This window comes from Pectobacterium peruviense, assembly GCF_003312355.2.
Lineage (GTDB): Bacteria > Pseudomonadota > Gammaproteobacteria > Enterobacterales > Enterobacteriaceae > Pectobacterium > Pectobacterium peruviense.
This window is the reverse complement of sequence record NZ_CP161826.1, coordinates 4,900,422-4,946,471: the sequence shown is the minus strand read 5'-3', so window position 1 is coordinate 4,946,471 and position 46,050 is coordinate 4,900,422. Positions and strand designations below refer to the sequence as shown.

The following is a 46,050-nucleotide window of genomic DNA, read 5'->3' as shown; positions in this document are numbered from 1 at the left end:
GGCGGACTCCACTCGAACAAGAACGATCAAAAAGAAAAGAATAAGACGTTATTTATGTGACTCATGATTTTTTGGCGCCTGCGTCATACACGATTGTTTCATTCACAATTCAGACAGCAGACACACCACGTAGCGCGGCGGTTTACTCCGACGATCCCGTCAAAAGGATCGCTAACGGAACCGCGGATCATAACCTAATCCGCCAAAGAGATCTTCCCCTTCTGCACAGTTTCGATCCTTTTTATCCACAGGCTATTCTTATCGTGACTCCCTGCAACACGGCAGAGGGGCGGCTAGCGCACATTTTACCCACCCTATATGAAGCGCACCCAAGCATACCCTCGGAGACACGATCGTTACGGTGACATCGATCATGATCTTGCGGGACAGATCGTTGAAGGATCCTTGCGCTTTTCAATAGAGTCCGTATAATTCCCTGCCCGCGCGTCTACGCTTTTTCTGTGCTCTGCCAGGCAGAAATACCAAAAATAATGGGAATAGCTGGCGTGTTAAGTGTGATGTTAATTGACTCAGGACTGTACAATTATTACAATCCTGCCTCTTTCCGTTATATAGCTGTGATATGCGATTGAGGCGTCGGTCATCTTCACGCCGAACAGCCAAACGCGTTTACTGTAAAGTTATAATTATCCAAGTTTAGGTAGAAATCGCCATGAAACGCACTTTCCAACCGTCCGTATTGAAGCGTAACCGTAGCCATGGTTTCCGTGCTCGTATGGCCACCAAAAATGGTCGTCAAGTTCTGGCCCGCCGTCGTGCGAAAGGCCGTACTCGTCTGTCTGTTTCTAAGTAACAAAAGCTAACCCACCGAGTGGTTAAGCTAGCATTTCCCAGGGAGTTACGTTTGTTAACTCCCAGTCATTTCACTTTCGTCTTCCAGCAACCACAACGGGCTGGCACGCCGCAAATCACCATCCTCGGCCGCCTGAACTCGCTGGGGCATCCCCGCATCGGTCTTACCGTCGCCAAAAAGCATGTAAAACGTGCTCATGAACGCAATCGGATTAAACGCCTGACGCGCGAAAGCTTTCGCCTGCATCAACATTCATTGCCTTCAATGGATTTTGTGGTGCTGGTGAAAAAGGGGGTGTCTGACCTGGATAACCGCACTCTGACGGAAGCATTGGAAAAACTATGGCGTCGGCACTGTCGTTTGGCTCCCGACTGCTAATCGGGTTGATACGCGGTTATCAACTCGTTATTAGCCCGTTACTCGGACCGCATTGCCGGTTCCGGCCAACGTGTTCGCAATACGGTATTGAAGCAATACGCAGGTTCGGCATGATAAAAGGCTGTTGGTTGACGCTTAAACGCGTATTAAAATGCCATCCTTTGAACCCTGGTGGTGATGATCCCGTACCGCCAAAAACCGACAATAACAGAGAACATTAACGATGGATTCGCAACGCAATCTTCTTCTCATCGCTCTGCTATTCGTAACCTTTATGCTTTGGCAGGCTTGGGAGACGGATAAAAATCCGCCAGCAACCACGCAGACCATACAGCAGGCGACGAACGCAGTAACCGGTGATGCTACCAACCAGGGTGTACCCGCTAGCGGTCAAGGCAAACTGATCACGGTGAAAACTGATGTTCTGGCGCTGACAATCAACACGCGTGGCGGCGACGTCGAGCAAGCACACTTGCTGGCTTACCCAGACACATTAGGTTCAGATAAGCCTTTCCATCTGCTGGAAACCACATCGGAGTTTGTTTATCAGGCTCAGAGCGGTTTGACCGGCAAAAACGGCCCAGACAACCCGGCTAACGGTCCACGTCCGCTGTTTACCGCCACACAAGATAGCTTCGAGCTGGCTGATGGCCAGAGCGAACTGCGCATTCCGATGACGTACACCGCAGCGGATGGCGTGACCTATACCAAAACGTTTGTTCTGAAACGTGGCGACTACGCACTGAATGTTGACTATAGCGTCAATAACACCAGCGCTCAGCCTCTGGAACTCACGCTGTTCGGTCAGTTAAAACAGTCTACCGAGTTGCCTAAGCACCGCGATACAGGCAGCAGCAACTTTGCACTGCACACCTATCGTGGCGCGGCGTTCTCTTCTAGCGAAGACAAGTACAAAAAGTACAGCTTCAGCGACATGGACGAAAACCTGAACATCACGACCAACAGTGGTTGGGTGGCGATGCTGCAACAGTACTTCGCAACCGCGTGGATTCCGACGACGACTGGCGCGAATACGTTCTATACCAGTAAGCTGGGTAACGGTCAGGCTGCGATTGGCTTCAAGGCTGCGCCCGTTGTTGTTGCCGCTGGCAGTCAACAAAATCTGAACGCTACCCTGTGGGTCGGCCCGGAAATTCAGGACAAGATGGCTGCTGTCGCACCGCATCTGGATCTGACAGTGGATTACGGCTGGCTGTGGTTTATTTCTCAGCCGCTGTTTAAGCTGCTGAAATTCCTGCACGGTTTCATCGGCAACTGGGGCTTCTCCATCATTGCCATCACCTTTATCGTGCGTGGTGTGATGTATCCACTGACGAAAGCGCAATACACCTCTATGGCGAAAATGCGCTTACTGCAACCTAAATTGCAGGCAATGCGTGAGCGTATTGGTGATGACAAACAGCGCATGAGTCAGGAAATGATGGCGCTGTATAAGTCAGAGAAAGTGAACCCGCTGGGCGGCTGCTTGCCGCTGGTAATTCAGATGCCAATCTTCCTGGCGCTGTATTACATGCTGATGGGTTCCGTAGAGCTGCGCCATGCGCCGTTCGCGCTGTGGATTCATGACCTGTCTGCACAAGACCCGTACTACATTCTGCCGATCCTGATGGGCGTGACGATGTTCTTCATTCAGAAGATGTCACCAACCACCGTGACCGACCCAATGCAGCAGAAGATCATGACTTACATGCCAGTCATCTTTACCGTCTTCTTCCTGTGGTTCCCGTCAGGTCTGGTTATGTACTACATCGTCAGCAACATGGTTACCATTCTCCAGCAGCAGTTGATCTATCGCGGTCTGGAAAAACGTGGCTTGCATAGCCGCGAGAAAAAATAATCCGGTTGATGGCTAACCGATAGAAAGAGTAAGGCGGTCATTGACCGCCTTATTTTTTTATAAGCTGTTTTATCCCCTAACGATACGTAAAATAGCCTGACAGACAGGCATCAACGCAGAGAGAATATCATGAGCAATACCGACACCATCGTCGCCCAAGCCACGCCACCGGGACGCGGAGGTGTGGGTATTTTACGGGTTTCAGGACAGGTAGCCGCAGAGGTAGCACGTGCTGTTCTGGGTAAGCTTCCTAAACCTCGTCACGCCGATTATCTGCCGTTCCGTGATATCAACGGCACCACGCTTGATCAAGGCATCGCCCTCTGGTTCCCCGGCCCGAATTCTTTTACGGGTGAAGACGTGCTGGAGCTTCAAGGTCACGGCGGTCCGGTTATTCTTGATTTGCTCCTGCAACGCGTTCTGACGCTGCCCGATGTGCGCATTGCGCGTCCCGGCGAATTTTCTGAACGCGCCTTCCTAAATGACAAGCTCGATCTCGCGCAGGCAGAAGCCATCGCCGACCTGATTGACGCCAGCTCGGAACAAGCCGTTCGCTCAGCGCTGAACTCTCTGCAAGGCGTATTCTCTACCCGTATAAATCAGTTAGTGGAAGCACTTACTCACCTGCGAATCTACGTCGAAGCTGCCATCGACTTCCCAGATGAAGAGATCGACTTTCTCTCCGATGGCAAAATCGAAGCGCAGCTAAATGGTGTGATGGCCGATCTGGATGCCGTCCGAGCCGAAGCACATCAGGGCAGCCTGCTGCGTGAAGGGATGAAGGTCGTGATTGCGGGTCGTCCTAATGCCGGTAAATCTAGCTTACTCAATGCGTTAGCCGGTCGTGAAGCCGCTATTGTCACCGCTATCGCGGGAACCACGCGCGACGTATTACGTGAACACATCCATATTGACGGCATGCCACTGCATATCATCGACACAGCCGGACTACGCGATGCCAGCGACGAAGTCGAACGCATTGGTATCGAGCGAGCCTGGCAGGAAATCGAACAGGCCGATCGCGTGCTGTTCATGGTAGACGGCACCACGACGCAGGCAACTGAGCCTGAGCAGATCTGGCCCGAATTTATGGCACGTCTGCCAAAAACGCTGCCGATTACCGTGGTACGCAATAAAGCTGACGTAACTGGTGAAACGCTCGGCATCGAAGATGTAAATACTCACTCACTTATTCGACTTTCTGCCCGCACGGGTGAAGGCGTGGACACGCTGCGCGATCACCTCAAGCAAAGCATGGGGTTCACCAGCAACACGGAAGGCGGTTTTCTGGCACGACGCCGTCATCTACAAGCGCTGGAACTGGCAGCACAGCATTTGATTCAGGGCAAAGAGCAATTGGTGAGCGCCTACGCTGGCGAACTGTTGGCGGAAGAACTGCGGCTGGCACAGCAGTCCCTAAGTGAAATCACCGGTGAATTCACCTCTGACGACCTGCTAGGCCGTATTTTTTCGAGTTTTTGTATTGGAAAATGATCGCTTAATCTACCCTAATCCACTTACGCGTTACACAACTGGCCGAGGCAGAAGAACGGGGGGGGGTGATAAGATTATTCAACTTCACGCCACACATAAGTTGTTCAAAAAGTTGCCACTGAATGACAGTGGCCAACTTGCCGCGACTCCCCGTAGTCAGCGGCTCTTTATGCAGCCAACAATAGATATCAACCCGCTGAGCAACTGGCATGGAAATCTGATCACCTTACAGCGCCGAAATTGCGTGCTTCTCGTGCATGATGCAACTCGTTTTCCACTGGTGTTACCCGCGCTTATCAAGAAGGATTTCGTCGAGCTTAATGACCACTTTGTTGATGCATTCATAAATACGCTTCTCAAGTGTGGAGCGAATGAAATGCAACTCAACGTGGCCCAAGGTTATTTGCGCCCACTACAAGTCGATACTCAGTGTAGTCGCTCTGTACAGGGTACATTGAACCAGATGAAGGGAGATATTGAACACGTAGTGCGGTTTGATAATCTCAACATTGCTGAATTAACAGGTTACTCTCTCGGTCAGCAGTTGTCTGATAGACCCTGTTCAGTTAAAGGTCGCGGATATCTTTGGCCCCAGAAAGAAATGCTGGCGTTGCTATCGCGGCTATCTGGCAATCCACACCCAGTTCCTTCATTGAAGAATTAATTTTTTACTCTCTCATCGAGAGGGCGTTATTTATAATCAATCAGAGGGGAATTAGTCTTCTTATTTTTTCAGTAAAAATAAATTCATAGACACCTTTCTATTTGTATATTTATGACAGCTATCTTTTCTCATTTTTTCGCATCGAATTTGAATAGGAGAAAGAAATGGATAGTAACCTCATAGTAAAAAATGAAAATTCACATTACTATCAAAGTAATATAATTATAAAGAGAACACCAAAAGGGTATCTACCTAATTTACCATCGTTGAATGGCACTCGAATTATTGCTGCCCTTCTTGTGTACTTCTTTCATACATCGATCGGGAATATGTTGAACTTGTTCTCAGATGAATCTGTCGGTGAAGCCTACTCCTTTGTCCTCAGTAAGGCCGGGTGGGTAAGTGTATCGTTCTTTTTTATCCTGAGTGGGTTTGTCATGAACTGGTCATCACCATCAGTTAGCAGTCCGATCCAATTCTATAAAAAACGATTCGCAAAGATATACCCTGTAAGTATATTCATTATTATACTACTTATAAGCCTTGGTATAATAAGCATTGAGCGCATTGATGTTTGGTTACCAAATTTATTATTGATACAGACATGGATACCGCAAGGTGATATTTATATTGGCGGAAACGTACCCAGTTGGTTCCTATCTGTTATTGTTTTTCTTTATATTATTTATCCATTCTTACTCAAGATAGTCAAAAAAATACCGACAGAATCCTTATGGATATCCGTAATGTTGTGCTATGTCGCTTTAATCGCGGCTAATGGTGCAATCTATACGTTATTGCCCACCGCCCCACTGATTGAGGGTTGGCCTTTTGAGGTGGGTGAAATTCAATGGTGGCTTTCCTATACCTTCCCGCCAACACGTATTTTTGAATTTACCATTGGTATATTACTGTCACGTATTATCCAAGAAGGGAGATGGATACGCGTTTCAGTTACCACCAGTATGATACTGACAGCATTAACATATTGTATTGATCTCTTTATGCCGTTCCTACTTAGCTTAAATTTGGTTACCCTCATTCCGCTGACGTTACTGATCGGCTCGCTCGCAGTGAGTGATCTACAAGGGAAGCGTTCATTTTTGCATGCCAAATCAATGCAATGGTTAGGAAGCATTTCTTTCTGCTTTTACCTGATCCATTTCTTAGTGCTTCGCTTGCTAAATGAATGGACCGATGGCAATCAATACGATGTGATAGACGCGGTGCAGCTAATCATAGCCGCCGAGGCGGTTAGCCTTATCGCTGGCTGGTTGCTTTATCAATTCATCGAACAACCTATCGGCAATCTGCTTACTGACAAAATGAGGAAAAACATCAGCGATCCAGAGCAAAAGAATCGCCCAATATCCTGATAAAAAAGCCGACTATTGATTGTGAGTACATACTAACAATAAAAAGCAATCAGCCCAGAATGATCTCCAGGCCGATTTTTTGAGCATTACTTTGAGGCGTTATTTCAGCGTCGCTTTCACTACGGCTGACAGCGGCGTCGTTGGGCGACCAATCAGTTGGCTCAACTGCTTACCGCCATCAAACAGACCGCCTTTAGATGCGCCAACATCTGAATCAGCAATGATCTGCGCGAAAACCTCAGGTAGACCAGCAGAAACCAGCGCACCAGTGAATTCCGCTTCAGACAGGTTTTGATAACCGATAGATTTACCAGACTGTTTGCTAATCTCAGCCGCCAACTCTACCAGCGTATAAGGTTCGTCACCGGCCAGTTCATAAACCTTGCCAGCCTGTCCTTCTTGCGTCAGTACCGCGACTGCGGCAGCAGCGAAATCTTCACGGGTTGCGGAAGTAATTTTCCCCTCGCCCGCGCTACCGATAAACACACCGTGTTCCAGTGCCGCAGGGATGCTGGCTGCGTAGTTTTCGGTATACCAACCGTTGCGCAGCAGGACATGCGGTAAACCAGAGTCCTTCAGCAACGCTTCCGTTTGGCGGTGTTCTTCCGCCAGCGCCAGAGGCGATTTATCCGCATGTAGCAGACTGGTGTACGCAACCAGTTTCACACCCGCTTTCGCTGCGGCTTCGATCACATTGCGATGTTGTGCCGCACGTTGACCGACCTCACTTGAAGAGATCAACAGCACGTTATCCACACCTTGCAGAGCAGAAGCCAGCGCTTCAGGTTGATTGTAATCCGCCGCTTTCACCTGCACGCCTTTTGCAGACAGATCGGCAACTTTATTCACATCACGCACCAGCGCCACGATGTCGCTCGCCGGAACCTTCTCTAACAGTTGTGCAATAACTAAACGGCCCAGTTGGCCAGATGCACCAGTAATCGCAATCATCTCAAGCTCCTTTTATTAACCATGTTTTATTGACCGTCTTTTGTTAACTGTCTTTTCTTAACCGTCTTTTATTAACGGGTAGTGGCTGGCATAATATCGGCAAAGCTAACTTTAAGTAAGTACATACACAAAGGTAAGTATAGTGAGTCACCACAAAACCCCCATAGATTTATTACCGCCCATACTGCCAACTGGCGATGTCTTAGCCGAGAAATGCCCGTCTCGCCAGATACTTAACCACGTGACTAGCCGCTGGGGTGTACTGATTCTCATTGCATTACTTGATGATACGCATCGCTTCAGTCAACTGCGTCGACGGATTGGCGGCGTGAGCGAACGCATGCTGGCACAGACCCTGCAATGGCTGGAAAGTGATGGTTTTGTCCTGCGCACAGCCTATCCGGTTGTCCCGCCGCATGTTGAATACAGCCTGACGCCATCAGGCAAAGAGGTTGGCGAGCGGGTGAAAGAGCTGGCGGTGTGGATTGAAGGGAATCTGGGCGACATTCTGGCGGCACAACAATCACGTGAAGAACAGTCAGCTAAACCACTCGCCTCCTGAGCCAAAGTTCTTGCCCCTGAAGAGATGAATTAGGGAAACAGGCGGTGATATCAGAGATAATGGTTTTCCCACTCTCGCTATCAACCGCCATAACATGGCAATGTGTCTTCAGTCGGTCACGACGATAAGTTGTCGATACCAATAATTCTTCCATGCTCATTATGCCAAACACGCTGGATCTTATTACGGTTCAATTCCTGAACGAATCCATCCGATAAAGAAAAACTTCTGGCAACGTGTTTGGTATCTAGCGCATCAGTACGCGTTCTTTGTTCTTTTCTGGAACGATAGCGATATTGTTCCAGTTTTCCCCAGGCAATTAAGAGCGACGCGTTTATCAGGAATATGTATAAATGTATCGATATGGTCCAACCTTCTGATGTAGAGGAAGATCGATCGGAAACATAGTTATTCAAAAACGTGCCGATAAACACCTCGAAAAATAACCAAATAAAGATTCCCCATCCACATAGCGTCAATAAAGAATCGATAAATAATGGAAACCAACGCCTTTCAGAAATGATTAAAGATGAATGCATAATTTATCCTCTTTCGATACCACGATCTGGGCTTTCCCAACGCGCTCGTTTTTTACGGGAACGCAGCATGACCTTTGGAAAACTGACTAGGCTGGTAAAGAGGCTCAATGTCCAATACACCATGGGATACCAGATTACCCAGAACAGATATTTACCAATATCTTTCTCATAACGCCGTTCAATCAACATACTGACTGCAAACTGGATTAAACAGACAACCCCTATCATCATGCCGGTAAACGCGGGAGGAAAGAGCGTTTCCACCCGAATCTCCTCAGGCAGTTCTATTAAAAAACCTAATAAATACAGTAAGACGCTTACGGCATAGGTGAAGGCCCATAATATCGAAATAGAATATTCAAGGAACAGCGGCCACATTCGGCGATAGCGCCATGACCATAAATGACGGAAGTTTTTTAAAAATACCTCCGCACCACCTTGTGCCCAACGCAGCCGCTGTTTCCACAAGCCAGAGAGCTTTTCCGGCATCAGAATCCAACACAGTGCTCTTGGCTCAAAAAATATCGTCCAATGGCGCAATTGAAGCTTCCAGCTAATATCGATATCTTCCGTGATCATGTCGGAGCTCCAGTAGCCAACCTCTGCTAGCGCACTGCGACGAAAAGCGGCGATGACGCCAGAAACCGTGAAAACTTTGCCATAAACCCGCTGTGTGCGTTTGATCAAACCAATAATTGAGGAAAACTCACCAACCTGAATACGACCCACTAGCGTCGAACGCGTTCTTATCCTTGGATTTCCCGTTACTGCACCGACCCGCGGGTTATTGATCAATGGGTTGACCAAATAGGCAACTGCATCGGGATCGAGAAGCGCATCACCATCAATACACACCAGCAGATCGCTCTTGGCCGCAGCACATGCCGCTTGAAGCGCCAACGCTTTGCCCTGATTATGCGCAAGATGAATGACTCTAAGTTTGTCATATTGCTCCGCCAACCGATTGAGCTCGTCTCCCGTGTCATCATTGGAACCATCATTCACAGCAATGACTTCGATATGGGTATAACGTTGTGCCAATGCAGCTTCAATGGTTTCGCGCACGTTAGGCCCTTCGTTATAGCAAGGGATCAAGATTGACACTAACGGGCGTCCGGTTGGCTCATCGGGTATGACCCCTTCTCCCCAACGCCAATGCCGTTCGTAGTGAAACCAGAAATACAGTCCTCCCGTTATCCATAGCCCAGACATAAACAAAGGCCAGAAAAAGGTAAAGTTAAGAACGACATCCCCCGTAAAAGAGAACATCACGCCAAAAGGGATGCCGAGCATCAGACATAATATTAAGGAAGCTAAAATTCTCTCAATCATGGCAGTGGGTACCATTCTGGTGAAATCATGGGGCGGATGCTTTCCAACTCAGGGGTATTGTTAAGAAAATCATCCGGGTAATAGCCGTAATTTTGCGCACCATTCAGTTGCAACACGGTCATCCATTCAACCAATTGCGCAGTGTCTAACCACGGTTCTCCCGGAACACGCCAATCCCTTGCCTGAAGTTCAAACACGGTTTTATTCAGCGCTCCAGGTCGACGAGCCATTTCTTGTACCAGCTTTTGCAACCACGCATTGCTGTCCCTAGGCGCGACGTTTTCCATCAATGGCATCGCCATGGGTGCAACCCAATCATAAGCGGTAAGGAAGTCATCCAAATTTTGGGAGAACCATGCTTCACTTTCCGGTTCAATCATCGGTAATGCGAAAATGTTGCGTGCAGTCTGGACTTGCGGACCACGGATCGCATGCACTCGAGCGGCCAGTTCGAGCGTAAAGTCAGTTAACGCTTTACTCTTAAACCGCGTCCAGCGAGCAGTGAGCTGGGGGTCACGACGAATACGGGTAATCGAGCTGGGGAATCCAGCCTTTTGGTAGGCTTGTATGGCCGAATCGCTTGCATCCTCATCATCGGCAAGTACGGCATCATCATGGAATAAGATGCCACCAAACATGGTGTAGGCGGAAAGATCCTCATAAATATCAGTAATTCGCCTTTTGGCTTCCGCATCCCATAACGATAAGCGTCTATATTGGCTACGGTTGATACTACGTTGCCCGCTTTCACTGTCGATCCGCTCAACGCGCTGCAACGTCTCATCATCCATATCAAAAGCCAGTACCGGCATCCATGCGTAAACGCGAACAAGCGCCCGCGATGCCAATTGCCAGGCCACATGATTGAATAAATCCTCTCGGACGGGCATCCAGCGATTAGGGAAATAGAGTGACTGTACGTTGCCATCACCGTTCGGATCGGAGAAAGCCTGAAGATAAACAGTGTTAATACGCAAGTCGGCAATACGTTGAACTAAGGCATCCACGTTACGGGACTGCTGGGCTTTATCGGTGTCATAAACATAATCCAGATCGATATGCGCCACTCGTATGCGCTCAGGCTCACGGACATCGCTGACCAACAGCGCGAACTGTTGCACATCTGGATTATTGTTAATCAGTATGCGAGGAACATTATACGGTGAGTCAGCCGACGCAGGCCCACTTCCAAGCGTTAGCGCTAGCTGATAGCCGCGCTGCTTAACTATGCTTAGCGCGTCTCCCCCCACCGCACCATAGGGCCAGACCCAAACCCGAGGCTTTTTCCCAGTCGCGTCAACGATCCTTTTCGTAATGAGATCCGTATCATGCGCAAAACGTTGACGATACTCATCCCGCGTTTCGTATCGCTTATCCTCTGGGAAATAGCGGCGAGTGACGGCGGCAGGTTCCATGTTCCCCTGCGGGTTTGCCAGAATCCCTTTATGTAAGTCATAGGTATGTGCCCCAATTTCTATCAGGCCAGATTGCGCCATCTCACTGACTTGCTGCCAGGTAAGAAAATGGTTACGAGGTAATTGAATGCCACTAAAGTCAACCGGCTGGTTTTCTGGCGTATCCAGCCAACGCCCAACGGGTGCCAATACAGCCGGCCAGCCATAGGCTTTCAGAAGAGGGTAAACGCGATGATAAAAACTGCTGTAACCATCATCAAATGTCAGTAACACCGCTCTGTCCGGTAGCGGTTTACCCCCAGAGCCAGCAGCTAGAATGTCATCAACGGATACCGGGTGGTAACCATTTTCCCTCAACCAGACAAAGTGTTCATTCAGTGCACTGGTTCGCACCGCCATAAAACGTTGATCGGCACCCTCATCCGCAACATCGTGATAGGCGATAACGATATATTGATTGGTTTTCCACGGCAGTTCCTTGACCAAAATAGGACGTTCTGCTGGCGAGCTATATTTCACGTCAACGGGATGCGCGCAGGCGGCGATCATTAACACCCCCAACACCATCACAAAGTTTCGTAATCGTATAAATAACATCACCTTTCCCCTCAAAACCGATAATTCAAATCGAAAGACAGCGACAAATTTTGTTCCCGCTTGCCGTCGTAAGGTCGCTTATCCCACTGAGTACTCACCCCCATATCCAGTACGTCATTCCACCGTACTCTTTGCCCGTATCCGAGCGTGGTGATAGCCCCTGCGGACTCGCCTTTTTGCCAGTAACGTCCGACACCCACATTTATCTCTTGGTGCCACTCAGTCTGGTAATGTCGATAAAGCAAGTGATCGATGGCTAAGGCAGGTAGCACAGCCACATAACTCTGCGGGTTGTAATACGAGGTGTTCTGTTTACTGTTTGATCCCAAACTTAGCGATGGGGTGAAATCTATGGCTAAAGTCGGTGATGAAAAGATTCGCTCTTGCCCACTCAGTCCGTACTCCTGACGTCTGTTACCATCAGAAAACCACGCGCTCGATAGGTCTGCTTGCCATGAGCGCCGTTCACTTTGCCGCCAGCGGACATACCCCTCACCGCCATTCGCCGTTACACCATTTTTAAGTGCCTGTAACGGTGTGCTGCGCATTAACCGTTCGGCATTAAGGCCGACACGCCAAAAGTCATTAACATCATGTCGATAGGAGAAACGTCCGCCGATATCAGAGCCAAATCCAAAATTCTGGTGTGAAATCTCTGCCTCCCCCCAATGATCACGGTCGGTAAACTCCACACCGCTGCGAATACTGCGATTAATGGCCCGTCCGTCACTGAAGTCACTTTGATTAAAAGCGCCCCCAGAGAACACTCGCCAGTGGTCGGCAAAGGGTGGGCTATAGAGCACAGCATCAATATCCGTGTCGTTCATTCCCTTGGCTGGGCTATCAGACTTGAGGCCCTGAGCACCGGCAATACGTAGCTCCGCCATGTGATGCACCTGGCGCAAACGCGCTAATCGTTTCACCGAGAAATCATCGGGATAACGAGCCACCGTATCGTCGGTCAACTGATCAAGCTGGCGCCACTCCTGCAATGCCAATGCGGCAAATCCTTGATGGGTTTCCAACCGGAATGATCTTGGTTCCAACAACTCAGCTCGCTTTAATAGTGCTTCGGCACGACGCGGCCACCCTCTATTTAGATAAATCTCGGCCAAACGTAGGTTTAGCTCTTGGTTTCCAGGCCCACTAAAAGCCAGCCTTTCCGCCAGTCGTTGCGCAGCCGGAAGGTCATTATGGGAAATCAGCGACTGTATACGCAGGTATTTGATGTCAACCCAATCGTCGTTAGGTATGAATGTTGGTAAACCATAAACACTTTTTTTATAAGGTGTTTTTTCTCCAGCCTGAACTGACAACCGCGTTGCCTGTTCAATTTTTTCATTCTCCAGAATGCTGTAGAAAAAATCGCCTTGCCGCACTATCTGAAAGCGTTGCGAAGGATCGTCTTGTATTACCACACGGAGAATCTGCTCTGCTTTCTCAGGCTGCTTCAAATAGAGATAGGCAGACGCTACCCAGCGCCGAGCATAACTGGGAATCTCCCCCTCTTTGAGAAGTGATTGATATTCTGAAATAATGTCTTCCATGCGATAGCGAACGAGCAATGCGCCTAGCCGATCAATTCGAGCCTGGCGATAGCTGATTTTTGCAGACGGGAGCTTCTGCCATTGCGTCATCAGGATGTCATAACGAGCCAACGCGCGATCCGCCACAACGAAGCGTTCGTTTTCAGTTGTCGACGTGATAAATGAAAGACGAACCAACTCAGCCGCCGCCCCCAGCTCTCGCTGGCGTTGCGTTTCATCAGTCAGGAAGCCCTGAGGTTTGCCGTTTTCCAGGGCTGTTAACGCAGGTGCGCTAATCTTATTGTTGGAGAGGATGTCGCTGTAGTCATAAAACAGCGCTTTATCTTGTGGTGCATGGCGCATGGCTTGAATGATAGAAAAGAGGGAGTCAGTATGCTTTCCCGCAATGCGTTGCACCCACGCTAACTCACGCCAATGGTTTGCCGTTGGTTCATGCTTAACGCGAGACGCAGCGAGTTCCAGCGATCTTTTTGTCTGTCCGGCATCGGCGAGGGTGAGTATCAAACCACTACGTGCATCGTCATCCCGTGGAGAGCGTTGCAAAACCCGGCTCCATAATTCCACTGACGACTGCCACTGCCGGAGATTACGGTAGGATTTGGCCGCCGCTCTCAAGGCAGGATCGGGCAATGACATCGCTGGCGAGTAGGTTTCCCAAATTCGTCTCACTTCAGCATCCTTTCCCGCCCAACCGTTAATGAGTAGCCAGTCGGTCACCTCGGCAACGGTCAGTACACGATTTCTGGATTGCCCATCAAGCCATGACGTCGCCGCGGAGATATCGCCCTGCCGGGCGTTGATGATTAATGTGTCGTAACGAGATTCTGCCGCCACTACGCTGCCAGAAACGGAAAAATAAACTAATGATTTAAGTAAGTTAAACAATATTGGATTGAGTCTGCTTGAATGAGAATTAACAAAACTCATCGCTGAATCTCCCCACCAGTGATGACAGGATGACATTCAAATACATCGTTGAACGCTGGTTTCATGACTTAACACCTCTAATCGAGTCTAAACGCGGCATGCAGCTATCCCTCTCGTGATTCGAAGTCAGAGATAGACGCTAAGGCCAGTTTGGCGCATAATAATGCATATAGTTTTTTTATCAATATAATTTTTATACGCATATGACAAAGACTTCAGTGACAGGTTCAGAGCAGGTAGTAAAAGGGCGCAGTTGGGGACTGGAACGTCGGCTTCAATTCATCGACTTTCGGTTACGGTGGAGTGGGCACATAAATCGTACAGATCTAACGTCTTTCTTTGGGTTATCGATCCCTCAGGCGTCGCTCGACATCGCTAAATATCTTGAGCTTGCCCCCTATAATCTGGTCTACGATAGACGCACCAAAACTTACACGGCTACGCCAACATTCTCTGCTGTCTACCCACAGAATTCAGCCCAGCGCTATTTAGCAGAATTGCTCGCCATGAAGACGGGCGTACTTGAAGCGGATGCCAGTTTCATTGAATCTGCTCCAGAAGTGTGCTGGGTTCATATCCCGCTCAACACCTACAATGAACAGGTTGTTGAAGTCATTGTCCGAGCGATTCGTGAAAAAAAGGCAGTGAGCATCTGCTATCAATCCTCATCGTCAATGGATCATTCGCCACGGCTCATTTCCCCACACGCTTTAGGCAATGATGGATTACGGTGGCGAGTACGTGCTTATTGCCACGTTAAGCAGCAGTTTAATGACTTCATTCTTACGCGAATCCTCAACATTGAAGGTAGCGAAGCCTCGACAGTCGATCCCGCTAGCGATTATTCATGGCATACCCATGTACAGTTAATGTTGAAGCCTAATGACGAACTGCCTCAGGCACACCAACGAGCATTGGAACTGGAATATGGTATGACCAATGGCGAGTTGAATTTATCCTGCCGTCTGGCATGTTTACATGAAACCCTCGGACGATTTCACATCAGCCTGACAGATGAAAATAACAAACAGCATCAACCATTTATATTAATAAATAAGAAAGACGTTCAGGCATTTATGGGGGCATGACCCCCACACCATCACTTATATTAATATTTCTGTGGATAAGACGGTGCAAGGTCATGACTAAGCGAATTGCATATTGATTTCACTTGTCTCCCTTGCATCAGAATTATCATAAAATGATGTAAGGCAAGAAGGTATTTAAGTGTATTTATGATACAAGATTGATACAGGCCAAATAGGTTAACCGGGAAAAAAAATGAAAATTCGCGCGAATGAATTATTAATTATTTTCAGTTCAACCTTAATTATTAGTTACTTAGGTTTATCTTTTCGGTTACTTGACGACACATCCCTATTCTGGCCAGTAGATATTCTATTATTTTGCTTTCTCATCCGTTATCGCAGTCGAGATAAAAGCATAAAAAACAAATTATTGCATAGCGTTATTCTATGCATGGTTGGTTTATTGGGAATACTACTACCAGCTAGTTATCTTGAAAACAACCAATCCTTTTTTTAAAAATTAATTCATAGTGTGATCAGTTTGGTTTTTTTCATTACCGCGTGGATTACATTCGTCGTACTTTTAAAAACAAAGGGAAACACATACAGTAAATTAAGTAGAAGTTACATTTTCTTTATATTTACATCAATTTTTACAGGATCTTTTTTTTCAGCCATATCTTATGGATTATATTTATTTACCACAAACAGCGATGAAAATATTTTTATTCTTTCAAGAAAGTGGTTTAGCGAAGAGCTAAGTTCTGGTGTCATTTTCGTTTTCTTATTCCTAAAAGCAATAAAAAACATAAAGAATGTTTTTTCGGCATCAAAATCTTCAATCAAAAAACCCTCATTTGTATTTTATTACATCATAATTATTATCTGCATAGCGTCTTTAAATATCACATTAAGTGTATTAGCAATACTACCATTGATTTACCTTTCTTTGTCTTATTCATTTAACAAAATCATTCTCATTTGCTGTGTAACTGGCATCGCACTAAATTATATCTATATAAAAAGACTGATAGATGTTCATGAGGAGATAGAAAAATACTATCTTTTTGAATTATCTTATTTATTTCAAATCAACACTTCATTTATTATTATAAGCGTTATAATTGCATCTTCATTTATTAACAAAAACAAAAAAAACATAAGAAGAATAGAGCTAATCAGTAATCACGATGCACTAACTGGCATGTTAAATAGACGTTCACTCAATCAACACATGATGAATATCATTAATTCCATGCGGGGTGGGGATAATAGAATGATGTCTCTATTTGTTCTTGATATTGACCACTTTAAAAAAGTTAACGATACCTATGGACATACTGTAGGCGATAGTGTCATCAAAGAGTTTGCTACAACCATTAAGCAATATACTCGACCTCAGGATTTACTATGTCGATGGGGAGGGGAAGAGTTTTTAATAATAATCCAGGGTCTCTCTGTCACTGAATGCTTAGAGATAGCCGAGAGAATTCGCTTTATTATAGAGAGCTCTTCATTAGCGATTTCAGATGGCCGCACAGTCCGATATACGACAAGTATAGGGGTGAGTTTTTTTCATCTGGAAAAAATTGAAGATTTTCATGATGCGTTTAAAGAAGCGGATAAATTGTTGTACCACGCAAAAGAACAGGGACGTAATCGTGTAAATTCGAGCGATGGTGTAAATTTGGTAAAAAAACCAATATCATGATATCTGCGCCCATTTAAAATACCTTTTATTAAAAGTGAAAATCTATATCATCGGAACGCTATCCAACAGATGAAAAATGAAAGATCAAAGTAGAGATTCTGCTATGCAATCACCAAAGAAGTGGCTGATTTTGGCCATTGTTTCCAGCGCCCTATTCCTGATTGTTATCGACATGACAGTGCTGTACACCGCGCTCCCAACACTGACTCACGATTTGCACGCCTCCGCATCGGACAAGCTGTGGATCGTTAATATCTATGCGCTAGTCGCTTCTGGCTTGCTGCTGGGGATGGGGACCTTGGGTGATAAGCTGGGTCATAAACCTTTATTTATTGCTGGACTGATGGTCTTTGGTGCAGCGTCATTGTTTGCCGCTTATTCGCCCACACCCAGCATGCTTATTGCCGCTCGCGCGCTGCTAGCGGTCGGTGCGGCGATGATGATGCCCGCCACGCTCTCGATTATTCGTCTGACCTTCACTGATGAACGGGAACGCGCACTAGCGATTGGTATTTGGGCGGCGGTGGCATCTGGCGGTGCGGCGTTTGGCCCCGTCATGGGCGGAATACTGCTTGAGTACTTCTGGTGGGGATCCGTTTTCCTCATTAACGTACCGGTCGTGCTGCTTGCGCTTATCATGGGGATCACCGTGATTCCACATCGGCCAGGTAACGCTTCACACCGCTGGGACTTCATCGGTTCTCTATTAATTATGGTAGGTTTGATTGGTGTAACCTATGCCATAAAAGAGCTGGGCAAACGGGTGCCATCCTATGAAGACGCGCTGATCGCTCTGCTTATCGGCGTCGCGTTTATTACCCTATTCGTTCAGCGACAGCGTAACAGCAAGCATCCTTTAGTCGATTTCTCTCTCTTCCGTCTGCGGCCTTTCAGCGCCGCCGTGGCCGCAGCCATCGTAGCGGCAGCCGCACTGATCGGTATGGAGTTGGCTTTCACACAGCGGCTCCAGCTAGTTGTCGGGCTGTCTCCGCTACAGGCAGGATTGTTCATTTTACCGCTGTCGCTGGCATCCTTTATCTCCGGTCCGTTAACCGGAAAGATATTGCCAGGTGTGAATAGTGGGACGATGCTGGCCGCTGGCCTGTTGATTTCGGGTCTGGGGATGGGAAGCTATCTGCTGCTGCACAACGCCCCTATCATCATACAAGTTATCAGCCTGACGGTGATTGGTGCAGGCGTGGGTTCAACCATGACAGCCGCGTCGAGCACCATTATGCAGGTTGCCCCTGCTGAAAAAGCCGGTATGGCGGCGTCAATCGAAGAAGTGTCCTATGAATTAGGGGGCGCGACGGGTGTGACACTGATGGGTAGTTTGCTGTCTTTCGCTTATTCCGCAACGTTTATGCTACCCCCTGGGTTTTCCGCACCGGACACCGCCTATGACAGCCTGGACGAGGCGTTGATCTTTGCTGAATCCTTACCGGAAAATATGCAGCGTATTCTCACCACACAGGCACATTCCGCCTTTGATTCAGGGTTTTCTGCTGTGCTGGCAACCGCAACGCTGATCCTATTGCTGACCTCCGCCTTCGTCTGGACAACGCGTCATAATAAACAGCAGCGTAATCAAGCCGCTGATGCATAGCGCCACAGACGCATCTGGCTAAGGGCATAAAAAAACGCCGTTCAATAGCGAACGGCGTTGATGATTTGGCTACGAACTACAAGTTAACTACGAGCTGTAACTTAGTAGGTTTCTTTACCAAACTGCAGTGAACGAGGCCCATACAGCATACCGCGTGCATGACCCGCAGCCAGCAGGCGTGCGCTAGTCACACCCGCAACATCATGGCCTTTGTCGGAGATCGTGTCCGCGATTTGACTCACCGCAGCCTGCACCAGAATACCGATGATGCCACCGTTAGAGTTTGACTGCTGCTCATTGCTGGAAGCAGTTGCACTTCCGCTCCACAGCAGTTTGCCCGTACGCAGATCAACCAGACGCGCATCCGCAGAAACACGAGTTTCACTATTAATCACGATGTACGACGTGCCGTACTCTTTCACATCCAGATATAACGCCGCATCAGCGCCAAAGATTTGGTGCAGCTTCGTCGTGCTCAGCGCATGGATATCCGACGCGGTAGACAGGCCATTCTGTTTGAACGTTTCTTCCACTACCGCAACCGGCAATACGTAATAACCCGATTCGGCCAACGGATAGGTGACCTGTGAAAGCAGGCTATAGCTTGCTTTCACATCAGGAGAATGGTTAACCGGCGGCAATACCAGAATGGACTTAGGCTTGCTTTGCTTAAATGACGTGTAGTCATAAGGTACGGGTTTAGCACAGCCCGTCAGCACAAGCGCAAAAACCAGACCACATAATCCTAAGAAACGATTCATTTAATATTCCCTTTATTTTTACTCAACAAGAAGTCCATAAAAGGTGCTGATTCAGGGAATTTCGCTTTTTCAGTTTCAAACTGTTGGCGAGCTTCACTATCACGGCCAGTGTTGGCGTACAGCAACCCAAGTTGAGCATAGAGTCCCGGTGGGACTGGTTTATTTGCGGCTTTCGCTTTTTCGATCGATTCATTCAGAGCAAGGATTTGTTGTTCTGGGCCGACTTTATCTTGTTGATAATAATCATAAAGCGCTGGCTGATAATTGTCCCAGCTGTAAATCGTTTTCGGCGCGGTCGCACAGCCAGCCAGTACCGCTACTGCCAATAGCAGGGTAACTTTCTTATAAGATAACATTGTTATATTCCTATTCCATTAGTTCGCTGGGCGCCAGGCACCGCTTTCAATTCCTGCAACCAGATTATTGACGGCTTCACGAATAGCCAAATCCAGAACTTTACCGTTCAGCGTCGAGTCATAGCTGGCTGTGCCACCAAACCCGATAATTTCACGGTTGGACAGCGTGTATTCACCCGCACCTTGTACGGAATACACGACTTCAGATGTTTGCACGTTCACCACGTTCAACGTGGTTTTTGCGTAAGCAACCTGTGTTTTACCGCGGCCAAGGATGCCCCACAGCTGATGATCACCCACTTCTTTGCGACCAAACTCGGTCACATCGCCGGTAACCACATAGCTCGCGCCTTTCAGCGTCTGCGTTTGTCCTTTAATACCCGCTTCCGCTTTCAGCTCTTCCATATTGGTGCGATCCAGCACATTAAAGCGGCCGCTCTGCTGGAGATGGCTAACAAGAATGGTCTTGGATTGATTACCTAAACGGTCAACACCATCAGAAAAAATACCGTTCATGTAGTTAGAGCGGTTTTCAAATTTTCCGATGGAAATCGGGCTGCGAACACCCTGATAAGGCGTACTGTAAGAAGTGACTTTTTGTGCTTCTACGGTACGGGAAGACTCTGTCGCACATCCGCTTAATAGCGCAGCTGACATGAATACAGAACAAAGAACGACTTTTTTATTCATAACACTATCCCTTAGTGACAATCCATTAACCTGAGCAAAGCCCTGTCATTAATTCATAATGAAAATGCCGTGAAAACACCATTTAGCGGCAATACTGTTTTGCTGCATTTAAATGGCGTTCGATATTATGAGGGGCGTAAGGAAAAGTAACGAGTTATTTCATGAGGAAATTAACAAAAATAATTAAAAATCAGAATTTTTACCCGCGATAAAACACGGTAAACCGGATAAAAAACAAGGTTATATGCAACCATGCCATTACTTTCACATAACATTACAACCCACTGAAACGATTCAATAATTTTATTACTATCCTGCGTCAGATTTAACATTAACCGACTTTTTACCTGCTCTATATCAAGGTCAACGTGTTATCCAGCTATTAGGATAAAGGCCACGATCGAGGGATCCAGGGCGGGAAAAGGTAATGAACCGATTTGTTATTGCCAGTACTCAAAACTGTATGGGGTGCCATGCATGTGAAATCGCCTGTGTGATTTCACACAATGACGAACAATATCCAGATAGCGGCGCGGTGTTTCAACCCAGAATCAAGGCGTTCAATACGCCAACACTGCGGGCTGCCGTGACATGCCGCCACTGTGAAGATGCGCCTTGTGCCAACGTGTGTCCAACCCAAGCCTTGATCAGAAAAGACAATAGCATTCAGCTCGTTCAGGAAAAGTGCATCGGCTGCAAAAGCTGTGTACTGGCTTGCCCGTTCGGCGCGATGTCCATGGTGACAAACCCTATGGACAACAGCGCCATCGCCCATAAATGCGACCTCTGCACCGATCGCCCTGGAGGGCAAGCGTGCGTAGAAGCCTGCCCAACTCAGGCATTGCAACTCGTCAGTGAACACACGTTAGCAGCACACCGTCAGGAGAAACAGCAGGTGATGGCGCTGCGTTCTGCCGCTCACTGGCAACGTGAAACACCCGTGCTGAAAACGCTGACCACCAATCCGCTCAACAAAAGAAAAAACTGGCCGCGCCGGGATGCGGAGAAAAAGCCGCTGACGCAGAGAACGTCCACGTTTGATGAAATCTATCATGGCTTCTCCGTACAGCAGACGGAAGATCAGGCTGACCGCTGCCTTTCCTGCGGCAAACGCGCAGTCTGCGAGTGGACTTGCCCGTTGCATAACAATATTCCCGAGCTGCTGAGTCTGGCGAAGCAGGGGCGTATTCTTGAAGCCGTAGAGTTATCGCACCAAACCAGCAGCCTGCCGGAAATCTGTGGCCGAGTATGTCCGCAGGATCGGCTATGTGAAGGCGCCTGTACGCTAGGTAAAGAGTACGGTGCCATTACCATCGGCAACGTTGAGCGCTACATTACCGATACCGCGATGGCTATGGGGTGGTCACCTGACATGACGCGTGTCGTTCCCAGCGGCAAACGCGTGGCGATCGTCGGTGCTGGCCCGGCTGGGTTAGCCTGTGCAGATGTGCTGGCACGCAACGGCGTGCAGGCCGTCGTGTTCGACCGCCACCCAGAAATTGGTGGATTGCTCACGTTCGGGATTCCGTCATTCAAGCTGGATAAAGACGTTTTGATTCATCGTCGTGAAGTGTTCAGCACCATGGGAATCGAGTTCCAGCTGAGTACCGAAGTGGGGAAAGATATTTCTCTGGCTCAGCTTCTGGACGACTATGACACCGTTTTCCTCGGCGTAGGCACCTACCGATCCATGAAGGCTAACATTGATAATGAAGATGCCCCCGGCGTCTTCGATGCGCTTCCCTTCCTCATCGCCAATACCAAACACGTTATGGGGCTACCTGAATTAGACGGCGAACCCTATATCTCGATGGCAGGAAAACGCGTCGTCGTACTCGGTGGTGGAGATACCGCGATGGACTGCCTGCGCACGTCCATCCGGCAAGGTGCAATATCCGTAACCTGCGCGTACCGCCGCGATGAAGCCAACATGCCAGGCTCGAAAAAAGAGGTTAAAAACTCCCGCGAAGAAGGCGTGGAGTTCATGTTTAACGTTCAGCCACAAAAAATCTGCCTCAATGAACAGGGCGAAGTGTGCGGCATCAGTCTGGTTCGCACTGAACTGGGCGAACCCGATGCCAGCGGCCGTCGCCGCCCACGTCCTATTCCTGACTCTGAATTCATTCAGCCTGCGGAAGCGGTGATAACCGCATTTGGCTTTCAATCACACAGTATGTCGTGGCTGGAAGACGCCGATGTTGGCCTGGATAACTGGGGATATATCACTGCTCCCCTTGATAATCAGATACCTTGCCAGACTAATCATCCGCGTATTTTTGCTGGTGGCGATGCCGTTCGCGGCGCCGATCTGGTGGTGACTGCTATTGCCGACGGGCGCAAAGCCGCATTGAGTATGATCGCGACGATGGGGCTGACCGCCGTCACGGGTACCATTCCCGCACATCCGCAGCGTCCCGAGATGAATGCAACCCGCGAGGAGCTACGCTCATGAATCAATTTGTTATTGCCGAAGCAGAAAAATGTATCGGTTGCCGGACCTGTGAGATCGCCTGCGCAGTAGCCCATAGCGGTGGCCAAAGTGCGCAACTGAAGCCTTCTCACTTCTTCCCCCGATTGAAGGTCGTCAAAAGCGCCAGCGTCAGCGTCCCCGTTCTTTGCCGCCAGTGTGAAAATGCCCCCTGTGCCAGCGTCTGTCCGAATGACGCGCTGGTGCGCGATCGAGATAGCATTCAGGTTATTCAATCTCGCTGCATCGGCTGCAAAAGCTGCGTCGTGGCCTGTCCTTTCGGTGCCATTAATGTGGTGACAAAAGCCTCGAATGACGAGGGGGAAGCGCACCTCACGCAAAGTGAGGTTCACAAATGTGATTTGTGCGTGGATGTGGCCCAGAGCCCTTCCTGCGTCAGCGTGTGCCCGACGTCGGCGCTACGATTGGTGACAGCAGATGAGTTACGCAAACAGACGCTGGAAAAACAGCGGCGTTCCGCACTGGGGTGGTCAAACCATTAAAGCAAGACTGGAATGTGGCGGACAGGGAAGGATCGCCACAAAAAGCACAATGCAGGAAATTCGTTGTGCCTAATTAATAATTATCGCCGATTTATCCATCGATTTTTCTTTAGATCACATATTAGTCTGATAATATGCATCGGTAATACCTGATAGGTTCCCATCTTTTATCACGATCACGGAGTGAACAATGACCTGCCATTTTGTCAGGTGGACAAGCACGGAAGCGCTTCCTGACTTACAAAGACTGCCCGATAAGCTCATCTCATCAACACAGAATTTTTCAGCTAAACGCCGCGAACGTTATCTGAAAAGTCGGGTGCTGCTGGCTGAGATGATGTTCTATTTTTTCGGCTATCCGCTGTTACCCACGCTACTGGAGTCCCCTGAAGGACGCCCTTATTTTGCCGATCCTAATATGCCCAATTTCAGCATCGGCTATGCAGGCAATACCATCGCCATCCTCCTGAGCGAAGAAGGAAGCGTAGGTATGGATATCGAAATCGTTCATGTCAGGCCAACGAATCAGGTCGTCCCACAGATGCAGGCGCAGACGCAGGCAGAACAGGCATGGATAGATGCTCAGCGCGATCCGCTGGAAGCGGCAACGCAGCTCTGTACCATCCGCCAATCACTGATGAAAATCCCTGGCGTAAACAGCCATCCTCCCAATCAGCTGAAACTCCATCCCGCCTCTGGCAGGCTGCGTTCAACCGGCACTCCCGCCGTAGAAGTGATGAGCGATGTTGATGATTATCTGGCATGGGCCTGTGCCCACATCCCCACACTCAATCGATTGATCATGTGGAAATACACGTCGGCATCGGGAATGAGAAAGTCGGGGGAAATCCTACAACAGCAGCGCCAGTCTGTACGCTATATGAAGTTAACCAGCCATACGATAGAAAAAGTCACCTCTACCGCGTCACAGTAGCCAGCCGCCTCGTCGCAGGCTGAGGCTCCGGGAAACCCCGGAGCCACGAACAAATTAATGCCCGTCGATAAACACAATTTTCAGCAGGAACAGCAGCGCAACCACAACCACGCAAGGGCTGATTTCACGCCAGCGGCCCGTCGCCAGCTTCATCACACAGTAAGAAATAAAGCCCAGCGCGATCCCTTCAGTAATAGAGAAGCTGAACGGCATCATCACCGCGGTAATAAAGGCCGGAACGGCTTCCGTCAAATCATCCCACTTCACACGCGCCAGACTGGACGTCATCAATACGCCCACGTAAATCAACGCACCAGCAGCGGCATAGGCAGGCACCATACCCGCCAGCGGTGACAGGAAGATCACCAACAGGAACAGCAGGCCGACGACCACAGCAGTCAGGCCGGTGCGTCCACCCACGGATACGCCAGAAGAGCTTTCAATATACGCCGTAACGGATGATGTCCCGATAAATGCACCTGCCACAGAGCTGATGCTATCAACATACAGCGCCTGCTTCATACGCGGGAACTTACCGCGAGCATCTACCAGACCCGCTTTATCCGTTACACCGATCAACGTACCGGAGGAGTCAAACAGGTTAACCAGCATGAAGGAGAAAATAATGCCGGACATCCCAAGGTTCAACGCTCCCGCCAGATCAACCTGACCCACCACGGACGTTACGCTCGGCGGCATAGAGAACACGCCGGAAAAGGTCACATCGCCCAGCAGCAGGCCGATTGAGGTTGTCACGACGATGGAAATCAGTACTGCGGCGTGAATATTACGTGAAGCCAGCGCCACAATAATGAAAAAGCCCAAGGCACCCAACAGCACGCTGTGTGATGTCAGGTTACCAATCGTCACCAGCGTTTCAGGGTTGGGAACGATAATACCGGCGTTTTTCAGGCCCATCATCGCAATGAACAGCCCGATACCGCTGGCAATTCCCAGACGCAGGCTAAGCGGGATATTGGCGATCATCCAATAACGAATCTGGAAGATGGTCAGCAACAGGAAACCGATTGCGCCCCAGAAAATAGCACCCATCGCAACCTGCCATGGCAGACCCATAGCCCCCACGACAACAAAAGCGAAAAATGCATTCAGCCCCATTGCTGGAGCCAGTGCTACAGGCAGGTTAGCCAGCAGCCCCATTAAAATACTGCCGAATGCCGCAATCAGACAGGTGGTCACAAAGACCGCTTTGGTATCCATCCCCGCCACGCCCAAAATCTGCGGGTTAACAAAAACGATGTAGACCATCGTCAAAAACGTCGTGAAACCGGCAATCGTTTCCGTACGTGCTGTCGTGCCGTGTTGTTTAAGTTTAAACACGCGCTCCAGCAGGCCCTGCTCGGTAGCAAGACCAGATTGTGATTTATTCATTAGTACCAATCCAAAGAAGGGAATAACTGTCGTCGGGTATCCTATAACAAAATTATGCGTTTTTACGTTGATCCCACGTTTTTTTTCATCGAATAAGAAAAGCCTATTAACCTCATGGCTATTACGCCGAAATCCCTCGGCTGAACCCCCTTAATTTTCTGCAAGATCGCCGTAAAAATAGCTTTATATACTCTAAATAATTCGAGTTTCAGGAAGGCGGCAAGAGAAGGAATCCCGATGAGCTTACTCAAGTAAGTGATTCGGGTGACTGAACGCTGCCAACGCACATGCAACTTGAAGTATGACGAGTATAGGTCGCAATATTGGGTCAATTGGTTAAAGTAAGAGTAATCGCTTAATACTGATCACTTAAGTCCATTTTTAGGAGAAACACGGGGGATGAGGTTCCCGCAGGGAGCCTCGCCACATGGTCGCTCCGTGTATCTCGGTTCTTACATGGTCGGCATTAGGGTATTTGCTTTATTTCATCGATAAGGATTAGTCATGCCCCGTATTGAATGCGTCTTCTTCGACTGTGATGGCACGCTGGTGGATAGCGAAGTGCTGTGTTGTCAGGCTTATGTGAATATCTTCATCCCCTATGGGGTGAACTTATCGCTGGAGGAGGTGATAAAAACCTACAAGGGCGTGAAGCTGTACGAGATTATTGCCCGCATCAGCCAACAGCATGGCTTAACCGTATCGGTAGAAGACGCGGAACGTCATTTCCGGCAGGAAGTGAAGCATCTGTTCGATGAATTCCTGCAACCTATTGAGGGGGCGCGTGAGTTAGTGCAGTCCATCACAGTCCCAATGGCGGTGGTTTCCAACGGCCCAGTCAGTAAGATGCAGCATTCGCTCGGCCTGACGCACATGCTCGATCTGTTTGGCGACCATCTCTACAGCGGCTACGATCTGAAAAAATGGAAACCTGATCCAGCGGTGCTGTATCACGCCGCCGAGCAGTTACAGCTTCCTATTGAACACTGCATTCTGGTTGAAGATTCCGCCGCTGGCGTTCAGGCGGGCATTGCCGCAGGCATTCCGGTGTTCTATTACTGCGCCGATCCCCACAATCAGCCAATCCATCACCCGCTGGTCACGATGTTCGACGACATGCGTGAATTGCCGCAAATCTGGCGCGAAAAGGGCTGGAATATCACCGCGTAGTAGCAAAGGCTAAGTGAAGGTTGCTGAAAAAGGTCACCATTTTCGTTCTGCAAAATAGGTTTATGAACAATTAGCATCCTCAGGCTGGCTTATTCCGCCACCATAGCAGGCTGCGCTTCGGCTGTTTTTCCTGCTGGCTAAAACGTGCGTTAACTGCGTTCGCCAGCAGCTCCAGCGACAGGCAAAACACAAAGTAGACCAGTGCGACAAACAGGAAAACTTCCAGCGGATAAACCATGCTGCGATTATTGACCTGCGTCGCGAGAAACGTCAGCTCGCCGACCCCGACAATGTAAGCCAGTGAGGTATCTTTAATCAGGGAAATCCATTGGTTAATAAAGGAAGGCACCATCATCCGCAGCGCCTGCGGCAGCACGATCTGCCATAGTACCTGCCAGCGGCTTAACCCCAGCGATAGCCCAGCCTGCCACTGACCGCGCCCAATCGCGACAATGCCAGCCTTCACACCATGCGCCAGATACGCCGAGGCGATCAGCGCCAGCGCACAAACCACGGTGGTAATTTCAGGGATATCGACGCCAAAAACGATCGGTAGCAGGAAGTACGTCCAGAAAATCAACATGATGACGGGAATCGCTCGGAAGAACCCCAGCACCATCGCCAACAGTGCGCTCCACACGCCTCGAGACATCGCCAGCGCCACGCCCAAAATTGTACCCAATAGGGCAGACGCGACTCCCGCAAACAAACTCATCACCAGCGTCAGCGCTGCGCCACCCAGCGGACCATCGGGGAACGAGCCCCACATCAAATAATCGATGTTATCGGTGATAACAGTAAAATCCATCTCAATGCCTCTCCGCCAGACCGCGCTGCTGGCGCCACATACCCCAGCCTTCCATCACGGCAATAATCACGATGTACAACACCGTCGCCACGCCAAATGCCTGAAACGTACGCAAGGTTTCCGTCTCCACCTGACGCGACGCGTAAGACAACTCAGCGACGCCGATCGCCATCGTTAACGACGAGTTCTTGACAATATTCATGTACTGCCCAAGCAGCGGCGGCAGAGCAATTTTTAGCGCCTGCGGTAGCACCACATAGCGCATAGATTGAAAGCCTGTTAACCCGAGAGCATGCGCAGCATATTTCTGCCCGCGCGCCACGCCGCGGATACCGGAGCGGATCTCTTCCGCAATAAACGCGCTGGAATAAAGCGTCAGCCCTGCCAAGCCAGCCAAAAACTCAAAAGATGGCCACGCTAACGTTACCCCCAACAGTGAAATGGAATGGGAGGTGTTCAGCCATTGCATAATCTCTGAAGGAAACAGTTGCCCAGCACCGAAATACCAGAAAAACAGCTGCACCAGCAGCGGCGTATTACGAAATAGCGAGCTATACGCCACCACAACACCGCGCAGCACATGAATCTGGCTGTCTCGGGCCGCCGCCAGCAGAAAACCCAATACCGTAGACAGAACGACCGTACCGAGGGAAATGCCCAGCGTGATCAGGAAACCATTCCACAGCCAGATGAGATATTGAGGAGCCAACAGCCACGACTCAAGCGATTGCAGCGCCGTATCCATGCGTTTTATCTCTCTTTGTCATATACCCATAATACTTCAAGCTGCATGTGCGTTGACTGCGTTCACTCACCCGAATCACTTACCTGAGTAAGTTCATCGGGATTCCCTCTCTTGCCGCCTTCCTGCAACTCGAATTATTTGGGGTATAAATAATATATACCCTAGATAAAAATGCCCCCTGCAATGCAGAGGGCTGGGATCATAGCACCGAAGGCGTCAGCTATCAGGATTTAGGTTGCTGATCCAGCGGGGCAAAGATGAAGTCGCCACGCGGTTGGGATGATTTCGTGCTTGGCCCGAACCAGCGATCGTAGATCGTTTTCGCCTCGCCCTGCTTTTCCAGGTTAATCAGCGTGTCATTAATTTTCGCCGTCAGGCGCTCTTCACCTTTCGGAATACCAACACCCTGATATTCTTTGGTAATGCTGAACGGTGATATTTCGAATTCAGCCTTCTGCGCATCAGGCACGTTAGCCAACAGACCAACCAGCTTGGCATCATCCTGCGTGATGGCCTGAACATTGCCGTTACGCAGCGCGGCAAACGCCAGCGGCGTATCGTCGTAGGAAATCACTTTAGCGGTTGGGTAATGCTCGCGCAGGGTAATTTCCTGCACGGTGCCTTTATCCGCGCCGATACGCAGCGTTTTGATGTCGTCTGGCGTTTTCAGCACGCCTTTACGGGCGATGAATTTTTGTCCGGTTGCGAAGTAAGGAATACTAAAGTTAACCTGCTTAGCGCGCTCATCGGTAATGGTGAAGTTCGCGGCAATCAGATCGACCTTCTGAGAGCTTAACAACGGAATACGGTTCGCGGGGTTGGTCGCGCGCAGTTCAACCTTCACGCCCAGCGCCTTACCAATCGCCTCGGCGATATCCACGTCATAACCCACCAGCTTTTTACTCTGTGGATCGACATAGCCAAACGGCGGATTGCTGTCGAAGACGGCGATTTTCACCACGCCCGCCTTCTGAATATCATCCAGTTTATCTGCCTGTGCAGCACCAGAAACGGAAGCCAACCCGGCCAACAAAGTCACTGTCAAAATCTGCTTTTTCATTCCCTGCCCCTTAATTATTACTATATTAACAGCAGGCTATCAGCAGGGTGAAAACGCGGGAAATAACATAAAAAGCTATAATATAACCTTATGTTACTTCGGTATTCTGGCAGATTATCCTGACGATTCAGTGAGGCTTGTCAGCGTATGCTGACAGTATAAACCAGGTCATCATCCCCCCGAGTAGCCCCCAAAACGCCGCGCCTATGCCCCACAACGTCAATCCAGAGGCAGTGATCAGGAAAGTCACCACCGCAGCATCGCGCTGTTTTTCATCGAGCAACGCGCGATACAGGCTCCCTGAAATCGTGCTGAGCAGTGCCAGACCGGCGATAGCATGAATCAGCGGCAGCGGCAGTGCCGTAAAAAGCTGCCCGATAGATCCACCAAAAACGCCCGCCAGCAGATAAAACCCACCCGCCGCGACGGCAGCAAGATAACGTTTCTTCGGATCGGGATGTACATCCGATCCCATACATATCGCGGCGGTAATTGCGGCGATACACACGGAAAAACCGCCGAACGGCGTCAATATCAACGCGATTAATGCCGTAATGGTAATCAGCGGAGACACAGGAACCTGATAGCCAGCGGCTTTCAGTGTGGCAACGCCCGGCGCATTCTGCGACGCCATGGTGACAATGAAAAACGGAATACCAACACCCAGCAGAGACGCCCACGAAAAATGCGGCGTAATAAATTCCGGTACGGCAAACACCAGCGGCGAATCAGAAACCACAATTTGCCCACGCAATAACGCCAGCAACAAGCCTGAGAGCAACGTCAGCACAATGGCAAAGCGAGGAATCAGGCGACGACTGAGCAAATAAGTCACGCACATTGAGAAAGCGAGCCAGAAATCCTGTTGCAGAGAGAGAAACGCATCCGCACCAAAACGCAGCAGAATCCCCGCCAGCATCGCGGCAGAAATGGCCTGCGGAATCACATTCATCAACCGGGCAAACAGACCGGTGATCCCGCAGATAAAGATCAGCGCAGAAGCAAACAGGAATACGCCAATCGCCTCATTGAGCGACGTACCCGGCAGGCTGGTGACCAGCAGCGCCGCCCCCGGTGTTGACCACGCCGCCAGTATCGGCGCACGGTAATACAACGACAGGCTAATGGAAGCCAGCCCTTGAGCAATCCCTAACATGGTTAACCAGCCGCCGATTTGTACCGCGCTGGCACCCGCCGCTTCCGCCGCCTGAAAAATAATGGCGGCCGAGCTGGTGTAGCCCACCAGCACCGCAACAAAACCGGCGATGAGAGTCGAAAAAGTGACATCTTTTAGCGCAAATGACGCTGGCATGGTATAGCATCTCACTCTGATCGTGCGCTATAACGCACAGGAAGCGTTAACATAACAGCGTGCGCTATAACGCACAAGCGGGAGCCAGCATTGATGTCTGATGAACTAACCAGCCGCATTGGCAATACGTTGAAAACGTTAAGACAAGGGAAAGGCTGGAGCCTCACGCGAGCAGCAGAAGAAACAGGAGTGAGCAAAGCGATGCTGGGCCAGATCGAGCGTAGCGAATCTAGCCCGACGGTTGCTACCCTGTGGAAAATTGCGACCGGTATGAATGTCGCGTTCTCTACCTTTATTGAACCGACACTCGCGGATGAAGACGTGATGTATCGCTCAGGGACAGGTTCAGCATTCAGGGAAAACGAGGCGGGAATGCACGTTGTGCCACTCTTTCCCTTCGATGAAAAGCTGCGTTTCGATATGTTACTTATTGAACTGGCTGCCGGTGCCAGCAGCACCTCATCACCGCATGAAACAGGGGTGATCGAGCATATTATTGTGCTGGAAGGCCAGTTGGAGATGGCCGTTGATGGGCAGATGCACTTATTGTCCGCTGGTGACGCCCTGCGCTTTGCTGCTGATAGAGAACACCGCTATCACAACCCTACCGATACTACCGTGCGCTTCCACGACCTGATTCACTACCCTTAAAAAATTAACGCCCTGCAAGCAGGGCGTTGTTATGGTAAGCCGTGGCAGGAGCTTACTCTTCTTCTTCTTTCTTCTCTTTCTGCGCCAGCAATTTCTCCAGCGCATCTCCACCAAGGTGACGGAAATCCTGACCTTTGACGAAGTAGAAGATAAATTCGCAGATATTCTGACAACGATCGCCGATACGCTCGATAGAACGAGCGCAGAACAACGCAGTCAGTACACTCGGGATAGTACGAGGATCTTCCATCATGTGAGTCATCAACTGACGCACAATCCCTTCGTACTCTTTATCCACTTTCTTATCTTCACGATAAATACGGATCGCTTCATCCAGATCCATTCGAGCAAAAGCATCCAGCACGTCATGCAGCATCTGCACGGTGTGGCGGCCCAATGATTCCAGGCTGACCAACAGAGGCTGATGCTGATGGGAGAATTTCTCCAGCGCGGTGCGACAGATTTTATCCGCCACGTCACCAATACGTTCCAGTTCGGAGATGGTTTTGATGATCGCCATCACCAAACGCAGATCGCTGGCGGTGGGCTGACGTTTCGCAATAATGCGCACGCAGGCTTCATCGATAGCCACTTCCATCATGTTAACTTTGGCGTCGCCTTCAATCACCTGCTGAGCCAGCTCCGCATCCTGATTATGCATTGCGGTAATCGCGTCACTCAGCTGCTGCTCCACCAGCCCGCCCATGGTCAGGACCTGCGTGCGGATGTGTTCCAGTTCGGCGTTAAACTGACCGGAAATGTGTTTGTTCAGATTCAGATTATCCATGATGCTTTCCTAATCAACCGTAACGGCCGGTGATGTAATCTTCAGTCTGTTTCTGCCGTGGGGCAGTAAACAGGGTATCAGTATCGCTGAACTCAATCAGCTCACCCAAATACATGAACGCCGTATGATCTGAACAACGCGCCGCCTGCTGCATGTTGTGAGTCACGATGACCACGGTGTAATCTTTTTTCAGCTCGGAGATCAGCTCTTCAATGCGGCCGGTAGAAATCGGGTCGAGTGCAGAACAAGGTTCATCCAGCAGCAGGACATCTGGGCGAATCGCAATACCGCGTGCAATACATAAACGCTGCTGTTGACCACCGGACAGGCTATAGCCGCTCTGGTGCAGCTTATCTTTCGTTTCTTGCCACAGCGCCGCTTTGGTCAACGCCCACTGGACACGCTCATCCATATCAGCGCGGGACAGTTTCTCAAACAGGCGAACACCAAACGCGATGTTATCGTAGATGGACATCGGGAATGGCGTCGGCTTCTGGAAAACCATACCCACCTTGGCACGCAGCAGCGCGATGTCTTGCTTATCCGTCAGGATGTTATTGCCATCCAGTAGGATATCGCCTTCGGCGCGCTGCTCAGGATAGAGCTGATACATTTTGTTCAACGTACGCAGCAGCGTGGACTTACCACAGCCAGACGGGCCGATAAACGCGGTAACCTGATTCGCGGCAATATCCAGCGTAATGTTTTTCAGCGCGTGGAATTTTCCGTAATAGAAATTCAGATCGCGCACCTGGATTTTATTGTTGGATGTCTCAGTAGTCATACTCATCAAGACTTCTCTCTTTTTCCTGGCGATGACTGACAACGCCTTGAATTTGTTTAATGTGTCTTCGCGGAGAAAATAACACGCGCCAGAATATTCAGTAGCAGAACGCAAAGCGTAATCAGCAGTACACCCGCCCAAGCCAACTGTTGCCATTCCACAAATGGGCTCATCGCAAATTTGAAGATGGTAACGGGCAGGTTAGCAATCGGATGCATCATATCCGTGCTCCAGAACTGATTCGACAGCGACGTAAACAGTAACGGCGCCGTTTCCCCGGCAATACGCGCGATAGCCAGTAACACCCCGGTGATGATGCCTGATACCGATGCCTTGAGCGTAATCGCAGAAATCATTTTCCATTTCGGCGTACCCAGCGCATAAGCCGCTTCACGCAGGCTATCCGGCACGAGTTTGAGCATGTTCTCGGTGGTTCGAATCACAATCGGCACCTGCAACAGCGCCAGCGCAATGACCCCGGCCCAACCAGAGAAGTGCTGCATCTTTGCCACCACGAGCGTGTAGACAAACAGGCCGACCACAATAGACGGCGCTGACAGCAGAATGTCATTGATGAAACGAATCACTTCAGCGATCCAGGATTTACGACCGTATTCCGCCAGATAGATGCCTGCCATAATGCCTAACGGCGTACCCAGCAGCGTCGACCACAGGATCAGCAATCCACTCCCGACGATGGCGTTCGCCAACCCACCACCCGCCGTATTTGGCGGCGGTGTCATTTCGGTAAATAACGCCAGAGACATGCCATCGACGCCTCGGGTAACGGTCGAGAACAGGATCCATACCAGCCAGAACAGGCCGAAAGCCATCGTAGACATGGATAAAAACAGTGCAATGCGGTTTTTCTGGCGGCGCCAGGCCTGCATTTTGCGCCGTGAGCGTTCCAGTGCGGCTTCTTGTTCTATTCCTAATGTAGCCATTAGCGCGCCCCCTCATTTTTTGCCAGACGCATAACCATCAGCTTTGAACACGCCAAAACAATAAAGGTAATGACAAACAGGATCAGCCCCAACTCCATCAGCGCCGCGGTATGCACGCCGGATTCGGCTTCGGCGAATTCGTTCGCCAGCGCAGAGGTAATACTGTTTCCTGGCATATAGAGTGAAGCACTGTCGAGCTGGTAGGTGTTACCGATGATAAAGGTAACCGCCATGGTTTCCCCCAAGGCACGCCCCAATCCCAACATCACCCCGCCAATCACGCCGTTTTTGGTGTAAGGCAGCACAATGCGCCAAATCACTTCCCACGTCGTACAGCCGATGCCGTAGGCAGACTCTTTCATCATCACTGGCGTTTGCTCAAACACATCACGCATGACCGCCGCAATGTACGGGATAATCATGATGGCCAGAATGACGCCAGCGGCCAGAATACCAATCCCGAACGCCGGGCCGGAGAACAGTGCGCCAACAATAGGAATGCCGGACAGGACGTTGCCTACCGGCTGCTGGAAATATTTGGCAAACAGCGGAGCAAAAATGAACAGCCCCCACATGCCATAAACAATACTCGGTATGGCCGCCAGCAATTCAATCGCCACGCCAAGCGGACGTTTCAACCAGGTTGGTGCCAGTTCTGTCAGAAATAACGCAATCCCGAAGCTAATCGGAATCGCAATAATTAGGGCTATCAGTGAGGTCACGACAGTGCCGTAAATCGGAACCAGTGCACCAAACTGCTCTGCGGGCGCATCCCACTCTTTCGTCCACAAGAAGGAAAAACCGAACTTCTCGATGCTGGGCCAGGACGCCACAATCAGGGAAACAATGATGCCCCCCAACAGCAGTAGCGTGACCAGCGCCGCCAGTTTTACCAGCGCGCTGAAGAGGATATCGCCATATTTTCCTGGGGCTTTGATAGTTGGCTTGTACTCCGCCATACGTCTCTCTTCTCGTTTTAACTACATTTAATAAGCTATTGAAGGCAGAGAGGCTTATCACCTCTCCGCCCCGATACGACGTGTTATTTCACTACCTTATTCCCAGAACCTGACAACCTCATCACGCTCTGGTTATCAACACGACGGTGTCGATACAATAATTAGTACAGTGCTTTACCGCTGCTGTCTTTTACCTGGGTTTTCCAGGCAGCACGGATTTGCTCAACCACTTCTTTTGGCAGTGTTGCGTAATCCAGTGCTTCAGCTTGCTCGCCGCCTTTCTTGAACGACCAGTCGAAGAATTTCAACACTTCAGCGCCCTGCTCAGGTTTTTCCTGTTTGGTATGAACCAGGATGAACGTCGTTGACGTGATCGGCCATGCATCAGCGCCTTTCTGGTTAGTCAGATCCTGAGCGAAGGACTTGCTCCAATCGATCTCTTTAGCTGCGTTGCTGAAGCTTGCGCCAGTCGGGCTAACCGCTTTACCATCGGCAGAAATCAGTTTGGTGTAAGCCAGGTTGTTCTGCTTGGCATACGCATATTCTACGTAACCGATAGAACCAGGCAGACGCTGTACAAACGCTGCGATACCATCGTTACCTTTACCGCCCAGACCGGTCGGCCAGTTCACAGTAGAACCTGCACCAATCTTCTCTTTCCACTCTGGGTTCACTTTCGCCAAGTAGCTGGTGAACACGAAAGACGTACCAGAACCATCAGCGCGGCGAACCACAGCGATGTCCTGATCCGGCAGCTTGGCATTCGGGTTCAGCTTGGTGATCGCTGGGTCGTTCCATTTTTTGATGTTGCCCAGGTAGATATCACCCAGTGTTTTACCGTCCAGCGTTAATTCGCCAGATTTGATACCAGGAACGTTCACTGCCAGTACCACACCACCGATAACGGTTGGGAACTGGAATAAACCATCCTGTGCTAATTTGTCGTCAGCCAGCGGCGCATCAGAAGCCCCGAAGTCTACAGTTTTAGCGATAATCTGTTTTACACCGCCAGAAGAACCGATCCCTTGATAGTTAACTTTATTGCCGGTTTCTTTTTGATAGGAGTCAGCCCATTTAGCATAAACAGGCGCTGGGAATGTCGCACCGGCACCGGTGAGGTTAGCAGCAGCAAAAGCAGAAAATGCCGTCAAAGAAAAGGTTGCCGCAACAACACTGGCAAGAGTGGTACGCATCAGTTTCATAATCCCTCCTGTGGGATACTCGACGTGTCGACGTAGAGTCGTTATCAATCAGAGTTATCAAATCAGAGTGTAGTTCGCAGGAGGAAAAATAGGACAATTTGGTGACAGTAAAATGTACACAACATGACAGTTTTATGACAATGAGGCAGCAAGAAGGAAAGTGCAGCCACACTCAGCCAGAACACGCGTTCTGACTGGTGGACAAGATCGGTCAGTGAGTCTGGCTATTGCTAAGTAATTTATAAATGGTATCAGGCTTATAGCTATCGCCCTGATAATAAATCGCCCAGTCAGTGACCCGCGAGATATCAACAGAATATACGCCACCTTCCTGCATACCCTCAACGTAGAACGGATGATTGATTAATGTTCCCGTAACGACAGTGTCATGGATTTCTTCCGGTATAAACCACATATGTTCGCGCTCATCGCCATCCTCTCCGTGAGGAATGCCGCACTTCACCATAAAGCGCCATTCACTTTCGACTGGTTCGGGCGATTTTTTCAGCAATTTGGCCAAAAATCCCTTTTTCACTGGCTTATTACTGACATGGTAATTATTGAACATGTTGATGAAATAGCGCCAGCGCAGCTGCGCTTTACGCGACATCTCGGCGGTTTCCGTATTGGTGCGCCAGAACATGATGGCATTTTGCTCATCAAACCCTTTAAAGAACGTTTGCAGTACCGGGTTTTCTTCGTTGGTACGAAACAGCATACAGGAAGGCTCCTGATGCACATCATCCCGATCGGCGCGATCGGCGCGATCGCCCAGAAACACACCTTCCGGCGTGCCTTCTAGATCATAATGCATGTCTTCCAGAGGCCGCAGTTGGTCAATCGGCGTAGATTGATTCACATGCCGCAACCCTTCTTCAAACGGTAGTGCCACCAGATATTCATAGCCGCTGTCTGTTTGCCCACACAGAATAGGCTCATTGAAGGTAATACGCTGATTCTGAATCGCATTATTCACAAAACTTCTGAATAAATCTGGAATGCCATAATACGAACTGAGCGTCTCTGGAATGACGAGTTCAGCTTCCGTCAGGCCGCATCGTGCCAGACCATGCGAGTGAAACCAGAATGTCGTTGGTGGATCGTTCTCGGTGTCGTACACGGCATGAATGGTATATAGCGATTCAATTTCCGGCAGAACATCATCTTCCAACTGAAAACGCAGCCACTCACGGGTAAATACGTTGCCGGCAGCAGACATATCGATGCCCAGGAGAAAGCCCGGCACCACTGCGCTTAATAAGCGAAGCTGATGCACGTAATCTTCCAGCGGATTTGCCCCAAAAATACACTCGACCGTCACTTCCTGGGTTGCAGCATTAGCCTGCGCCAGCAGTTCGGGTGAGATCTCATCTGTTGAGTGTATCGGCGTGATTTTATTCTCGAGATCACGCTCCGATAGCTCAAGATAAAACGTCAACTCCCTATCATGATGATGACAGGTGTAAAAGAAGCCGCCCTGTCCCTGCTCGGTGTAGCTTATTTCACCATCAGTAAAGAATGACTGTGCCTCTAATAAGCTTTCCAGCAGCGGATAGCTCATTTCCTGTGAAGAAAAGGCCAACATCGTGGAGGGCGCTCTTTCGCCCTTTCCTTCAGCAATATCCAGATATTGTTGTTTGTTATTCATATTAAGAACGAGTCAATATTCAATATGGGTAAACCAATATACCGAATAAATCTTAATGATGAGAGTACTAGGGGCGTAGAAAGAGCAGGAGTAAAAAATGAACCGTAATATAAAAATAAATAGAGGTAAATAACACAATAGCTATTTACCTCCAGTTAAAAACATTACTCTACAGTAACGGATTTCGCCAGATTACGCGGCTGGTCAACATCCGTACCTTTAATCAGCGCGACATGATAAGACAGCAGCTGCAACGGCACCGTATAGAAGATTGGCGCAATGACTTCTTCGATATGCGGCAGCGGAATAATTTTCATATTTTCGCTGCTGGTGAAACCAGCATCTTCATCAGCGAAGACATATAGCTCACCGCCGCGCGCCCGAACTTCTTCAATGTTGGATTTCAATTTCTCCAACAGCTCGTTGTTCGGTGCAACCACGACAACCGGCATGTCTGCATCAATCAGCGCAAGCGGGCCGTGTTTCAGCTCGCCCGCCGCATAGGCTTCAGCGTGAATATAAGAGATCTCTTTCAGCTTCAGCGCGCCTTCCATCGCGATCGGGTACTGATCACCACGGCCGAGGAACAGCGCGTGATGCTTGTCAGAAAAACCTTCCGCCAGAGATTCGATAAGCTTGTCCTGAGACAGCATCTGCTCAATACGGGCTGGCAGAGCCTGCAAGCCATGCACGATGTCATGCTCAATTTGCACATCCATACCACGCAGACGGCCAACACGCGCCACCAGCATCAGCAGAACGGTAAGCTGAGTGGTGAAAGCTTTGGTCGAGGCCACGCCAATCTCTACACCCGCTTTGGTCATCAGCGCCATATCGGATTCACGCACCAGCGAGGAGCCAGCAACGTTACAGATAGCCAGAGAACCCAGATAGCCCAGCTCTTTGGACAAACGCAGCGCCGCCAGCGTATCCGCCGTTTCACCGGACTGAGACAGGGTAATCATCAGGCTGTTCTTACGCACCGCAGGCTTGCGATAGCGGAATTCAGAAGCGATTTCCACGTCGCACGGAATACCAGCCAGTGCTTCAAACCAGTAGCGGGAAACCATACCGGAGTTGTAGGACGTACCGCAGGCGATAATCTGAACGTGCTCAACCTTCGCGAGCAGTTCATCCGCTTTCGGGCCAAGTTCAGAAAGATTAATCTCGCCGTGGCTGAAACGCCCTTCAAGCGTGTTCTTAATCGCCATCGGCTGTTCGTAGATCTCTTTCTGCATGTAGTGACGATACGCGCCTTTGTCACCGGCATCGTAATTCACTTTTGATTCAATTTCTTCACGTGTAGCAAGCTGGCCTGATTTATCAAACACACGCACGTCACGACGGGTAATTTCTGCCACGTCGCCTTCTTCCAGGAACATGAAGCGGCGAGTCACAGGCAACAGCGCCAACTGATCGGAGGCAATGAAGTTCTCACCCACCCCGCGACCAATCACCAGCGGGCTACCAGAGCGTGCAGCAACCAGTACGCTTGGATCGCGGTTATCCAGCACGACCATGCCATAGGCACCGCGCAGTTGTGGAATCACGCGCTTAACAACTTCAACCAGCGTTCCGCCATTCTGCTGCTGTTCAAAATGAACCAGATGGGCAACCACTTCCGTATCGGTTTCAGAAACAAAACGATAGCCGCGACCGATCATCAGTTCGCGCAACGGTTCGTGGTTTTCGATAATGCCGTTATGGACGATAGTGATATGTTCAGAAATATGCGGGTGTGCGTTCTCTTCAGAAGGTTCCCCGTGCGTAGCCCAGCGGGTATGGGCGATACCCGTGCCGCCGTGCAGTTCATGCTCTTCGGCTGCCTGAGACAGTACCTGCACTTTCCCCAGACGACGCAAACGAGCGACATGTCCTTCGCTGTCAACAACCGCCAGACCCGCAGAGTCATAGCCGCGATACTCAAGACGGCGTAAACCTTCCAACAAAATCTCAGCAACATCACGTTGCGCTACTGCGCCTACAATTCCACACATCGATGGTATTCCTATAAAAGTGACATATTGTGTCACCTGGGATGTCTTAGACCTGATTGTTCCGGTTTTTCCGGGTTCCCCGAGCCTTGTAGAGAGTTGGGGATTATTATGTTTTGTTTTGTGCTCTGGAATCGGTCAAAGCACAGGACAAAACCGCCTCCGCAGTATGCGGAGGCATAGAATGCTATTTCTTCTTCACCGGACGCTGCCAGCCGGAAATATGCCGTTGTTTCACGCGGCTGATCACCAGCTCATTCTCTGCCACATCGCTTGTGACCGTCGTGCCCGCGCCGATAGTCACGCCGCTAGCAATGTTAACAGGTGCCACAAGTTGCGTGTCCGAGCCGACAAACACATCGTCACCAATAACCGTTTTGTGTTTATTCGCACCGTCATAGTTACAGGTGATCGTTCCCGCGCCAATATTAACACCTGAACCGATATCCGCATCCCCCAAATAGCTAAGGTGACCCGCTTTTGAACCTTTACCCAGACGCGCCTTTTTCAATTCGACAAAGTTGCCAACATGCGCACCTTCAGCCAGCTCCGCACCAGGGCGCAAGCGAGCAAATGGCCCAACAGTACACTGGGCTTCCAGCACGGCATCTTCCAGCACGGAATAAGGGCTGATCTCACTGTCATCGCCAATGATGCTGTTTTTGATCACGCAGCCAGCACCAATTTTCACCCGGTTACCTAGCTTAACATTCCCTTCCACGACTACATTGACATCAATCACCACATCGCGACCATGAGTCAGCTCGCCACGCAGATCAAATCGAGCCGGGTCAAGCAGCATCACACCAGCCAGCAGCAGCTTATCCGCCTGTTCACGCTGATAAATTCGCTCAAGCGCCGACAGTTGCAGGCGATTATTAACGCCCTCAACTTCGCTCAGCCGCTTCGGATGGACCGCTTCAACACGCTGACCTTCTTCCGCCGCCATCGCAATAATATCGGTGATGTAAAACTCACCCTGTGCGTTGTTGTTGTTCAACTGGCTTAACCAGCGCTTCAAATCCTTACCGTTGGCAATCAAAATGCCAGTATTGATCTCGTTAATCTGGCGCTGTTCTTCGCTGGCATCTTTGTGTTCAACGATCCCAACTACGGCACCCTTCTCACGCACAATTCGTCCATAGCCTGTCGGATCGTCCAGCTTCACCGTCAACAGGCCGATACCGCCCTGCGGCTTAGCCTCACGTAAATGCACTAAGGTTTGCGACGAAATCAGCGGCACATCGCCATACAACATCAAGATATCTTCATCATCAGCAAAATGAGGCGCGGCTTGCTGCATCGCATGCCCAGTTCCCAACTGCTCCGCCTGAAGCACCCAATTCAACGCGGGATCGGTCAGTTCATGCTTTAGCAAATCACCGCCGTGGCCGTATACCAGATGAACATGCTGTGCACCGGTTGTCATTGCCGCGTCAATGACGTGTTGAACCATCGGCTTACCCGCCAGCTTGTGTAACACCTTGGGAAGGTCGGAATACATACGGGTTCCTTTACCCGCAGCAAGGATCACCACACTCATAGCACTATTTGACATAAGTATCCTGACAGTACGGAGCCACAGCTCCGCAAGAATAAAAATGGCTAGCCTGTTACAGCAAGAATAACCAGAGTTTACCGAAGCTGGTGCATAACGCAGATACTTTTTAGTGAGTTTTTTCTGAAAATCTCGCACAAAACCACGAATGTTTATCAAGAGAGGAGATGAACGCGATGTCATCTCCAAAAACAGAAATGACACAAGGTTTCATAAAAAACAGACTTTGTTTTTAAGTATTTCCATTTGTGACACACACAAAAGAAACGGCGTTTCATTTATAGCAATATACGCGGACAAATAATTCAATAACGAAGGAGATACAATGAAACGTTGTTCTTCACAAAAATGTGATTCTTTACAGAAACACCGTTCTTCACGCCTCGCAGCCGTCGCGTTGACGAATGCATTACTTTTCAGCTTTAGTGCACACGCCGCGACAGAATCAACACCCGTCTGGCACGGTATCGCTTTTGGTCAGTCAACAGACGTAAACTTTTCATCCAATGTTCTGCCGGAAAAAATTGGCGTTAACGACGTCACCATTAACGGAAAGAAACTCGCACCGGGTGATAATGCTGATTTATCCGCACCAATCACGATTGAGAGTCGTGGCGGAAAGATCGCCAACACCCATGACGGGCTAACGTTCTTTTATACCCAGTTACCTGCGAATGTGAATTTCACGCTTCAGTCTGATATTACCGTGGAACAGTTTGGTCCTGAAAACGGCGCCAAGCCTGCGGCTCAGGAAGGGGCGGGAATTCTGGTGCGCGATATTATTGGCATACCGCGTCAGGAACCGCTGAAAGAAGGATATGAAGAATTCCCTGCAGCATCCAACATGGTGATGAACGCCATCATGACGCAGGATAAAAAGTCTCATACCGAAATCAAACTACAGGCGATTTTGCGTAATGGCGTCACACAGCCGTGGGGCAACGCAGGCGCGAAAATCACCAAAACCAGCTACCAGGAAAACGTCAATCTGGAGCAAACGCCTACGTTCCGTCTGAAATTGGAACGTACCAATGACGGCTTCATTACCTCTTATGCACCGAAAGGCACGGATAACTGGGTATCAAAAGAAGTCAAAGGTGCGGATGTTGTTACCAAGTTGGATAAAGACCATTACTACGTTGGTTTCTTTTCCTCCCGTAACGCCAAAATCACCGTCAGCAATGCACAGTTGACCACGACACCGGCACAAACCAAAGCCTCACCGGAATTTAAAGCCAAGGATTACGATCCTTTGATCCAGGTGATGTCATCGCCTAAAACTACCAGCGAACATTATGTCGTACAGGCTAAAGCTAACTACAACGGCACGATCGCGGTTTCACAAGATGGTAAATCTCTGGGTGATGCCAAGCAGGTAAAAGCGGGGGAGGCCTTCTCTCTGCCAGCAAAAATTGCCGGTAACAGTGCTGAATTCAAACTCACTTACCAACCTGCTGAAGGGGATGATAAAGCAGTAAAAGAGAGCACGTTCAAGGTTGAAAAAGTGGCTTATGCAGACGCCAAAAATCTGTATGTTTCGCCACAAGGTTCAGCCAGCAACGACGGCAGTAAAAATGCACCGATCGATTTGGCCAGCGCCGTCGCCGCTCTGCCAGCGGGTGGCACAATTTGGCTCAACGATGGTGATTACAGCGCGGCAGAAATTCCCGTTAGCGCTAGCGGTCAGCAAAAAACTGTCAAGAATCTGTTTGCTGTCGGCAACAAAGCCGTCATTCATGGCCTGCAACTGAAAGCAAGCCATTGGCATGTCAAAGGTATTGAAATCACAGAGAAACCATTCCGTATCGAGGGGAGCTACAACACCATCGAACGCGTTCTGGCGCACCATGCTGACGATACAGGTATTCAGGTAACCTCGACGGCCGATGTAGGCAGACCACTGTGGGCCAGCCATAACCTGATTCTGAACTCAGAATCTCACAGCAATCAGGACGCTGGAAAAATTAACGCCGACGGTTTTGCGGTGAAAATGCGTGTGGGTGAAGGCAACGTGATTCGCGGTGCGTTCTCGCACAACAACATCGATGACGGCTTCGACCTGTTTAACAAAATTGAAGACGGCGCAAACGGCGTTGTGGTGATCGAGAATTCAATTGCCATGAACAACACCAGCAACGGCTTCAAAATGGGTGGCGAAGGCCAGCCAGTGGCGCATCAGGTCAAAAACAGCATTGCTATAGGTAATAAACTGGATGGTTTCACTGACAACTTCAACCCTGGCGCACTGATCGTTGAAGACAACATCGCGTTAGATAACGAGCGCTTTAACTTCATTTTCCGTCCAAGCCCTTACTCTGGCCCGGAAAAACAAGGCGTCTTCAAGAACAACGTTTCGCTGAAAACCAAAGCGGGTAAATATGATGATGCGGTTGTCGGCAATATCGATAACACCAACTACTTCATCAAGGGCGACCGTTCCGTTAACGCGCAGGGTAAGGAAATCACAGTAAACAACTTCGTGTCGGTTACCGTTCCAGAGACGTTTACGCGAGATGCCAAAGGCAATCTGGTACTTGGCGACTTCCTGAAGAAGAAATAAGCCTCTTCAAGTAACCCCCCACCTAACAAGGTGGGGACAAGAGTTGCTGACAAAGCGCATTGAGCGGTAGCAACGGATAGATCGTAAAGACGCTGTAAATACGTCCCTGTACGCTCGGATTGCGCCATCCATGGCGCAAACGCTTTACTCTTCTATTCCGTTACTACCGTTTTCGTTCGGTAAATGGGTTTACCCGCGATCTTAATGCCTGCTCTCGCAGGCATTTTTTATCTCTGAGTATACATAGACTTAAATACAAAAAGGCCAATCAGTGTGAACTGACTGGCCTTCAATTATTGCAAGCTTATCTGTTACATCGCTTTTCTGGTCAGCTCGATAACACGCAGCTTCGCAATCGCTTTAGTCAGCTCTGCGGAAGCCTGAGCATAATCCACATCGCCATGCGAATTGCGGATATGATCTTCGGCTTTGCGTTTCGCTTCCAGCGCACGAGCTTCGTCCAAATCCTGTCCACGAATAGCAGTATCGGACAGTACGGTAACCATATTCGGCTGCACCTCAAGGACGCCGCCAGAAAGGTAGATATACTCTTCTTCACCGTGCTGCTTAACGATACGAATCATACCCGGTTTAATGGCAGTGAGCAGAGGGGCATGTCCCGGATAAATACCCAGTTCGCCTTCGCTCCCCGTTACCTGGATCTTCTGCACCAGACCGGAGAACATTTGCTGTTCTGCACTCACGACATCCAGATGGTAAGTCATAGCCATGTCACCCTCCTACAAGGCGTTACAGTTTCTTGGCTTTTTCCACGACTTCGTCGATGGAACCAACCATGTAGAACGCCTGCTCTGGCAGGTGGTCGTATTCGCCTTCCATAATCCCTTTAAAGCCACGAATGGTGTCTTTCAGGGAGACGTATTTGCCCGGAGAACCGGTAAATACTTCTGCTACGAAGAACGGCTGTGACAGGAAGCGCTGAATCTTACGCGCACGGGATACCACCAGCTTGTCTTCTTCAGACAGCTCGTCCATACCCAGAATCGCGATGATGTCTTTCAGTTCCTGATAACGCTGCAGAATAGACTGCACGCCACGGGCAACATCATAGTGTTCCTGACCAACAACCAGCGGATCCAACTGACGGCTGGTGGAATCCAGCGGGTCAACGGCCGGGTAGATACCCAGAGAAGCGATCTGACGGCTCAGTACCACGGTTGCATCCAAGTGAGCAAAGGTGGTGGCTGGTGATGGGTCAGTCAAGTCATCCGCAGGTACGTAAACGGCCTGAACAGAGGTGATAGAACCGGTTTTGGTTGAGGTGATACGTTCTTGCAGAACACCCATCTCTTCCGCCAGCGTCGGCTGATAACCTACCGCAGAAGGCATACGACCCAGCAGTGCGGATACTTCCGTACCGGCCAAGGTATAACGGTAAATGTTATCGACGAACAGCAGTACGTCACGGCCTTCATCACGGAATTTTTCCGCCATTGTCAGACCGGTCAATGCTACGCGCAGACGGTTACCTGGTGGCTCGTTCATCTGGCCATAAACCAGTGATACTTTATCGATTACGTTGGAGTCGGTCATTTCGTGGTAGAAGTCGTTACCTTCACGGGTACGCTCACCCACACCTGCAAACACGGAGTAACCGGAGTGCTCGATCGCGATGTTACGGATCAGCTCCATCATGTTTACGGTTTTACCTACGCCCGCACCACCGAACAGACCCACTTTACCGCCCTTGGCAAACGGACACATCAGGTCGATAACCTTGATGCCGGTTTCCAGCAGTTCCTGTGAGTTTGACAGCTCTTCATAGCTCGGAGCTGAACGGTGAATAGCCCAACGCTCTTCTTCGCCGATGTCGCCTTTCATGTCGATGGGATCACCCAACACGTTCATGATACGACCCAGCGTTGCTTTACCTACCGGTACTTCGATCGGGTGGTCCAGGTTATTCACGTTCAACCCGCGACGCAGGCCGTCAGAAGAACCCATT

General features: G+C 49.7%; 40 protein-coding genes (1 of these 40 cut by a window edge). 17 read left to right on the top strand and 23 right to left on the bottom strand.

Annotated elements, in window-relative coordinates:
• The first annotated feature begins 673 nt into the window (after positions 1 to 673).
• The 7 genes from rpmH to DUT67_RS22225 all read left to right on the top strand — a co-directional run bounded on the left by rpmH (position 674) and on the right by DUT67_RS22225 (position 6,584).
• Positions 674 to 814: a 50S ribosomal protein L34 gene (gene rpmH, locus DUT67_RS22255; protein WP_005976668.1), complete on the top strand. Its 141-nt coding sequence runs from the start codon at positions 674 to 676 to the stop codon at positions 812 to 814.
• 18 nt (positions 815 to 832) lie between these two features.
• On the top strand, positions 833 to 1,192 hold the full coding sequence (rnpA, locus tag DUT67_RS22250) for a ribonuclease P protein component (RefSeq protein ID WP_113627144.1): 360 nt from the start codon (positions 833 to 835) through the stop codon (positions 1,190 to 1,192).
• Positions 1,156 to 1,413, top strand: a complete 258-nt coding sequence (gene yidD, locus DUT67_RS22245; protein ID WP_010281237.1) for a membrane protein insertion efficiency factor YidD — start codon at positions 1,156 to 1,158, stop codon at positions 1,411 to 1,413. The genes rnpA and yidD overlap by 37 nt, the downstream gene beginning before the upstream one ends.
• A 2-nt stretch (positions 1,414 to 1,415) precedes the next feature.
• Positions 1,416 to 3,050 (top strand): membrane protein insertase YidC, encoded by a 1,635-nt coding sequence (gene yidC, locus DUT67_RS22240; protein ID WP_048263342.1) that lies wholly within the window; start codon positions 1,416 to 1,418, stop codon positions 3,048 to 3,050.
• A gap of 129 nt (positions 3,051 to 3,179) precedes the next feature.
• Complete coding sequence (mnmE, locus tag DUT67_RS22235) at positions 3,180 to 4,544, top strand: tRNA uridine-5-carboxymethylaminomethyl(34) synthesis GTPase MnmE (protein WP_113627145.1); 1,365 nt, start codon at positions 3,180 to 3,182, stop codon at positions 4,542 to 4,544.
• A 169-nt stretch (positions 4,545 to 4,713) separates the two neighbouring features.
• Positions 4,714 to 5,208 (top strand): hypothetical protein, encoded by a 495-nt coding sequence (locus DUT67_RS22230; protein WP_223254631.1) that lies wholly within the window; start codon positions 4,714 to 4,716, stop codon positions 5,206 to 5,208.
• A 164-nt stretch (positions 5,209 to 5,372) separates the two neighbouring features.
• Positions 5,373 to 6,584, top strand: coding sequence for an acyltransferase (locus DUT67_RS22225; RefSeq protein ID WP_113627147.1), 1,212 nt, complete (start codon positions 5,373 to 5,375; stop codon positions 6,582 to 6,584).
• Between the two features lie 99 nt (positions 6,585 to 6,683).
• Here DUT67_RS22225 and DUT67_RS22220 read toward each other — a convergent pair whose 3' ends face one another.
• Entirely contained in the window at positions 6,684 to 7,535 is an 852-nt protein-coding gene (locus tag DUT67_RS22220; RefSeq protein WP_113627148.1) for an SDR family oxidoreductase, read from the bottom strand.
• 142 nt (positions 7,536 to 7,677) lie between these two features.
• Here DUT67_RS22220 and DUT67_RS22215 point away from each other — a divergent pair, with 142 nt between their 5' ends.
• Positions 7,678 to 8,097, top strand: a complete 420-nt coding sequence (locus DUT67_RS22215) for a helix-turn-helix domain-containing protein (protein WP_048263352.1) — start codon at positions 7,678 to 7,680, stop codon at positions 8,095 to 8,097.
• A 116-nt stretch (positions 8,098 to 8,213) separates the two neighbouring features.
• On the opposite strand, the gene pgaD is transcribed toward DUT67_RS22215, so the two are convergent.
• The 4 genes from pgaD to pgaA are packed head-to-tail and all read right to left on the bottom strand — an operon-like array spanning position 8,214 to position 14,454.
• Complete coding sequence (pgaD, locus tag DUT67_RS22210; protein ID WP_113627149.1) at positions 8,214 to 8,636, bottom strand: poly-beta-1,6-N-acetyl-D-glucosamine biosynthesis protein PgaD; 423 nt, start codon at positions 8,634 to 8,636, stop codon at positions 8,214 to 8,216.
• Positions 8,637 to 8,639: 3 nt separating this feature from the next.
• Positions 8,640 to 9,968, bottom strand: coding sequence for a poly-beta-1,6-N-acetyl-D-glucosamine synthase (pgaC, locus tag DUT67_RS22205; RefSeq protein WP_048263358.1), 1,329 nt, complete (start codon positions 9,966 to 9,968; stop codon positions 8,640 to 8,642).
• Entirely contained in the window at positions 9,965 to 11,980 is a 2,016-nt protein-coding gene (pgaB, locus tag DUT67_RS22200; RefSeq protein WP_048263362.1) for a poly-beta-1,6-N-acetyl-D-glucosamine N-deacetylase PgaB, read from the bottom strand. Before pgaB ends, pgaC begins: the two co-directional genes overlap by 4 nt.
• Positions 11,981 to 11,991: 11 nt before the next feature.
• Complete coding sequence (gene pgaA, locus DUT67_RS22195; RefSeq protein ID WP_113627151.1) at positions 11,992 to 14,454, bottom strand: poly-beta-1,6 N-acetyl-D-glucosamine export porin PgaA; 2,463 nt, start codon at positions 14,452 to 14,454, stop codon at positions 11,992 to 11,994.
• 203 nt (positions 14,455 to 14,657) lie between these two features.
• On the opposite strand from pgaA, the gene DUT67_RS22190 reads away from it, so the two are divergent.
• From DUT67_RS22190 to DUT67_RS22180, 3 genes are all read left to right on the top strand, one after another.
• Positions 14,658 to 15,542 carry a WYL domain-containing protein gene (locus DUT67_RS22190; protein ID WP_113632615.1) on the top strand — a complete coding sequence of 295 codons (885 nt, stop codon included), beginning with the start codon at positions 14,658 to 14,660 and terminating at the stop codon, positions 15,540 to 15,542.
• 481 nt (positions 15,543 to 16,023) lie between these two features.
• Positions 16,024 to 17,193 carry a GGDEF domain-containing protein gene (locus DUT67_RS22185; protein WP_223254633.1) on the top strand — a complete coding sequence of 390 codons (1,170 nt, stop codon included), beginning with the start codon at positions 16,024 to 16,026 and terminating at the stop codon, positions 17,191 to 17,193.
• A gap of 103 nt (positions 17,194 to 17,296) precedes the next feature.
• Positions 17,297 to 18,799 carry an MFS transporter gene (locus tag DUT67_RS22180; protein ID WP_113632616.1) on the top strand — a complete coding sequence of 501 codons (1,503 nt, stop codon included), beginning with the start codon at positions 17,297 to 17,299 and terminating at the stop codon, positions 18,797 to 18,799.
• Between the two features lie 101 nt (positions 18,800 to 18,900).
• Here the strand turns inward: DUT67_RS22180 and DUT67_RS22175 are convergent, their stop codons facing one another.
• From DUT67_RS22175 to DUT67_RS22165, 3 genes are read right to left on the bottom strand one after another with little or no spacing between them, the layout of a single operon-like run.
• Positions 18,901 to 19,560, bottom strand: coding sequence for a DUF799 domain-containing protein (locus DUT67_RS22175; protein ID WP_113627153.1), 660 nt, complete (start codon positions 19,558 to 19,560; stop codon positions 18,901 to 18,903).
• Positions 19,557 to 19,916 (bottom strand): DUF4810 domain-containing protein, encoded by a 360-nt coding sequence (locus DUT67_RS22170; protein WP_048263373.1) that lies wholly within the window; start codon positions 19,914 to 19,916, stop codon positions 19,557 to 19,559. Before DUT67_RS22170 ends, DUT67_RS22175 begins: the two co-directional genes overlap by 4 nt.
• An 18-nt stretch (positions 19,917 to 19,934) precedes the next feature.
• Positions 19,935 to 20,606, bottom strand: coding sequence for a CsgG/HfaB family protein (locus DUT67_RS22165; RefSeq protein WP_113632617.1), 672 nt, complete (start codon positions 20,604 to 20,606; stop codon positions 19,935 to 19,937).
• A gap of 427 nt (positions 20,607 to 21,033) precedes the next feature.
• Between DUT67_RS22165 and aegA the strand changes: the two genes are divergently transcribed.
• The 3 genes from aegA to DUT67_RS22150 all read left to right on the top strand — a co-directional run bounded on the left by aegA (position 21,034) and on the right by DUT67_RS22150 (position 24,510).
• Positions 21,034 to 23,058 carry a formate-dependent uric acid utilization protein AegA gene (aegA, locus tag DUT67_RS22160; protein WP_113632618.1) on the top strand — a complete coding sequence of 675 codons (2,025 nt, stop codon included), beginning with the start codon at positions 21,034 to 21,036 and terminating at the stop codon, positions 23,056 to 23,058.
• Positions 23,055 to 23,576, top strand: coding sequence for a 4Fe-4S binding protein (locus tag DUT67_RS22155; protein ID WP_048263380.1), 522 nt, complete (start codon positions 23,055 to 23,057; stop codon positions 23,574 to 23,576). Before aegA ends, DUT67_RS22155 begins: the two co-directional genes overlap by 4 nt.
• A 190-nt stretch (positions 23,577 to 23,766) precedes the next feature.
• Positions 23,767 to 24,510, top strand: coding sequence for a 4'-phosphopantetheinyl transferase superfamily protein (locus DUT67_RS22150; protein ID WP_048263384.1), 744 nt, complete (start codon positions 23,767 to 23,769; stop codon positions 24,508 to 24,510).
• Between the two features lie 54 nt (positions 24,511 to 24,564).
• Here DUT67_RS22150 and DUT67_RS22145 read toward each other — a convergent pair whose 3' ends face one another.
• Positions 24,565 to 25,902 (bottom strand): NCS2 family permease, encoded by a 1,338-nt coding sequence (locus tag DUT67_RS22145; RefSeq protein WP_113632619.1) that lies wholly within the window; start codon positions 25,900 to 25,902, stop codon positions 24,565 to 24,567.
• 504 nt (positions 25,903 to 26,406) lie between these two features.
• On the opposite strand from DUT67_RS22145, the gene yieH reads away from it, so the two are divergent.
• Complete coding sequence (gene yieH / locus DUT67_RS22140) at positions 26,407 to 27,072, top strand: 6-phosphogluconate phosphatase (RefSeq protein WP_113627157.1); 666 nt, start codon at positions 26,407 to 26,409, stop codon at positions 27,070 to 27,072.
• A 79-nt stretch (positions 27,073 to 27,151) separates the two neighbouring features.
• Here the strand turns inward: yieH and DUT67_RS22135 are convergent, their stop codons facing one another.
• The 4 genes from DUT67_RS22135 to DUT67_RS22120 form a co-directional block, all read right to left on the bottom strand.
• On the bottom strand, positions 27,152 to 27,880 hold the full coding sequence (locus tag DUT67_RS22135) for an amino acid ABC transporter permease (RefSeq protein ID WP_113632621.1): 729 nt from the start codon (positions 27,878 to 27,880) through the stop codon (positions 27,152 to 27,154).
• A 1-nt stretch (position 27,881) separates the two neighbouring features.
• Positions 27,882 to 28,625 (bottom strand): amino acid ABC transporter permease, encoded by a 744-nt coding sequence (locus DUT67_RS22130; protein WP_113632622.1) that lies wholly within the window; start codon positions 28,623 to 28,625, stop codon positions 27,882 to 27,884.
• A 223-nt stretch (positions 28,626 to 28,848) separates the two neighbouring features.
• Complete coding sequence (locus DUT67_RS22125; RefSeq protein ID WP_113631826.1) at positions 28,849 to 29,685, bottom strand: ABC transporter substrate-binding protein; 837 nt, start codon at positions 29,683 to 29,685, stop codon at positions 28,849 to 28,851.
• Between the two features lie 127 nt (positions 29,686 to 29,812).
• On the bottom strand, positions 29,813 to 30,997 hold the full coding sequence (locus DUT67_RS22120; RefSeq protein ID WP_113631825.1) for a benzoate/H(+) symporter BenE family transporter: 1,185 nt from the start codon (positions 30,995 to 30,997) through the stop codon (positions 29,813 to 29,815).
• A gap of 93 nt (positions 30,998 to 31,090) precedes the next feature.
• Between DUT67_RS22120 and DUT67_RS22115 the strand changes: the two genes are divergently transcribed.
• Positions 31,091 to 31,648 carry a helix-turn-helix domain-containing protein gene (locus tag DUT67_RS22115; protein ID WP_113627162.1) on the top strand — a complete coding sequence of 186 codons (558 nt, stop codon included), beginning with the start codon at positions 31,091 to 31,093 and terminating at the stop codon, positions 31,646 to 31,648.
• A gap of 52 nt (positions 31,649 to 31,700) precedes the next feature.
• On the opposite strand, the gene phoU is transcribed toward DUT67_RS22115, so the two are convergent.
• The 8 genes from phoU to glmU all read right to left on the bottom strand — a co-directional run bounded on the left by phoU (position 31,701) and on the right by glmU (position 41,524).
• Complete coding sequence (gene phoU / locus DUT67_RS22110) at positions 31,701 to 32,435, bottom strand: phosphate signaling complex protein PhoU (RefSeq protein ID WP_039307614.1); 735 nt, start codon at positions 32,433 to 32,435, stop codon at positions 31,701 to 31,703.
• Positions 32,436 to 32,448: 13 nt separating this feature from the next.
• A complete protein-coding gene (gene pstB / locus DUT67_RS22105; RefSeq protein ID WP_048263424.1) occupies positions 32,449 to 33,225 on the bottom strand; it encodes a phosphate ABC transporter ATP-binding protein PstB in 777 nt (258 codons plus the stop codon).
• Positions 33,226 to 33,275: 50 nt separating this feature from the next.
• A complete protein-coding gene (gene pstA / locus DUT67_RS22100) occupies positions 33,276 to 34,163 on the bottom strand; it encodes a phosphate ABC transporter permease PstA (RefSeq protein WP_048263426.1) in 888 nt (295 codons plus the stop codon).
• A complete protein-coding gene (gene pstC, locus DUT67_RS22095; RefSeq protein ID WP_048263427.1) occupies positions 34,163 to 35,122 on the bottom strand; it encodes a phosphate ABC transporter permease PstC in 960 nt (319 codons plus the stop codon). Before pstC ends, pstA begins: the two co-directional genes overlap by 1 nt.
• Positions 35,123 to 35,283: 161 nt before the next feature.
• Complete coding sequence (pstS, locus tag DUT67_RS22090; protein ID WP_048263429.1) at positions 35,284 to 36,324, bottom strand: phosphate ABC transporter substrate-binding protein PstS; 1,041 nt, start codon at positions 36,322 to 36,324, stop codon at positions 35,284 to 35,286.
• 211 nt (positions 36,325 to 36,535) lie between these two features.
• Positions 36,536 to 37,972, bottom strand: coding sequence for a DUF4026 domain-containing protein (locus DUT67_RS22085; protein WP_113631824.1), 1,437 nt, complete (start codon positions 37,970 to 37,972; stop codon positions 36,536 to 36,538).
• A gap of 164 nt (positions 37,973 to 38,136) precedes the next feature.
• Positions 38,137 to 39,969 (bottom strand): glutamine--fructose-6-phosphate transaminase (isomerizing), encoded by a 1,833-nt coding sequence (glmS, locus tag DUT67_RS22080; protein WP_048263431.1) that lies wholly within the window; start codon positions 39,967 to 39,969, stop codon positions 38,137 to 38,139.
• Between the two features lie 184 nt (positions 39,970 to 40,153).
• Positions 40,154 to 41,524: a bifunctional UDP-N-acetylglucosamine diphosphorylase/glucosamine-1-phosphate N-acetyltransferase GlmU gene (gene glmU, locus DUT67_RS22075; protein WP_113631823.1), complete on the bottom strand. Its 1,371-nt coding sequence runs from the start codon at positions 41,522 to 41,524 to the stop codon at positions 40,154 to 40,156.
• 325 nt (positions 41,525 to 41,849) lie between these two features.
• Between glmU and pelX the strand changes: the two genes are divergently transcribed.
• Complete coding sequence (gene pelX / locus DUT67_RS22070) at positions 41,850 to 44,084, top strand: pectate disaccharide-lyase PelX (RefSeq protein ID WP_113631822.1); 2,235 nt, start codon at positions 41,850 to 41,852, stop codon at positions 44,082 to 44,084.
• A 311-nt stretch (positions 44,085 to 44,395) separates the two neighbouring features.
• Here pelX and DUT67_RS22065 read toward each other — a convergent pair whose 3' ends face one another.
• Both DUT67_RS22065 and atpD read right to left on the bottom strand, forming a co-directional pair.
• Positions 44,396 to 44,815, bottom strand: coding sequence for a F0F1 ATP synthase subunit epsilon (locus tag DUT67_RS22065; RefSeq protein ID WP_005976558.1), 420 nt, complete (start codon positions 44,813 to 44,815; stop codon positions 44,396 to 44,398).
• Between the two features lie 19 nt (positions 44,816 to 44,834).
• On the bottom strand, positions 44,835 to 46,050 hold the 3' portion of the coding sequence (gene atpD, locus DUT67_RS22060; protein ID WP_010681463.1) for a F0F1 ATP synthase subunit beta. Its footprint extends 167 nt past the window's final position; the window shows 1,216 of its 1,383 coding nt (coding positions 168–1,383); its start codon lies beyond the right edge, outside the window; its stop codon occupies positions 44,835 to 44,837.

Bases quoted from the DNA above. Each gene is read 5' to 3' on its own strand.
- rpmH (WP_005976668.1), top strand. From the start codon at position 674: ATGAAACGCACTTTCCAACCGTCCGTATTGAAGCGTAACCGTAGCCAT.
- yidD (WP_010281237.1), top strand. From the start codon at position 1,156: ATGGCGTCGGCACTGTCGTTTGGCTCCCGACTGCTAATCGGGTTGATA.
- yidC (WP_048263342.1), top strand. From the start codon at position 1,416: ATGGATTCGCAACGCAATCTTCTTCTCATCGCTCTGCTATTCGTAACC.
- mnmE (WP_113627145.1), top strand. From the start codon at position 3,180: ATGAGCAATACCGACACCATCGTCGCCCAAGCCACGCCACCGGGACGC.
- DUT67_RS22230 (WP_223254631.1), top strand. From the start codon at position 4,714: ATGCAGCCAACAATAGATATCAACCCGCTGAGCAACTGGCATGGAAAT.
- DUT67_RS22225 (WP_113627147.1), top strand. From the start codon at position 5,373: ATGGATAGTAACCTCATAGTAAAAAATGAAAATTCACATTACTATCAA.
- DUT67_RS22220 (WP_113627148.1), bottom strand. From the start codon at position 7,535: ATGATTGCGATTACTGGTGCATCTGGCCAACTGGGCCGTTTAGTTATT.
- pgaD (WP_113627149.1), bottom strand. From the start codon at position 8,636: ATGCATTCATCTTTAATCATTTCTGAAAGGCGTTGGTTTCCATTATTT.
- pgaC (WP_048263358.1), bottom strand. From the start codon at position 9,968: ATGATTGAGAGAATTTTAGCTTCCTTAATATTATGTCTGATGCTCGGC.
- pgaB (WP_048263362.1), bottom strand. From the start codon at position 11,980: ATGTTATTTATACGATTACGAAACTTTGTGATGGTGTTGGGGGTGTTA.
- pgaA (WP_113627151.1), bottom strand. From the start codon at position 14,454: ATGAGTTTTGTTAATTCTCATTCAAGCAGACTCAATCCAATATTGTTT.
- DUT67_RS22190 (WP_113632615.1), top strand. From the start codon at position 14,658: ATGACAAAGACTTCAGTGACAGGTTCAGAGCAGGTAGTAAAAGGGCGC.
- DUT67_RS22180 (WP_113632616.1), top strand. From the start codon at position 17,297: ATGCAATCACCAAAGAAGTGGCTGATTTTGGCCATTGTTTCCAGCGCC.
- DUT67_RS22175 (WP_113627153.1), bottom strand. From the start codon at position 19,560: ATGAATCGTTTCTTAGGATTATGTGGTCTGGTTTTTGCGCTTGTGCTG.
- DUT67_RS22170 (WP_048263373.1), bottom strand. From the start codon at position 19,916: ATGTTATCTTATAAGAAAGTTACCCTGCTATTGGCAGTAGCGGTACTG.
- DUT67_RS22165 (WP_113632617.1), bottom strand. From the start codon at position 20,606: ATGAATAAAAAAGTCGTTCTTTGTTCTGTATTCATGTCAGCTGCGCTA.
- aegA (WP_113632618.1), top strand. From the start codon at position 21,034: ATGAACCGATTTGTTATTGCCAGTACTCAAAACTGTATGGGGTGCCAT.
- DUT67_RS22155 (WP_048263380.1), top strand. From the start codon at position 23,055: ATGAATCAATTTGTTATTGCCGAAGCAGAAAAATGTATCGGTTGCCGG.
- DUT67_RS22150 (WP_048263384.1), top strand. From the start codon at position 23,767: ATGACCTGCCATTTTGTCAGGTGGACAAGCACGGAAGCGCTTCCTGAC.
- DUT67_RS22145 (WP_113632619.1), bottom strand. From the start codon at position 25,902: ATGAATAAATCACAATCTGGTCTTGCTACCGAGCAGGGCCTGCTGGAG.
- yieH (WP_113627157.1), top strand. From the start codon at position 26,407: ATGCCCCGTATTGAATGCGTCTTCTTCGACTGTGATGGCACGCTGGTG.
- DUT67_RS22135 (WP_113632621.1), bottom strand. From the start codon at position 27,880: ATGGATTTTACTGTTATCACCGATAACATCGATTATTTGATGTGGGGC.
- DUT67_RS22130 (WP_113632622.1), bottom strand. From the start codon at position 28,625: ATGGATACGGCGCTGCAATCGCTTGAGTCGTGGCTGTTGGCTCCTCAA.
- DUT67_RS22125 (WP_113631826.1), bottom strand. From the start codon at position 29,685: ATGAAAAAGCAGATTTTGACAGTGACTTTGTTGGCCGGGTTGGCTTCC.
- DUT67_RS22120 (WP_113631825.1), bottom strand. From the start codon at position 30,997: ATGCCAGCGTCATTTGCGCTAAAAGATGTCACTTTTTCGACTCTCATC.
- DUT67_RS22115 (WP_113627162.1), top strand. From the start codon at position 31,091: ATGTCTGATGAACTAACCAGCCGCATTGGCAATACGTTGAAAACGTTA.
- phoU (WP_039307614.1), bottom strand. From the start codon at position 32,435: ATGGATAATCTGAATCTGAACAAACACATTTCCGGTCAGTTTAACGCC.
- pstB (WP_048263424.1), bottom strand. From the start codon at position 33,225: ATGAGTATGACTACTGAGACATCCAACAATAAAATCCAGGTGCGCGAT.
- pstA (WP_048263426.1), bottom strand. From the start codon at position 34,163: ATGGCTACATTAGGAATAGAACAAGAAGCCGCACTGGAACGCTCACGG.
- pstC (WP_048263427.1), bottom strand. From the start codon at position 35,122: ATGGCGGAGTACAAGCCAACTATCAAAGCCCCAGGAAAATATGGCGAT.
- pstS (WP_048263429.1), bottom strand. From the start codon at position 36,324: ATGAAACTGATGCGTACCACTCTTGCCAGTGTTGTTGCGGCAACCTTT.
- DUT67_RS22085 (WP_113631824.1), bottom strand. From the start codon at position 37,972: ATGAATAACAAACAACAATATCTGGATATTGCTGAAGGAAAGGGCGAA.
- glmS (WP_048263431.1), bottom strand. From the start codon at position 39,969: ATGTGTGGAATTGTAGGCGCAGTAGCGCAACGTGATGTTGCTGAGATT.
- glmU (WP_113631823.1), bottom strand. From the start codon at position 41,524: ATGTCAAATAGTGCTATGAGTGTGGTGATCCTTGCTGCGGGTAAAGGA.
- pelX (WP_113631822.1), top strand. From the start codon at position 41,850: ATGAAACGTTGTTCTTCACAAAAATGTGATTCTTTACAGAAACACCGT.
- DUT67_RS22065 (WP_005976558.1), bottom strand. From the start codon at position 44,815: ATGGCTATGACTTACCATCTGGATGTCGTGAGTGCAGAACAGCAAATG.